Origin of the sequence: Nonomuraea sp. NPDC049637 (assembly GCF_040675235.1) — a bacterium.
Lineage (GTDB): Bacteria > Actinomycetota > Actinomycetes > Streptosporangiales > Streptosporangiaceae > Nonomuraea.
This window is the reverse complement of record NZ_JBFAOM010000008.1, coordinates 56,100-112,185: the sequence shown is the minus strand read 5'-3', so window position 1 is coordinate 112,185 and position 56,086 is coordinate 56,100. Positions and strand designations below refer to the sequence as shown.

At 72.1% G+C, this 56,086-nt stretch carries 52 protein-coding genes and 1 pseudogene (2 of these 53 only partly in view); 34 read left to right on the top strand and 19 right to left on the bottom strand.

Annotation, left to right across the window (positions count from 1 at the left end; translation table 11 throughout):
- The 9 genes from AB0J71_RS13885 to AB0J71_RS13845 form a co-directional block, all read left to right on the top strand.
- Positions 1 to 771: the 3' portion of an SAM-dependent methyltransferase gene (locus AB0J71_RS13885; RefSeq protein WP_352322450.1), read on the top strand. Its footprint begins 405 nt before the window's first position; the window shows 771 of its 1,176 coding nt (coding positions 406-1,176); its start codon lies off the left edge, out of view; the stop codon is at positions 769 to 771.
- Positions 772 to 838: 67 nt separating this feature from the next.
- A complete protein-coding gene (locus AB0J71_RS13880) occupies positions 839 to 1,684 on the top strand; it encodes a sirohydrochlorin chelatase (RefSeq protein WP_352322449.1) in 846 nt (281 codons plus the stop codon).
- A 65-nt stretch (positions 1,685 to 1,749) separates the two neighbouring features.
- Entirely contained in the window at positions 1,750 to 2,823 is a 1,074-nt protein-coding gene (cobT, locus tag AB0J71_RS13875) for a nicotinate-nucleotide--dimethylbenzimidazole phosphoribosyltransferase (RefSeq protein ID WP_352322462.1), read from the top strand.
- A gap of 37 nt (positions 2,824 to 2,860) precedes the next feature.
- Positions 2,861 to 3,874, top strand: coding sequence for an agmatinase (gene speB / locus AB0J71_RS13870; protein WP_364414327.1), 1,014 nt, complete (start codon positions 2,861 to 2,863; stop codon positions 3,872 to 3,874).
- A gap of 79 nt (positions 3,875 to 3,953) precedes the next feature.
- Positions 3,954 to 5,186 carry a uroporphyrinogen-III C-methyltransferase gene (gene cobA, locus AB0J71_RS13865; RefSeq protein WP_352322447.1) on the top strand — a complete coding sequence of 411 codons (1,233 nt, stop codon included), beginning with the start codon at positions 3,954 to 3,956 and terminating at the stop codon, positions 5,184 to 5,186.
- Positions 5,183 to 8,164: a dynamin family protein gene (locus AB0J71_RS13860; RefSeq protein ID WP_364414325.1), complete on the top strand. Its 2,982-nt coding sequence runs from the start codon at positions 5,183 to 5,185 to the stop codon at positions 8,162 to 8,164. The genes cobA and AB0J71_RS13860 overlap by 4 nt, the downstream gene beginning before the upstream one ends.
- Positions 8,161 to 9,786, top strand: coding sequence for a YfjP family GTPase (locus AB0J71_RS13855; protein WP_352322445.1), 1,626 nt, complete (start codon positions 8,161 to 8,163; stop codon positions 9,784 to 9,786). The genes AB0J71_RS13860 and AB0J71_RS13855 overlap by 4 nt, the downstream gene beginning before the upstream one ends.
- Before the next feature lie 166 nt (positions 9,787 to 9,952).
- On the top strand, positions 9,953 to 10,741 hold the full coding sequence (locus AB0J71_RS13850) for a single-stranded DNA-binding protein (RefSeq protein WP_364414323.1): 789 nt from the start codon (positions 9,953 to 9,955) through the stop codon (positions 10,739 to 10,741).
- A 939-nt stretch (positions 10,742 to 11,680) separates the two neighbouring features.
- The gene (locus AB0J71_RS13845; protein WP_364414321.1) at positions 11,681 to 12,796 is read left to right on the top strand and encodes a GGDEF domain-containing protein; all 1,116 of its coding nucleotides are present in this window, start codon (positions 11,681 to 11,683) and stop codon (positions 12,794 to 12,796) included.
- Between the two features lie 104 nt (positions 12,797 to 12,900).
- Here the strand turns inward: AB0J71_RS13845 and AB0J71_RS13840 are convergent, their stop codons facing one another.
- Both AB0J71_RS13840 and AB0J71_RS13835 read right to left on the bottom strand, forming a co-directional pair.
- A complete protein-coding gene (locus AB0J71_RS13840) occupies positions 12,901 to 13,113 on the bottom strand; it encodes a hypothetical protein (protein ID WP_364414319.1) in 213 nt (70 codons plus the stop codon).
- The gene (locus AB0J71_RS13835; RefSeq protein ID WP_364414317.1) at positions 13,110 to 13,589 is read right to left on the bottom strand and encodes a carboxymuconolactone decarboxylase family protein; all 480 of its coding nucleotides are present in this window, start codon (positions 13,587 to 13,589) and stop codon (positions 13,110 to 13,112) included. Before AB0J71_RS13835 ends, AB0J71_RS13840 begins: the two co-directional genes overlap by 4 nt.
- Positions 13,590 to 13,718: 129 nt before the next feature.
- Between AB0J71_RS13835 and AB0J71_RS13830 the strand changes: the two genes are divergently transcribed.
- Together AB0J71_RS13830 and ettA are read left to right on the top strand one after the other, a co-directional pair.
- Positions 13,719 to 14,300, top strand: coding sequence for a TetR/AcrR family transcriptional regulator (locus tag AB0J71_RS13830; protein WP_352322440.1), 582 nt, complete (start codon positions 13,719 to 13,721; stop codon positions 14,298 to 14,300).
- A 335-nt stretch (positions 14,301 to 14,635) separates the two neighbouring features.
- A complete protein-coding gene (ettA, locus tag AB0J71_RS13825) occupies positions 14,636 to 16,300 on the top strand; it encodes an energy-dependent translational throttle protein EttA (RefSeq protein WP_352322439.1) in 1,665 nt (554 codons plus the stop codon).
- Positions 16,301 to 16,541: 241 nt separating this feature from the next.
- Here ettA and AB0J71_RS13820 read toward each other — a convergent pair whose 3' ends face one another.
- Positions 16,542 to 17,858, bottom strand: coding sequence for an MFS transporter (locus AB0J71_RS13820; protein WP_352322438.1), 1,317 nt, complete (start codon positions 17,856 to 17,858; stop codon positions 16,542 to 16,544).
- Between the two features lie 167 nt (positions 17,859 to 18,025).
- Between AB0J71_RS13820 and AB0J71_RS13815 the strand changes: the two genes are divergently transcribed.
- The 5 genes from AB0J71_RS13815 (at position 18,026) to AB0J71_RS13795 (ending at position 21,203) form a co-directional block, all read left to right on the top strand.
- Positions 18,026 to 18,538, top strand: a complete 513-nt coding sequence (locus AB0J71_RS13815; protein WP_364414315.1) for a VOC family protein — start codon at positions 18,026 to 18,028, stop codon at positions 18,536 to 18,538.
- 70 nt (positions 18,539 to 18,608) lie between these two features.
- Positions 18,609 to 19,016 carry a Zn-ribbon domain-containing OB-fold protein gene (locus AB0J71_RS13810; RefSeq protein ID WP_364414313.1) on the top strand — a complete coding sequence of 136 codons (408 nt, stop codon included), beginning with the start codon at positions 18,609 to 18,611 and terminating at the stop codon, positions 19,014 to 19,016.
- Complete coding sequence (locus tag AB0J71_RS13805; protein WP_352322435.1) at positions 19,013 to 20,140, top strand: thiolase; 1,128 nt, start codon at positions 19,013 to 19,015, stop codon at positions 20,138 to 20,140. Before AB0J71_RS13810 ends, AB0J71_RS13805 begins: the two co-directional genes overlap by 4 nt.
- A 114-nt stretch (positions 20,141 to 20,254) precedes the next feature.
- The gene (locus AB0J71_RS13800) at positions 20,255 to 20,506 is read left to right on the top strand and encodes an SCO4226 family nickel-binding protein (RefSeq protein ID WP_125636368.1); all 252 of its coding nucleotides are present in this window, start codon (positions 20,255 to 20,257) and stop codon (positions 20,504 to 20,506) included.
- 217 nt (positions 20,507 to 20,723) lie between these two features.
- The gene (locus tag AB0J71_RS13795) at positions 20,724 to 21,203 is read left to right on the top strand and encodes a hypothetical protein (protein WP_364414311.1); all 480 of its coding nucleotides are present in this window, start codon (positions 20,724 to 20,726) and stop codon (positions 21,201 to 21,203) included.
- Between the two features lie 28 nt (positions 21,204 to 21,231).
- On the opposite strand, the gene AB0J71_RS13790 is transcribed toward AB0J71_RS13795, so the two are convergent.
- Entirely contained in the window at positions 21,232 to 23,364 is a 2,133-nt protein-coding gene (locus AB0J71_RS13790; protein ID WP_364414309.1) for an acetate--CoA ligase family protein, read from the bottom strand.
- A 3-nt stretch (positions 23,365 to 23,367) separates the two neighbouring features.
- A complete protein-coding gene (locus AB0J71_RS13785) occupies positions 23,368 to 24,522 on the bottom strand; it encodes an acyl-CoA dehydrogenase family protein (RefSeq protein ID WP_364414307.1) in 1,155 nt (384 codons plus the stop codon).
- A gap of 107 nt (positions 24,523 to 24,629) precedes the next feature.
- Between AB0J71_RS13785 and AB0J71_RS13780 the strand changes: the two genes are divergently transcribed.
- Positions 24,630 to 25,241, top strand: coding sequence for a TetR/AcrR family transcriptional regulator (locus tag AB0J71_RS13780; RefSeq protein ID WP_364414305.1), 612 nt, complete (start codon positions 24,630 to 24,632; stop codon positions 25,239 to 25,241).
- Here AB0J71_RS13780 and AB0J71_RS13775 read toward each other — a convergent pair.
- Both AB0J71_RS13775 and AB0J71_RS13770 read right to left on the bottom strand, forming a co-directional pair.
- Positions 25,228 to 26,052, bottom strand: coding sequence for a MaoC/PaaZ C-terminal domain-containing protein (locus AB0J71_RS13775; protein WP_364414303.1), 825 nt, complete (start codon positions 26,050 to 26,052; stop codon positions 25,228 to 25,230). The genes AB0J71_RS13780 and AB0J71_RS13775 overlap by 14 nt on opposite strands.
- 1 nt (position 26,053) lies before the next feature.
- Positions 26,054 to 26,953 carry an SDR family oxidoreductase gene (locus tag AB0J71_RS13770; protein WP_352322429.1) on the bottom strand — a complete coding sequence of 300 codons (900 nt, stop codon included), beginning with the start codon at positions 26,951 to 26,953 and terminating at the stop codon, positions 26,054 to 26,056.
- 76 nt (positions 26,954 to 27,029) lie between these two features.
- Here AB0J71_RS13770 and AB0J71_RS13765 point away from each other — a divergent pair, with 76 nt between their 5' ends.
- The 3 genes from AB0J71_RS13765 (at position 27,030) to AB0J71_RS13755 (ending at position 30,126) form a co-directional block, all read left to right on the top strand.
- Positions 27,030 to 28,460, top strand: a complete 1,431-nt coding sequence (locus AB0J71_RS13765) for an MFS transporter (protein WP_352322461.1) — start codon at positions 27,030 to 27,032, stop codon at positions 28,458 to 28,460.
- Between the two features lie 77 nt (positions 28,461 to 28,537).
- Complete coding sequence (locus tag AB0J71_RS13760; RefSeq protein ID WP_364414477.1) at positions 28,538 to 28,921, top strand: thioesterase family protein; 384 nt, start codon at positions 28,538 to 28,540, stop codon at positions 28,919 to 28,921.
- A 50-nt stretch (positions 28,922 to 28,971) separates the two neighbouring features.
- Entirely contained in the window at positions 28,972 to 30,126 is a 1,155-nt protein-coding gene (locus tag AB0J71_RS13755; RefSeq protein WP_364414301.1) for an MFS transporter, read from the top strand.
- Here AB0J71_RS13755 and AB0J71_RS13750 read toward each other — a convergent pair.
- The 4 genes from AB0J71_RS13750 to AB0J71_RS13735 form a co-directional block, all read right to left on the bottom strand.
- Positions 30,121 to 31,629: an alpha-amylase family glycosyl hydrolase gene (locus AB0J71_RS13750; protein ID WP_364414299.1), complete on the bottom strand. Its 1,509-nt coding sequence runs from the start codon at positions 31,627 to 31,629 to the stop codon at positions 30,121 to 30,123. The two genes, AB0J71_RS13755 and AB0J71_RS13750, sit on opposite strands and share 6 nt — an antisense overlap.
- Before the next feature lie 16 nt (positions 31,630 to 31,645).
- Entirely contained in the window at positions 31,646 to 32,026 is a 381-nt protein-coding gene (locus AB0J71_RS13745) for a globin (protein WP_352322426.1), read from the bottom strand.
- A 9-nt stretch (positions 32,027 to 32,035) separates the two neighbouring features.
- Positions 32,036 to 32,923 carry a mechanosensitive ion channel family protein gene (locus AB0J71_RS13740; protein WP_352322425.1) on the bottom strand — a complete coding sequence of 296 codons (888 nt, stop codon included), beginning with the start codon at positions 32,921 to 32,923 and terminating at the stop codon, positions 32,036 to 32,038.
- Between the two features lie 545 nt (positions 32,924 to 33,468).
- Positions 33,469 to 33,753, bottom strand: coding sequence for a hypothetical protein (locus AB0J71_RS13735; RefSeq protein WP_352322861.1), 285 nt, complete (start codon positions 33,751 to 33,753; stop codon positions 33,469 to 33,471).
- A 272-nt stretch (positions 33,754 to 34,025) separates the two neighbouring features.
- Here AB0J71_RS13735 and AB0J71_RS13730 point away from each other — a divergent pair, with 272 nt between their 5' ends.
- The 5 genes from AB0J71_RS13730 (at position 34,026) to AB0J71_RS13710 (ending at position 40,093) form a co-directional block, all read left to right on the top strand.
- Positions 34,026 to 35,582 (top strand): XRE family transcriptional regulator, encoded by a 1,557-nt coding sequence (locus tag AB0J71_RS13730; RefSeq protein WP_364392442.1) that lies wholly within the window; start codon positions 34,026 to 34,028, stop codon positions 35,580 to 35,582.
- Positions 35,579 to 36,067, top strand: a complete 489-nt coding sequence (locus AB0J71_RS13725) for a GNAT family N-acetyltransferase (protein WP_352322859.1) — start codon at positions 35,579 to 35,581, stop codon at positions 36,065 to 36,067. The genes AB0J71_RS13730 and AB0J71_RS13725 overlap by 4 nt, the downstream gene beginning before the upstream one ends.
- Before the next feature lie 203 nt (positions 36,068 to 36,270).
- The gene (locus tag AB0J71_RS13720; RefSeq protein ID WP_364414297.1) at positions 36,271 to 37,725 is read left to right on the top strand and encodes a DMT family transporter; all 1,455 of its coding nucleotides are present in this window, start codon (positions 36,271 to 36,273) and stop codon (positions 37,723 to 37,725) included.
- Between the two features lie 196 nt (positions 37,726 to 37,921).
- Positions 37,922 to 39,622, top strand: a complete 1,701-nt coding sequence (locus tag AB0J71_RS13715; RefSeq protein WP_364414295.1) for a tetratricopeptide repeat protein — start codon at positions 37,922 to 37,924, stop codon at positions 39,620 to 39,622.
- Positions 39,623 to 39,640: 18 nt separating this feature from the next.
- A complete protein-coding gene (locus AB0J71_RS13710; RefSeq protein ID WP_352322856.1) occupies positions 39,641 to 40,093 on the top strand; it encodes a hypothetical protein in 453 nt (150 codons plus the stop codon).
- 28 nt (positions 40,094 to 40,121) lie between these two features.
- On the opposite strand, the gene AB0J71_RS13705 is transcribed toward AB0J71_RS13710, so the two are convergent.
- The 4 genes from AB0J71_RS13705 to AB0J71_RS13690 are packed head-to-tail and all read right to left on the bottom strand — an operon-like array spanning position 40,122 to position 43,943.
- Positions 40,122 to 41,141: an ABC transporter ATP-binding protein gene (locus AB0J71_RS13705; protein WP_352322855.1), complete on the bottom strand. Its 1,020-nt coding sequence runs from the start codon at positions 41,139 to 41,141 to the stop codon at positions 40,122 to 40,124.
- Entirely contained in the window at positions 41,138 to 41,962 is an 825-nt protein-coding gene (locus tag AB0J71_RS13700) for an ABC transporter permease subunit (protein WP_364414293.1), read from the bottom strand. Before AB0J71_RS13700 ends, AB0J71_RS13705 begins: the two co-directional genes overlap by 4 nt.
- Positions 41,959 to 42,861, bottom strand: coding sequence for an ABC transporter permease subunit (locus AB0J71_RS13695; protein ID WP_364414291.1), 903 nt, complete (start codon positions 42,859 to 42,861; stop codon positions 41,959 to 41,961). The genes AB0J71_RS13700 and AB0J71_RS13695 overlap by 4 nt, the downstream gene beginning before the upstream one ends.
- Positions 42,858 to 43,943 carry an extracellular solute-binding protein gene (locus tag AB0J71_RS13690; RefSeq protein WP_364414289.1) on the bottom strand — a complete coding sequence of 362 codons (1,086 nt, stop codon included), beginning with the start codon at positions 43,941 to 43,943 and terminating at the stop codon, positions 42,858 to 42,860. The genes AB0J71_RS13695 and AB0J71_RS13690 overlap by 4 nt, the downstream gene beginning before the upstream one ends.
- 230 nt (positions 43,944 to 44,173) lie before the next feature.
- Between AB0J71_RS13690 and AB0J71_RS13685 the strand changes: the two genes are divergently transcribed.
- The 5 genes from AB0J71_RS13685 (at position 44,174) to AB0J71_RS13665 (ending at position 49,376) form a co-directional block, all read left to right on the top strand.
- A complete protein-coding gene (locus tag AB0J71_RS13685) occupies positions 44,174 to 45,631 on the top strand; it encodes an aldehyde dehydrogenase family protein (protein WP_352322851.1) in 1,458 nt (485 codons plus the stop codon).
- On the top strand, positions 45,616 to 46,512 hold the full coding sequence (locus tag AB0J71_RS13680) for a CoA-transferase (protein ID WP_352322850.1): 897 nt from the start codon (positions 45,616 to 45,618) through the stop codon (positions 46,510 to 46,512). Before AB0J71_RS13685 ends, AB0J71_RS13680 begins: the two co-directional genes overlap by 16 nt.
- A complete protein-coding gene (locus AB0J71_RS13675; protein ID WP_352322849.1) occupies positions 46,509 to 47,288 on the top strand; it encodes a CoA-transferase in 780 nt (259 codons plus the stop codon). The genes AB0J71_RS13680 and AB0J71_RS13675 overlap by 4 nt, the downstream gene beginning before the upstream one ends.
- Positions 47,285 to 48,103, top strand: coding sequence for a citrate/2-methylcitrate synthase (locus AB0J71_RS13670; protein WP_352322848.1), 819 nt, complete (start codon positions 47,285 to 47,287; stop codon positions 48,101 to 48,103). The genes AB0J71_RS13675 and AB0J71_RS13670 overlap by 4 nt, the downstream gene beginning before the upstream one ends.
- 121 nt (positions 48,104 to 48,224) lie before the next feature.
- Positions 48,225 to 49,376 (top strand): pyridoxal phosphate-dependent aminotransferase, encoded by a 1,152-nt coding sequence (locus AB0J71_RS13665; protein WP_352322847.1) that lies wholly within the window; start codon positions 48,225 to 48,227, stop codon positions 49,374 to 49,376.
- Between the two features lie 16 nt (positions 49,377 to 49,392).
- Here AB0J71_RS13665 and AB0J71_RS13660 read toward each other — a convergent pair whose 3' ends face one another.
- On the bottom strand, positions 49,393 to 51,138 hold the full coding sequence (locus AB0J71_RS13660) for an NmrA family NAD(P)-binding protein (protein ID WP_364414287.1): 1,746 nt from the start codon (positions 51,136 to 51,138) through the stop codon (positions 49,393 to 49,395).
- Positions 51,139 to 51,219: 81 nt separating this feature from the next.
- Between AB0J71_RS13660 and AB0J71_RS13655 the strand changes: the two genes are divergently transcribed.
- From AB0J71_RS13655 to AB0J71_RS13645, 3 genes and pseudogenes are all read left to right on the top strand, one after another.
- A complete protein-coding gene (locus tag AB0J71_RS13655; RefSeq protein WP_352322845.1) occupies positions 51,220 to 51,846 on the top strand; it encodes a helix-turn-helix domain-containing protein in 627 nt (208 codons plus the stop codon).
- A gap of 15 nt (positions 51,847 to 51,861) precedes the next feature.
- Positions 51,862 to 52,641: a hypothetical protein gene (locus AB0J71_RS13650; protein WP_352322844.1), complete on the top strand. Its 780-nt coding sequence runs from the start codon at positions 51,862 to 51,864 to the stop codon at positions 52,639 to 52,641.
- Between the two features lie 11 nt (positions 52,642 to 52,652).
- Positions 52,653 to 53,192, top strand: a pseudogene (locus tag AB0J71_RS13645) (MBL fold metallo-hydrolase); the annotation flags it as partial.
- On the opposite strand, the gene AB0J71_RS13640 reads toward AB0J71_RS13645, so the two are convergent.
- Entirely contained in the window at positions 53,172 to 53,615 is a 444-nt protein-coding gene (locus AB0J71_RS13640; protein ID WP_352322842.1) for an NUDIX domain-containing protein, read from the bottom strand. The pseudogene AB0J71_RS13645 and the gene AB0J71_RS13640 overlap by 21 nt on opposite strands.
- 113 nt (positions 53,616 to 53,728) lie before the next feature.
- On the opposite strand from AB0J71_RS13640, the gene AB0J71_RS13635 reads away from it, so the two are divergent.
- Complete coding sequence (locus AB0J71_RS13635) at positions 53,729 to 55,306, top strand: alkaline phosphatase family protein (protein ID WP_364414285.1); 1,578 nt, start codon at positions 53,729 to 53,731, stop codon at positions 55,304 to 55,306.
- A gap of 38 nt (positions 55,307 to 55,344) precedes the next feature.
- Here the strand turns inward: AB0J71_RS13635 and AB0J71_RS13630 are convergent, their stop codons facing one another.
- Both AB0J71_RS13630 and AB0J71_RS13625 read right to left on the bottom strand, forming a co-directional pair.
- Positions 55,345 to 55,815, bottom strand: coding sequence for a TspO/MBR family protein (locus AB0J71_RS13630; RefSeq protein ID WP_352322840.1), 471 nt, complete (start codon positions 55,813 to 55,815; stop codon positions 55,345 to 55,347).
- Between the two features lie 35 nt (positions 55,816 to 55,850).
- Positions 55,851 to 56,086: the 3' portion of a helix-turn-helix domain-containing protein gene (locus tag AB0J71_RS13625; RefSeq protein WP_364414283.1), read on the bottom strand. It continues 121 nt past the right edge of the window; 236 of the gene's 357 nt are visible here — the last part of the coding sequence; its start codon lies off the right edge, out of view; it ends in the stop codon at positions 55,851 to 55,853.

Here is a 56,086-nt window from a genome sequence, read left to right as displayed (position 1 = left end):
CTGCTCGTCGCGCCCGGCGTCGGCCCCGCCGAGATCGCCAGGGAGCTGGCGCCGACCACGCCGCGCGCCCTGATCGTCTTCGAGGATCTCGGCGGCCCCGGACAGCGCGTCACGCACAGCCGCATGGGCGAGGCCACCACCCGGCCCTGGAAGGACCCCGACGTGGTCCTCGTCATCGACCCGCTGCACCGGCCCGGGAAGCCCGGCTGGGTGGCCGGGGCGCAACCCGGCCCGGCGGAGTGGGCGCTGCCGTGGGAGAGCGGGATGCCCGCCGAGGTGCGGGCGTTCGTCCTGGCCAAGCTGGGTCCCCGGCTCGGCGACCTGGTCTGGGACGTCGGCGCGGGCGAGGGCGGGATCGCCGTCGAGTGCGCCAGGCTGGGCGCGGCCGTCGTGGCGGTCGAAGGCGACCAGGCCGCCTGCGCGCGGCTGCGGGCCAACGTGCTGGCCCACGGCGTCAAGGTCGCCCTGACCAGGGGACAGGCGCCGGCCGCGCTCGAACCGCTGCCCGACCCCGACGCCGTCTTCGTCGGCGGGGGCGGCGACGACGTGGTCGCGGCGTGCGCCGCCCGCGGCCCCCGCGCGCTGGTGTGCGCGCTCGGCACGGCCGAGCGGGCGGTGGCCGTGCTGGAGCTGCTGCGCGAGCTCGGTTACCGCGGCGAGGGCACGCGGATCCAGGCGTCCGCGCTGACGTCCGGCGCCGGCGGTTCCCCCCGCCTGACCGCCGCGGATCCCGTCTTCGTCGTGCACGCCAGACCCGCGCACGCAGCGTGACCTGTCCCCCACGGGCACGTATCGGTTATCCTCGCGTGACTTTGTCTACGCACCGGAGAATCCCTCAATGAAGCCGCCGCTCCTGCTGATCGGGCAGGGCTCGAACGATGACGCCTACGCCGCGGAGTTCGGAAGGTTCGTACACCGGCTGCGCTGCCGTCTCGACCACACGGCCGTCGACGTCTCCGGCGGCTACCTGGAACGCGCCACGCCGCGCCTGAGCGACTCCGTGGCGTCCCTGATGGCCCGCGGCCATCACCGTCTCGTCGCGCTGCCGCTCAGCCTCAGCAGGGTGGATGAGGAGTTCCCGGCCGCGATGGCGCTCGAACAGCAGCGCCACCCCACCCTCATGTACGACTACGGCCGCCCCCTCGGCCCCGACCCGCGCGTGCTGGCGCTGCTGGCCGACCGGCTCGGCGAGGCCGCCGCCGAGATGGCCAGGCCGCGCCCCCTGGAGCTGGTCGGCGCCCGGCCCCGGCTGCGCGCCGTCGACACCCCGGCCCTCGACGACGTCCCCGGCCAGGTCGAGCCGGGTGAGACGGCGGTCGTGCTGGTCGGCGAGGGCTCGACCGACGCCGCCGCCAACGCCGAGGTCCACCGGGTGTCGCGGCTGTTCTGGGAGACGCACGCCTACGACTACATGACCGTCGAGACCGCGTTCGTCTCGGTGACGCCGCCCGGCGTGCCCGGCGGGCTCGAACGCTGCCGCCGGCTGGGCGCCAAGCGGGTGATCGTGGTGCCGTACCTGCTGTTCGCGGGCGGCCTGCTGGAGCGCGTGTGGGCGCAGGCCCTGGCGTACGGCGCGGGCCATCCCGACCTCGACATCCGCTGCGCCGAGGTGATCGGCGACTGCGAGACGCTGGCCGACGTCGTGATCGACCGGTACGAGGAAGCGCTCCAGCTCGTCCACTGATGCTCAAGCTCGTTCAGTTCGTTCGCCAACGCTCCAGCTCGTTCGCCAAGTGTCACCAAGTGGAGGTGTCCGTGCTCGCCGAGACCCTGGCGGCCATCCGTCCCGCCGACCCCGAGGCGCTCGCCGAGGCCCGCGCCCACCAGGACCGTCTCACCAAGCCGCGCGGCGCGCTCGGGGCCCTGGAGGAGGTGGCCGTACGCCTGGCGGGCGCGGCCGGCGTCTGCCCGCCGCCCATGCCGCAGCCGGCCGCCCTGGCCATCTTCGCGGCCGACCACGGCGTGCACGCGCGCGGCGTCAGCCCGTGGCCGCAGGAGGTCACGACGCAGATGGTCGCCAACTTCCTGGCCGGCGGCGCGGTCGCCAACGCCTTCGCCGCCCAGGTGGGCGCGTCCGTGACGGTGGTGGACGTCGGCGTCGCCGCCGACCTGCCCGACGCGTCCGACCTGGTCAAGCGCAAGGTCGCGTACGGCACCGCCGACCTGTCGCGCGGCCCCGCCATGAGCGTCGACCAGGCCGTCAGGGCGCTGGAGGCGGGCATCGCCGTGGCGCAGGAACTGATCGACGGGGGCGCCCGCTGCCTGATCACCGGCGACATGGGCATCGGCAACACCACCGCCTCCGCCGCGCTGATCTCGGTGTTCACCGGCAAGGACCCGGCCGAGGTGACCGGCAGGGGCACCGGGATCGACGACGCGACCTACGACCGCAAGGTGGCGGTCGTCCGGGAGGCGCTGCGGGTGAACGGCCTGCCCGGCGGCACCGGGCCGAGCGACGCCCTGCGCGCGCTGGCCGCCGTGGGCGGCTTCGAGCACGCGGCCATCGCGGGCTTCGTGCTGTGCGGCGCGGCGAACCGGGTGCCGGTGATCCTCGACGGCGTCATCGCCGGCTCGGCCGCCCTGGTCGCCGCCGCCCTCGACCCCCACGTCAGCGGTCACTGCGTGGCCGGACACCGCTCGGCCGAGCCCGGCCACGCCGCCGCGCTCGACCATCTCGGGCTGCGCCCGCTGGTCGACCTGGAGCTGCGGCTCGGCGAGGGCACCGGCGGCCTGCTCGCGCACCCGCTGGTGTGCGCGGCCGTACGGGTGATGCACGACGTGGCGACGTTCGACTCGGCGGGGGTCACGGAAAAGCCCGTGTGATGATGGGGGACACTCGAAACAGCACGTGAGGTGAGCAGTGTCCCGGTACGGTCCCATGTTCGGCCCTGACATCACGTTCCTCGGCGTGGACCGCTGCGACATCGCCGACCCGGCCAGTTACGCCGGCGCGGACGTGGTGATCATCGGTGCGCCCTTCGACGGGGGCACCTCCAACCGGCCGGGCGCCAGGTTCGGGCCGATGGCGCTGCGCCAGACCTGCTACCTGCCGCACAACGGGTCACGTCCGAGCCTGGCTTTGCGCGTCGACGCCCTGCGCGACCTGCGGGTGCTCGACGCGGGCGACGTCGAGTGCTACTCCGGCGACGTCGAGGGATCGCTGGCCGCCATCGAGGACGCGGTGCACCGGATCGCCTCCTCCGGGGCCGTGCCGGTGGTGCTCGGCGGCGACCACACCGTCGCGCTGCCGGACGCGCGGGGCACCGCCAGGGCGTACGCGCCGGGCCGGACCTCGATGATCCACTTCGACGCGCACGCCGACACCGGCGACATCGAGTTCGGGCACCTGCACGGGCACGGCCAGCCGATGCGGCGGCTCATCGAGTCCGGCGCCATCCGGGGCGACAGGTTCCTGCAGATCGGGCTGCGCGGCTACTGGCCCGAGCCCGAGACGCTCGACTGGATGGCGGCGCAGCGCATGCGCTCGTACGAGATGACCGAGATCGTGACGCGCGGGCTGGAGGAGTGCCTGACGGAGTCGTTCGGGATCGCGCTCGACGAGTGCGACCAGGTCTTCCTGTCCGTGGACATCGACGTCTGCGACCCCGGGCACGCCCCCGGCACCGGCACGCCCGAGCCCGGCGGCCTGTCGGCCAGGCAGCTCCTCGACGCCGTGCGCCGGATCTGCTACGAACTGCCCGTGGCCGGGATGGAGGTGGTCGAGGTCTCGCCGCCGTACGACCACGCCGACATCACCGCGTTCCTCGGGAACCGCGTTATTCTTGAGGCACTCTCGGCCATGGCCAGACGCCGCAAGGACGCACAGGGCGGGCCACGCTGGGACCCGTCGCAGCCTCTTCTTGACGGCCGTTGAGCCATGCGCAGCGAACGACGCACGGTGAGCCGGTAGGTTTACCTCCAAACACAACCTTCGCGAACGGGAGATTCCCCCCATGGGTCCCTACCTCCTCGGCCTGCGGCTTTCCGGCCGCCGGGTGCTCGTCGTGGGCGGCGGCCGCGTCGCGCAGCGGCGCGTCCCTGCGCTGCTCGAGGCCGGTGCGGAGGTCACCGTGGTGTCCCCGGCCGTCACCCCGGCCCTCGACGACCTGATCGCGACCGGCCGGGTCACCTGGCACGCGCGCCCGTACGAGGTGGGCGACTGCGACGGCGCCTGGCTCGTGCAGGCCTGCACCGACGTCAGGTCCGTCAACGCCGCGGTCGCCGCCGAGGCCGAGGCCAAGCGGGTGTGGTGCGTGCGCGCCGACGACCGTGACGCCTCCGCCGCCTGGACCCCGGCCTCCGGCCGGGTCGACGAGATCAGCGTGGCCGTCACCGCGGGCGGCGACCCGCGCCGGGCCGCGGGCATCCGCGACGCGGTCGTCGGCGCGCTGCGCGACGGCACGGTCGACGCCCGCCGCAACCGCACCAAGCCCGTCGGGGTGGCCCTGGTCGGCGGCGGCCCCGGCGACCCCGGCCTGATCACCGTGCGCGGGCGGCAGCTCCTCGCCCAGGCCGACGTCGTGGTCGCCGACCGGCTCGCGCCCCGGGCGCTGCTCGACGAGCTCGCCCCCGACGTCGAGCTGATCGACGCCGCCAAGGTGCCCTACGGCAGGTCGCTGTCCCAGGAGAAGATCAACGAGCTGCTGGTCGACCGGGCCAGGCAGGGCAAGTTCGTCGTCCGGCTCAAGGGCGGCGACCCGTTCGTGTTCGGGCGCGGCGGCGAGGAGATGATCGCCTGCGCCCAGGCCGGCATCCCGGTGCTCGTCGTCCCCGGCATCACCAGCGCCGTCGCGGTCCCGGCCGCGGCCGGGGTGCCGGTGACGCATCGCGGCGTGAGCCAGGAGTTCCACGTCGTCTCCGTGCATGTCGCGCCCGACCACCCGGCCTCCACCGTCGACTGGCCCGCCCTGGCCCGATCCCAGGGCACGCTGGTGCTCATGATGGCCGTCGAACGGCTGCCGAAGGTGGCCGAGGCGCTGCTTCGAGACGGACGTGCGCCGGAGACTCCCGTAATGGTGGTACAGGACGGTACCCTTCCGACCCAGCGGGCGGTAATCGCACCGCTTTCCACCGTGGCCGACCGCGTGTCCGCGGCTGGGATACGGCCTCCGGCGATCGTCATCGTCGGCGACGTCGTGCGGGTCGGCCAGGAGGTCGAGATGGTTCGAGCGGAGCGCTTGCCGTGAACACCGCCATGGATGACGGGCGGCACGAGTCGCTGGGGGAGCAGACGTTGAGCTTCCGCCCGGTGACGGACGACGACCTGCCCGATCCCCGGACCCCCACGCCTTCCCCGCCCGCTGCCCCCTCAGCCCCGCCCGCTGCGCCCTCGGGCTCGCCGTCTGCGGCTTCCGGGGGGCCGTCGGCCTCGGGGGAGCCGTCGTCCGCGGCTGCCCGGCCGTCGCTCTTCCAGCCGCCGCCGCGCGCTGACGAGGCCGTCCAGCCTCGGCGGCCCACCGCTCCACAGCTCCCGGCCGCTTCGCAGGAGCCCTCCGCCGGTACGGACGAGCCCGGCCCGTCCACGGGGCCCAGCCTCTTCACGCCGTCCCACCCGGCCGACCGTCCGAGCCTCTTCACCCCCGCGCGCGCCGCCGAGCCGCGTGAGGGGGACGGAACGCATCCGAGGCCCGCTGCCTTCTGGGAACGAGGCCCCCAGGAACAGGACGCCGCCCCGTCCTCGGAGATCGAGCCGACGCCCGCGTCCCCGGACGCCACCGCCGCCGACAGCGGAGAGGCGCCTTCCGACGCCGAGCAGCCGCCGCCCCCGGCGGACACCGCCCCTGACGACGACGAGGCCGCCCCCTCCGCCGCCGAGGACGCCGACGCCGCTGCCGATGCCGGGAACCGTCCTCAGGCCGACACTCCCCGGCCCGATGACGCCCCCGCTCCCGAAGTCGAAGCGGCGCCCCTTGCGGAAGGCGACGCCGACCCCAGCGAGGCGATGGACGCTGACGACAGCCGCGCCGCCGCCGACCCCAGCGACACCGGCACCTCCGCCGAAGCCCCCACCGGCTTCGACGCCTTCTCCCCGGCCGTCGATGTCCCCCTGGGCGCCGACTACCCGACCGACCCAGGAGACCTGGCGGAGGACGAGCCCGACGCCGACGCCGACGCCGACGACGTCACGTCCGCCGTAGAGACCGATGACACCGAAGCGGGCTCCGACGCCGTAGCCAACAGCGGCGAGACCGTCCCCAACGCCGCCCCGAACACCGACGCGGACGCCTCCGCCCAAGTCGACGCCGAAACCGCCGCGGACGCCGACGCCGACGCCGCAACCGGCGGCGGCCAGGGCTCCGACGACGGCCTGACCACCGACGCGGGCCTGGACACCGACACCGACCCGGACGTCCACCCCGACGAGGATGCCCTCGCCCAGGCGAACGCCGAAACCGCCGCCGCCGACGCTGAAACCGACATCGACGCGGACACCGACACCGACAGCGACGCCGACACTGGCGTTGAGGACGGTGCCGGGTCGGAGGCGGGAGGCGTGCCGGAGGGAGGGCAGCGGGTCGAGGAGCTGCCGGCCGAGGTCGTCGAGGCGATGACGTCGGCGCTGAGCGCATTGCGCGAAAGCGTGTCCGACCTGCGCTTCAGCCTCGACCTGCCGGGAGTCGAGGAGGCCAGGCAGGCGCGGGCCGACCTGCTGGCCCAGCTGGAGAACTACGTCCTGCCGAGGGTGCGCACCAACACGGCCCCCGCGCTGATCGTGATCGCGGGTTCCACCGGCGCGGGCAAGTCCACCCTGGTCAACTCCCTGGCCGAGCGGAACATCTCCCGCACCGGAGTGCGCCGCCCGACCACCGGCACGCCCATCCTGGCCTGCCACCCCGACGACAGGAAGTGGTTCGCGGAGGGCGAGCTGCTCAGCGGGCTCGAACGGCTGGACCGGCCCTCGCCCGACAGTGACACGAGCGGCCTGGTCGTCGTGACGACCGAGAAGCTTCCGCAGGGCGTCGCGCTGCTGGACACCCCCGACATCGACTCGGTCGTCGAGGAGCACCACGAGATCGCCCATCGCATGCTCGACGCCGCCGATCTGTGGATCTTCGTGACCACCGCCGCCCGTTACGCCGACGCGCCCGCCTGGAGCCTCCTGCGCCTGGCCAAGGAGCGCGGCGCCCGGCTGGCCATCGTGTTGTCGCGGGTGCAGCCCCGGTCGGCCGACGTCGTGCTCAAGCATTTCGTCCGCATGCTGACCGAATACGGCCTGGGCGACATCGACCGGTTCGTGATCCACGAGGCGACGGTGACCGACGGCAGGCTGCCCGACAGCGAGGTCACCGACCTGCGCATGTGGCTGGCCGAGCTCTCGGTCGACGAGGCGCGCCGGGCGCAGGCCGTGCAGGAGACCCTGAACGGAGTGCTCAACAGCTTCCGCACCCGCGTGCCCGCGCTGGCCAGGCATCTGGAGGGCCAGGCGGCGTTCCGGGCCGAGCTGCGCAGCGACGTCGAGGCCGCCTACCTGGGCGCGCTGGCCGAGATCGACAAGGCGTCCAAGAACGGCTCGCTGCTGCACGGCGAGGTGCTGGCCCGCTGGCAGGACTTCGCGGGCTCCGGCGACCTCATGCGCTCGCTGCAGTTCGGCAGGAGCGGCAAGGCGGGCAGGCAGACGCCCGAGCGGGTGACGGCGTTCAAGGCGGCGATCCGGGCCGGGCTGGAGTCGGTGATCGTCGCCGCGGCCAACCGCGCCGCCGAGGTGGTGGTCGCGCGCTGGCGGCACCGTTCCGAGCTGGGCGCCAAGCTCGCCGACGGGCTCGACCGCCCGTCGGACAACCTGCTGCGGCACGCCGGGCGCGCCATCGCGTCCTGGCAGGACCACCTGAACGAGCTCGTACGCACCGAGGGCGTGACCAAGCGCTCGGTGTCCAAGCTCGTCTCGTTCGATCCCGACGCGCTCTCCCTGATCTTCACGGTCGCCATGTTCAGCGGCGGCGACGGATCGGGCGTGCCGCACCGGCTCGTCAACGCGCTGCTCGGCGCGGAGTCGCTGCGCGGCATCGGCGCCAAGGCGCTCAGTGACCTGCGAGCCAGGATCGGCATGCTGTTCGACGAGGAATCCATGCGTTACGTACACGCTCTCGACTCGGCGGGCATCCCGGACGAGTCCGTCGCGACCCGCCTCTACCAGGCGACGTACAACCTTGAGGTCGCCCGATGACGACGACCACGCCCCCGAGGGCGGGCCTCGCGCCGAGGTTGTCCGCGCTCAACAAGGTGGTGGAGCTCGGTCCCGGGCGGCTCGATCAGAAACTGCTCACCGAGGCCGGCGCGCTGCTGACGCGGGCCGGCGACCGGCTCAAGCTGTCGTCCGAGCACACCGTGGTGGCCCTCGCGGGCGGCACCGGGAGCGGCAAGTCGTCCCTGTTCAACGCCATTTCGGGGCTTGAGCTGTCGCCCACGGGCGTCCGCCGTCCGACGACGGCCCGCACCCATGCCTGCGTGTGGGGGCTGGAGGGCTCGGCGCCGCTGCTCGACTGGCTGCAGATCCAGCCGCGCCACCGCTTCTCCCGGACCAGCGCGCTCGACAAGGGCGACAGCCAGCTCCACGGGCTGATCCTGCTCGACCTGCCCGACCACGACTCGATCCGGGCGCTCACCGACAACGAGGCCGACCGGCTCATCGGGCTGGCCGACCTGGTGGTGTGGGTGCTCGACCCGCAGAAGTACGCCGACGCCTCCACCCACCGGCGCTACGTGACCGAACTGGCCGGGCACGACGCGGTGACCGTGTTCGCGCTCAACCAGGCCGACAAGCTCTCCGCGGCGGAGCTGGCCGAGCTGGTCATCGACCTCAACGACCTGCTGCGCCGGGAAGGCGTCGAGCACCCCAGCGTCGTTCCCACCTCGGCCGTCACCGGGCGCGGCGTCGAGAGCCTCAAGAGCGTGATCGCGACCGCCGTCGGCCGCCGCCGCGCCGCCATCCAGAAGCTGGAGGCCGACCTCCAGCGGATGGAGCAGCGGCTCGGCGAGGCCATGCCGCTAGGCGACGCGCTGCTCGTGCCGTCGTCGGTCGACGAGGCGCGCAGGATGGGGCTCACCGATGCGCTCTGCGACGCGATCGGCGTCCCCGCCGTCGGCGAGGCCATGGAGAACGTCTACGCCGAGCGTTCCAGCCAGTGGGTCGGCTGGCCGTATCCGCGGTGGTTCGCCAAGTTCCGTCCGGATCCGTTGAAGAGCCTGCGTCTGGAAGATGTCAGCGACGAGATCCGCGGCATCACGACCGGCTCGGTGAGCGCGCATTCCGCCGAGGTGGCCAACGCCGTGCAGGCGCTCACCGACGGGCTGTCGGCCGGGATGGACCCGGTGTGGCGGACCGCGGTGCAACAGGCCGCGCGCTCGCACGCGTCCCGGCTGCCGAAGGCGCTGACCGAGGAGCTCACGGAGGTGGCGCCGCGCCTCGACCGGGTGCCCGGCTGGTGGCGGTTGCTCAAGGTCTGGCAGTACCTGCTGGTGGTGGCGTTCGTGGCCGGGGTGGTGTGGCTGGTGGCCGGGCTGACCGTGCCCGCCCAGCTGCCCGCGACCCTGCAACTGGTCGGCGACGGCGCGGCGCTGCCGTGGGTGGCGCTCATGATGGCCTCCGTCCTGGGGCTGGGCGCGTTGTCGGGCATCGCCTCGCGCAACTTCGTGGAGCTGGGGGCCTCGCGCGAGCGGGAACGTCTGGAGCGGGAGATGCGCCGCAGGGTGTCGACGGTGTCGGTGAAGATGGTGGTGGAGCCCGTCGAACGCGAGCTGGGCCGGCACCACGCCTTCTACACGGCCCTGCGCGACCTCTCGGCCTGACGCCTCTCTTCTCGTACGCCCCCTGTGCCACTGGCCTTCGTCCACAGCCGTCCTGCCTCGTCGTCCCGTCATCCACAGAACGGCGTTCGGCCCCGCCCCGCCCGGCCTGCTTCAGGCACCGTGTTCCCAGGTCGCGGGCAGTCCGCCCGCCGCATGGGAGGCACGGATGAACGACATCTACATCACGCTCACCGGAAACGTCGCAGCAGAGCCACGGCAGTACAGCTTCGACGACGGCACGAGGGTCACGTCGCTGAAGGTGTTCACCTCGCACCGCTACTTCGACAGGAAGACCGGGCAATGGACCGACGGTGAGCGCGTCTGCTTCACGGTCCGCTGCTGGCGTGCGCTGGGCGACAACGTCGCCGACTGCGTACGGGCGGGGCAGCCCGTCGTCGTGTCCGGCAAGCTCCGCATCCGCGAGTTCGGCGCGGAAGGCGACCGCCGGTTCATGCCGGAGATCGAGGCCAGCGCGGTCGGGCACGACCTGCGCTGGGGCACCGGCGTCTTCACCAAGCCGGAGCGCGGGGGCGGCCTGGGCTCGATGACCAAGGAGATGCGCGAACGCCTCGACGAGGAGACCCAGGACTGGGCGATGGGCACCAAGCCCGTCCGCCCGTCTTCCCCCCACCCGAGCGCCGACCCGTCGGTCCCCGCGGCCGCCGACGCCCTGCGAAGCGCTCCCGCGCAGCCCCACGACGGTGACGCCGGGCCGGACGCCGGCCACACGGCGCTGGCCATAGCGGCCACCGACCCCGACGCCGCCACCCCGCAACCCGCCGCCCGTCCCGAGCCCCAGCCCGACCCCGCCGTGGCGGACGACACCACGCCTGACACGGTCACGCCGGAGCATCCGGGCCGCGCTTCGTCGGCCAAGGCGGCCACGGTCCGCGTCCTGGGCGCGTCCAGCAAGCCCCGGACGAAGACACAGACCCCGGAGAAGGCCGCAGCCTGACACCGACGTCACCTGACGGCTTGAGCATCTACGCCGGTGGATGCGCCCGTCGTGACGGATACGTGGCCGCTGCCCACGAAGGCGGGCGTCTTCATGGCGACCTACTCAACCGCCGTGAAGACACCCGCCCCCAACCCGAGCAGCCTGCTTGCCTCGACGCCCCCACAACCACACCCGCCAGGTGTGCCCATATCGAGGACGCGGGGGGCCGTGATCAGCCGCCTGTAGGCAGGCGTCGCCCACAGGAGTCGCCTACCGGTGAAGTTCAGATACGCGGGCGGCCAGTGCCGGCCTGGCGCAACGGCGAGGCGGGATCCCGGCCCTGCCGCTTGCCTTGACGCACTCCTTGGCGCCGCGTAGGCCCAGACCTGCTGGTCATCGAGTTCGCCGATGGACCGGATGAAGGAGTGGTACGACCGACGGTTCACCTGCCATGGGTCAGGGGGAAGGCGATCGGGGCGGAGGGCAGCAGCCGATGGTCGGCGCCCCGCGCAGGGGACGGCCAGAGGGAGGGGGAGGGGGAGGGGCATCGGCTGATGGCCCCGATGTCACCCCGAAGGGGGGCCGATGGGGTGGTTGTCCGCGTCAGATACCTAGAGCATGGATCATGTCCAGGTCACTCCCCGCACCATGGTTGCTCCTTTCCGGCACTGCCCGCTCGCGGAGTGAGCGGGCGTGGTCGTTTCAACGTAGCGGTTCCCATCGCATAACGCACACTCCGCAATTATTGTGTTACACATCGTTAGTCAGGGAGGAGACGAGATGGCGGCGACCAGTCACGCCACGATCAAGTCTCGCGACGGTGTGTCAAGACTGGCCGGTCGTTGGCCATTGCTCGGGCAACGGCGCCCCCTTGTGGCGTATCTGTGCGCCATTGTCGCCCTAGATGCCGTCGCGATCATCTTGTTCACGAGATCCACCGATTTCCACTGGCCGGATTTGCTGACCTTTGCCGCTCTCATGGCGTGCGGCGCGGTCTGCATCGAGGCCAGCAGGCGTCTGGGCATGCCCGCCGGAGTCTCGCGTGACCTGTTGTCGGCCTGGTGGCTGCCGGTCGCCCTGCTCCTGCCGCCGGTCTACGCCCTCTTCGCGCCGATCGTGCTGCAGATCCTTCTCCAGGTGCGCGTGCGCGCCACAGTTCTCTACCGCCGGGTGTTCAGCTCGGCGGCCATCGGCCTGGCCGGCTGCACGGCGTCGGTCGCCTTCCACTGGGTCGTGCCAGATCCCTGGGTGCTGACGCTGGGAAGTGGGCCGCCGATCGCCTACGCGGCTGCGGCCGCCGTGCTGTTCTCCCTGCTCAACATCGGTCTCATCGCGGTCGCGGCGCACACGTCCGATCCTGAGGGGTCGTGGCAGGAGGTGTTGTGGAACCGGGAGAGCGTCCTGCTGGACGTCGTCGAGCTGTGCCTCGGAGTCACGGTCTCGATCGGGTGCGGGCTCAATCTGGCTCTGCTGGTGCTCGCGTTGCCGCCGGTCGTCCTGCTGCAACGCAGCCTGTTGCATGCGCAGTTGCAGGCCGCCGCCCGTACCGACTCGAAGACCGGGCTGCTCAACGCGGCCGCCTGGCAGCGGGAGGCCGACACCGAGATCCTGCGGGCGCGCCGCAGCGGTGACACGCTGGCGCTGCTGATCATCGACATCGACCACTTCAAACGGGTGAACGACGCCCACGGGCACCTGGTCGGCGACGAGGTGCTGGCCGGAGTGGCAGCCATGCTGCGCAGGGAGTTGCGGGACTCCGACGTGGTGGGGCGGTTCGGCGGCGAGGAGTTCGTCGTCCTGCTGCCGGGGGCGGACGTCGACGAGGCGCGGCAGGTCGCCGAGCGACTTCGTACGCACATCGGGCACATGGCCATCCCGGTGGACGAGGCTCTGATCCGGATCACGATCTCGGTCGGGGTCGCGTTGATGTGCGTGCACGGCGACGATCTGATCGACCTGCTGGCCGCCGCCGATCTGGCTCTTTATCGGGCCAAGGAACTGGGCCGGGACCGTGTCTGCATCCCCGTCGTCCAGCCGCCACAACCGCCGTCGCCCGAGGAGCAAGCCGTGTGACCTGCCGTGAGGCACACGGTGTGATGTGCGAGGGTGCGGGCAGGCGCCTGAGGGGGAACGGGTCAGGGGCCTGCCCTCGGGTCGTGGCCGGTGCGCCTCGGGCGTCAGGGCGTGGTGACGCTGTCGCAGGTGACCAGGCGGACGGCGGGAGCCGAGACGATCTGGACGTGAGGCACGCCGGGGACCTCGACGTTGAGATACCCGCCCTCGACGGCGAACCGCACTCCTTCCACGGTCGACACCCGGCGGCCCTCGGAGTCGGTCAGCGTGTAGCCGTCGACGAGTTCGACGGTGCCGTTTCTCCAGGTGGGGTTCATGCCTGCACCTCCGGGAAGTCCAGCTCGGGCTGGGCGAGGTGGTTGAAGTAGTTGGACAAGGTGTTCAGGGCGATGTGGCCCACGATCTCGGCGAGTTCCGCGTCCGAGACGCCGGCGGCCCGTGCGGCGTCCAGGTCCGCGTCGCTCACCGCGCCGCCCGTGTGCATGATCGCCTGAGTGATCGCCAGGACTGCGGCCGCGTGCGGCTCGTGGTCCGAGCCCTGGCGTGTCTTGAGAAGTTCCTCGTCGGACATGCCCATACGGCGTCCGCGCATGGTGTGGGCGCTCACGCAGTACGTGCAGTGGTTCTCCTGGGCGACCAGCAGCGCGATCTGCTCCCTCAGCCTCGGGGTGAGGGCGCCCGAGCTGAGGTGCTCGCGCATCGCGAGGTATCCCGCCAGGGCGGCTGGGCCGTTGGCGAGGGCGGCGTACAGGTTGGGGACCTTGCCGAGCTGGCGGCGGGTCTGGTCGAGCAAACCGTCATTGTCTTCTGTCAGTTGCGGAAGGCGGGGCATGACGTCTCCAAAACGGTACTGATCGGTTCCATCGAGGCAAGACGATACCGAACGGTTCCGTTTTAGGGAAGTTCGGGATAGCTTGGCGGTATGCCCACACGTGCACGTGAACGCCTGCTCGACGCCGCCGAGGACCTCTTCTACGCGGAGGGGATCAGGGCGGTGGGCGTCGAGCGGATCCTGAGTGTCTCGGGAGTGGGCCGCGCCTCCTTCTACCGGCACTTCCCGAGCAAGGACGACCTGGTCGTGGCCGTACTGCGGCGGCGGGACGAGCGGTGGCGGGCCTGGCTGGCCGAACGCGTGGAGGCTCTGGGTGGGCATCCGCTGGACGTCTTCGACGCCCTGGCCGAACGGTTCGCGCGGGCGGATTTCCGTGGGTGCGCCTTCATCAACACCATGATCGAGACGGCGGATCCGGACAGTGCGGCTCATCGGGTGGCGGCCGAGCACAAGGAGCGCGTGCGGGCGTACGTCGCGGGGCTGCTCGAGCGCGACGGTCGCGACGACGCCGCCGAGCTGGCGCACCTGTTCGTCCTGCTGGTGGACGGGGCCATCGTCACGGCAGTACGTGAACACTCGACCCACCCGGCACAACAGGCACGAGCCGCAGCCACCGCCCTCCTCGCAACGCGGGGGACCATCACGGGGACCACCGCAGGCGCCGCGACCTAGGAGGCCGCGGCTTAGGAAACCGTGGCGCGCAAGGCCCGTGGTGAAGGCGGCTGTCGCGCGGGAGGCCGTGACCAAGGGGGGCAAGGAGGGGTGACAGAGGTCGCGGTCAGCTGAGGTCGGGGGTGCGAGCAGCGCCCGCCCCCGAAGCGGGGGCCGGGCATGGGAGGTCATGGCGTTCTTCTGCGCGAGGGTGGCCAGGGGGCGACCCACGGACGTCAAGGCGTTCGGGGGACGTGGGGTTGGAGGGGTGGGGGTGCAGGGCGGAGCGGGGAAGGGCGGAGGTGAAAGGGGCTGGGCGGCGGAAGCCTGCGTGTGCAGCCTCTAAGCTAGGGAGCATGCCGGAGTACATCTACACGCTGCAGCGCGTGCGCAAGGCGCACGGCGACAAGGTTGTCCTTGACGACGTCACGCTGTCGTTCCTGCCCGGAGCCAAGATCGGTGTCCTGGGGCCGAACGGCACCGGGAAGTCGACGCTGCTCCGGATGATGGCCGGCCTGGAGCAGCCGTCCAATGGCGACGCCAAGCTGATGCCGGGCTTCACGGTCGGCATGCTCCAGCAGGAGCCGCCGCTCAACGAGGAAAAGACCGTTCTGGGCAACGTGCAGGAGGGTGTCGCCGAGACGATGGCGATGCTCGAGCGCTACAACCAGATCGCCGAGCAGATGGCCACCGACTACAGCGACGAGCTGCTGGAGGAGATGGGCAAGCTCCAGGACCAGCTGGAGCACCGCAACGCGTGGGACCTCGACAGCCAGCTGGAGCAGGCGATGGACGCCCTGCGCTGCCCGCCGCCCGACGCCGAGGTGAGCAAGCTGTCCGGTGGTGAGCGCCGCCGCGTGGCGCTGTGCAAGCTGCTGCTTGAGGCCCCCGACCTGCTGCTGCTCGACGAGCCCACCAACCACCTCGACGCCGAGAGCGTGCAGTGGCTGGAGTCGCACCTGGAGAAGTACGCCGGCACGGTGCTGGCCGTCACCCACGACCGGTACTTCCTGGACAACGTGGCCACCTGGATCCTGGAGCTCGACCGCGGCCGCTGCTACCCCTACGAGGGCAACTACTCCACCTACCTCGACATGAAGGCCCAGCGCCTGAAGGTCGAGGGCCAGAAGGATGCCAAGCGCAAGAAGCGCCTGGAGGACGAGCTGGAGTGGGTGCGCTCCAACCCCAAGGCCCGCCAGACCAAGAGCAAGGCCCGTCTCCAGCGGTACGAGGAGATGGCCGCCGAGGCCGACAAGTTCCGCAAGCTGGACTTCGAGGAGATCCAGATCCCGCCGGGCCCGCGTCTGGGCACCACGGTGATCAAGGCGGACCAGCTCACCAAGGGCTTCGGCGACCGCCTGCTGATGGAGAGCCTGACGTTCGACCTGCCGCGTAACGGCATCGTCGGCGTCATCGGCCCCAACGGCGTCGGCAAGACCACGCTGTTCCGCATGATCACGGGTGGGGAGACGCCGGACACGGGGTCGATCACGATCGGCGACACCGTGAAGATCTCCTACGCCGACCAGAGCCGGGGCGGCATCGACCCGAGCAAGAACGTCTGGGAGGTCGTCTCCGACGGGCTCGACCACATCAAGGTCGGCAACGTCGAGATGCCGTCGCGGGCCTACATCGCGGCGTTCGGGTTCAAGGGGCCCGACCAGCAGAAGAAGGCGGGGGTGCTGTCGGGCGGCGAGCGTAACCGGCTCAACCTGGCGCTCACCCTCAAGCAGGGCGGCAATGTGCTGCTGCTCGACGAGCCGACCAACGACCTCGACACCGAGACGCTGTCGTCGCTGGAGAACGCCCTGCTCGACTTCCCGGGCTGCGCCGTGATCACCTCGCACGACCGGTGGTTCCTCGACCGCATCGCCACTCACATCCTCGCGTGGGAGGAAGGCTCGAACTGGTTCTGGTTCGAGGGCAACTTCGCCGACTACGAGAAGAACAAGATCGAGCGTCTCGGCGCCGACGCGGCCCGTCCCCACCGGGTGACGTACCGGAAGCTGCACCGGGACTGACGTCTCATCCCGGCACCGGGACTGACGGACACGTCTCGTCCCGGCACCGGGACTGACGGACACGTCTCGTCCCGGCACCGGGACATAGGTCTCATTCCTGCGACGAGCGGCGGGCCCCCTTCGGGGCGCGCCGCTTTTCGCGTGTCCCGGCAGGGCCGATCAACGTTCGGCCACCGTTGGGACGGGTCAGTGGTCGGCCTCGGCCGCCGGACTGCGCAGTGTTCGGCCTCGGCTGGGACGGTCAGCGTTCGGCTTCGGTCAGGGGCACCTGTACGGGAGCCGGGGCGGTGCGGCGCCAGGGGCCGTTGAAGAGCAGGATCGCGGGGATGAACAGCACGAGGCAGCCCAGCGCCACGAACAGCCAGGTCTGCCAGCTCGTGGCCGCCACCACATGCGGGATGACCAGCAGCCCGACCACCGCGATCGCCTTGCTCAGGAAGCCGAACAACCCCCAGGCCGTGCCCTGCAGGCGCGGGTCGGCGTCCTCGGCGTCCTCGGAGTAGTTGGCCATCCAGGGGGCGTAGGCGACGCCGAGTGAGCCGCCGAGCAGGGCGCCGACCACCATCAGCGTGCCGGTGGAGACGCCTTCCTGGCCGAGCGCGACGGCGAGGTAGGCGGTGACCAGCACCGCGGCGATGGTCCCGGCGAGCGAGAACGGCTTGCGCAGTTGCAGGCGGTCCGACAGGCGGCCGGTGACGATCAGCGTGACCAGGTTCAGGCTCCAGAACGCGGCCATGATCGTGGACGCCTGCGCGCTGCTGATGCCGAGCGCGCCCACCAGCATCGTCTGGCCGAACAGCGACAGCGTGATGTAGAGGACCAGCCAGAGCGAGATGCCGACGACGTGGGCCCAGATGTTGCGCCGGGCGAACAACGACCGGACGGTGGGCGGGCGCCTCAGGTCGACGACCTCCTCGGCGGCGCGTTCGGTGTGCTGGATCCTGGCCCGCAGTTCGGGGGACAGGTCGGCGATGTTGAACGCGATGACGGCCGAGATCACCAGCGAGAAGCAGCCCATGATGACGAACTGCGACCGCCACGACTCGTCGAAGATCGGCAGTGTCCAGCCGGCGACGGCGGCGGCCAGGAAGTTCGCGCCCACCGGGCCCCACGTCCAGAACCCGAACGCCTGCGCCCGTCCGAGTCGTGGCGAGAAGTCACGGATCAGCGGGGCGGTGGAGGCCATGGCGACGCCGTCCACGAAGGCCAGCAGGATGCGGGCGATCAGCAGGTCGCGCGGGCTGTGCACGAGCGTCATGGCGAAGCAGCACACGGCGGTCAGGGCCATGAGCGGGATGAGCAGGCGGACCCGGCCGACCCGGTCGGTGAGCCGCCCGCCCAGGATGGACGCCACGGCCCCGGCCACCGCCGCCGCCCCCGACACCGCGCCGTACGTGGCCAGCGACATGTTCAGATCTTTGAGCAGCAGGGGTACGACGGGCGCGATCTGCCCTTCGTAGGAGCCGATGAGGATGGCCAGGACGGCCATGGTGAGGATCTTCATCCGGCGGGCGCCGGTCGGGTACTCGTCGAGCTCGCGGACGTAGGACAGCCTCATGACACGCCTTTCTGTCGAGCCTAGGCCCCCGTCATGAGTTCTAGAAGCTAGCTCTAGAATCCATTTCTGAGATGCTGCTCCTCACGTCGGCCGTCGTCAAGAGTGCGTACCCGGTATCAGATGATTAGAATCAAATTCTAGGATTCGTTCGTAGTAAGGAGCCGGGCGTGGACCTGGAACTTGACGGCCTCGACGTGACCTTCGACCACACGGCCGTGGCCGCTCCCCGGATCAGGGACCTGCTGCCGATCTACCGCGACCTGCTCGGCGGCCGCCATCTGGGCGGCGGCGGGGACAACCGGGTCAGCGGGTACCGCACGCTGCAGCTCACCTACTCCAACGGGAGCAAGGTCGAGCTCATGGAGCCGCTGACCGGGTCCACGTTCTTCGACAGCTTCTTCGAGCTGACGCGGGGGCGGGGCGGCGTCCATCATCTCAACTTCCACGTCGGGGACATGGACGCGGCCGTCGCCCGGCTCACCGCGCGCGGCTACCGGCTGCACGGCCTCAACAGGGCCGACATGCGCTGGCAGGAGGTGTTCCTGCACCCCAAGGAGGCACACGGCGTGCTGATCCAGCTCGCCTGTCCGGGGTTGCGTGACCCGGACGAGGCCCGCCCGACGCTGGCGGAGGTGCTGGCGGGACGCGGCCGCAACGGCGACGGCATTCCCAGCCCCTGAGTCGGCGGAGGCTTCCCCGGAACCGAACCTAGCTCTAGAGTGCAATTCTAGAACTAGAATGGGGAGGCCCATGAAACCGGCACCGAAGCCAACGCCCGAGACCCAGCCGTTCTGGGACGGCACGGCCGCGGGAGAGCTCAGGATCCAGCGCTGCCAGACGTGCGCGCGGCACTACTTCTACCCCCGGCCGAGCTGCCCCCACTGCGGCGGCGGCGACGTGGAGTGGGTGCGCGCGACGGGCCGCGCGACCCTGTACTCGTACGTGATCAACCACCGCCCCGCGCCCGGTTTCGAGGGCGATGGGCCCTACGCCATCGCCGTCGTGGAGCTGGAGGAGGGCGTGCGGATGATGAGCAACATCGTCGGCGTGCCCAACACCCCCGAGAACCTGCCGCTGGACATGGAGCTGCGGGTGGTGTTCGAGCGGCGCGGCGACGTGCACGTGCCGCTCTTCGAGCCCGCGGAGGGCGCCCGATGAACATCGTGATCGCCGGGGCGGCCGAGACCGACGAGATCGGCCGCCTGCCGGACCGCTCCACCTTCCAGCTGCACCTGGAGGCCGCGCGCAACGCCCTCGCCGACGCGGGCATGACGAAACACGACATCGACGGCATCGCCACGGTCGGCACGCCCGGCCCCATCCAGGTCGCCCACGCCCTCGGCATCACGCCCTCCTGGCTCGACGGCACGGGCGTGGGCGGGTCGTCCTTCCTGTTCCACGTTCGGCACGCCGCCGCCGCCATCCGGGCCGGGCTGTGCCGTACCGTGCTGATCACGCACGGCGAGTCGGGACGGTCGCGCGTCGGCGCCGGCCGGTGGGGGCTGGGCGCGGACTCGCTGCTCGGGCAGTTCGAGCTGCCGTACGGGGTGGTCGGGCCGCCGACGTCGTTCACCGTCACGGCGCTGCGCCACATGAAGGAGACCGGTCTCACCCACGAGCAACTGGCCGAGGTGGCGGTCGCGCAGCGCCGCTGGGCCTCCCGGAACCCGCGGGCCATGTACCGCGACCTGATCACGGTCGAGGACGTGCTCGCGTCGAAGCTCGTCGCCTACCCCTTCCACCTGCTGGAATGCTGCCTGGTGACGGACGGCGGCGGCGCGCTGGTCGTCACCTCCGAGGAGCTGTCGCGCCGCCCGCCGGTGTACCTGCTCGGCTCCGGCGAGGCCATGGACGCGCCGATGGTCTCGCAGATGGAGGACTTCACCACCTCCAAGGGCTTCCGCCTGTCCGGGCAGGCCGCCTTCGCCGAGGCCGAGATCTCCCACCACGACGTCGACCACCTGATGGTGTACGACGCCTTCGCCCACGTGCCCGTCTACGGCCTGGAGGACCTGGGCTTCGTCGGCCGGGGCGAGGCGGGGGCGTTCATCGCCGAAGGCCACACCTCGCCCGGCGGCCGGCTGCCGATGAACACCAACGGCGGCGGCCTGTCCTACACGCACACCGGCATGTACGGCATGTTCGCCATCCAGGAGTCGGTGCGGCAGCTCCGGGGCGAGGCCGCGGCGCAGGTGCCGGACGTGGAGGTGAGCGTGGTGCTGGGCAACGGCGGCATGTTCGCCTCCGCCGCCACCCTCGTCCTGGCCTCCCGGTTGCCCTAGGTTCCGCACCCGGCCCTGCGGGCAGGCGGGCCCGGACGGGCCGATGGAACGGGATGGAACGGAATGGAACGCCTCTCCATCGGAAGCGGAAGATCCTGAGAAGAGGAGACGGCGATGCCGAAGTTCATGGACGTGCACAGTGGTTTCGTCGGTGTCACCGAGGAGCAGTTGCGCGAGGCCCATGAGCGGGACCTGGCGGTCGAGGGGGCCGAGGGCGTGCACTTCGAGCGGGCCTGGCTCGATCCGGACTCGGGCAAGGTGTTCTGCCTGTCGTCGGGGCCGTCGAAGGAGGCGGTGATGCGGGTGCACGAGAAGGCCGGCCACCCCACGACGGAGGTCTACGAGCTGCCCATCGAGGTCGAGTAGCCACCACCCCGCCCCCGGACCGGTGACGGCCGCCCGCGCTGCTGCGGGCACGGGCGGCCGCCACCGACACGCGCCCGAGCCACGAGGTCAAGGGCGGGCGAGGGCGCGAAAGCTGCCGCGAGAGGGGGCGAAACACCGTCCAGACGGGCGCGAAAAACCGTTCCGGCGGGCGCGTCGGGTGCCCGGCAGCGCGCGGGGGCCGTACTAGATTCGTCGGGTGAGCACGGGAGCCGCGCGCGGGGTGGGGCGGTTCGTCAACGGAGAGTCGGTCTACGGGACCATCCTGACGGCCGGCGCCGTCTCCGGGCTCTCGCACTGGATCGCCGACCCGGCCGAGCTGCTGGCGACCGCGATCGGCACGGTCAGCGTGTTCTGGATCGCGCACGCGTTCGCCGAGATCGTCGGCGACCGGTCGCCGGACGTGCGCACGGCGGTGCGCGGCGCGGTGACGCGGTCCACGGGCATGTTGTGGGGGCTGGTCCCGCTCACGGTGATCTTGTGCCTGGCGATGACCGGCGTGATGTCCGTGGACGCGTCGGTGTACCTGGAGATCGGCGTGTCCGTCGTCCTGCTCACCGTGCTCGGCTTCTTCGCGGCGGCGCCCAAGACCGACCGGCTCTGGATCCGGTTGCTCTGCGGAGCCGGCTCGGGCGCCCTGGGAGCCGTGATGATCCTGCTGAAGAGCCTCGGGCACTGAGCAAGGGCGCCCGAGCTGCCAGGGCAGGTCAGGAGGGCGGCGGACGCCAGGTGATGAGCGCGTCCAGGGCCTCGACGCGGGAGCCGGTGACCAGGAGCGGGTTGATCTCCAGGGACTCCAGGTCGTCGCCCAGGCTCTCGGCGAACGCGGCGATGCCGGCCACCACGTCGGCCACCGCGTCCAGGTCGGCGGGCTCGGTGCCCCTGGCGCCGTCCAGCAGGGCCGCGCCGCGCAGCTCGGACAGGGCCCGGCGGACCTCGCCGGCGTCCACCGGCAGCACGCGCAGGGCCGCGTCCCGCAGCACCTCCACCCAGACGCCGCCGAGCCCGACCGCCAGGGTGAGCCCCCAGGCCGGGTCGCGCACCACGCCCGCCAGCAGCTCGATCCCGCCGCCGCGTTGCGGCTGGACCAACACGCCCGCGTCGGGGGCGTGCGCCCGCGCCGCGGCCACCACCTCCCGATAGGCCTGCCGCACCTCCTCCGGGCCGGACAGCCCGAGCCGCACCCCGCCGATGTCGCTCTTGTGCCCGAGCCCTTCGGCGGCGGCCTTGAGCACCACCGGGTAGCCGAACCGTTCGGCCGCGGCCACCGCCGCCGCCTCGTCCGCTGCGGTCTCGGACGGCACCACGGGCAGCCCCGCGGCGGCGAGCAGGGCGGCGGCCCGGTGCTCGGCCCACACGCCGTGCGCACCCTCGGGCGCGCCCCCGGATGCAACCCAGGATGCGCCGCCGACCGCCGCCCGCCCGGCCGGGCCGGCGCCGGTCAGGGCCCTGCGGTGGGCCTCCGACCAGCGCACCGCCGCGCCGAGCGCGGTCAGGCCGTGCTCGATCCCGCCCATGACGTACGGGAACCCGGTCTCCCGCTGCACCTGCCGCCCGAACTCCGTGACGTCGGTCAGCACGTTGCTCACCACCACGACCGGCACCGGCGACTCGGCGATGCGCCGCGCGCTGGCCTCGTACATGGCCAGGACGGGCGCGGGGTCCGCGGGGGCGATCCTGGGCGGTTCGGACAGCAGCATGACCAGGTCGATGCCGGGATCGGCGGTCACCGTCTCCAGGGCGCGGCCGAGCAGGGTGCGGTCGACGAGGACATAGCCGGTGACGTCGAGCGGGTTCTGCACGGTGCCGAACGACGGCACGATCCCGGCCAGCGTCTCGACCGTGGCCGCGGAGAAGGGCGGCAGCTCCAGGCCCTCGTCCTCGGCCCGGTCCGCGATGATCTCGGACGCGCCGCCCGACGGGGTGACGACGCCCACCCGGCGGCCGGGCAGCGGGCCGGTGGCGGCCAGCAGCCCGGAGGTGATGATCAGGTCCTCCAGCGAGCGCACCCTGATCACGCCGAGCTGGCGCATGGCGGCGTCGATGACGTCGTCGTCGCCCACGAGCGCGCCCGTGTGGGCCTGCGCGGTGCGCGAGGCGAGTCGGCTGCGGCCGATCTTGAGCGCGACGATCGGCTTGCCCGCCAGCAGCGCCCGGCGGGCGACCCGGGAGAACTCGGCCGGGTTCCTGATCGTCTCCAGGAACAGGGCGATGACCCGGGTCGCCGGGTCGTCCACGAGGTAGTCGACGACGTCGGTGACCGTGACGACTGACTCGTTGCCCATCGAGGTCAGCAGGCTGACGCCGACGTTGCGGGCCTGGGCGAAGCCGAGCACCGAGCTGGCCAGCGCGCCGCTCTGCAGCACCACGCCGACCGACCCGCGCAGCAGCGGCTCGGGGATGGGCAGCCCGTACGGGGTCACGTCGGCGGCGGCGTTGATGTAGCCGTTGCCGTTCGGCCCGAGGATCGTCAGGCCGTTCTCGCGGGCGAACCCGGCGATCTCCGCCTCCAGCCGCGCGCCCTCCGCGCCGGCCTCCCCGAACCCCGCCGTGAGGATCACGTAACAGCCGATGCCCAGCTTGGCGCCCTCCTTCAGCACGCCGAGCACGGCGGCCGTCGGCACCATGACGTAGGCCAGGTCGACGGGGGAGGGGATCTCGCTCAGGCTGCGGAAGGCCGGCGACCCGTGCACCACCCCGCCCCTGGGGTTGACCAGGTGGACGGGCCCGGAGAAGCCGTGGGTGCGCAGGTTCAGCAGCGTGCTGACCGACCAGCCCGACTTGTCCGTGGCCCCCACCAGGGCGATCGAGCGCGGGTTGAACAGTGCCTCGACCGACATGGACTACTCTCCGATCAGGCCGAGCCTGGCGTGGCCCTTGATGAGGTTGCGGGCGATCGTGCGGCGCTGGATCTCGTCGGTGCCCTCGAAGATGCGCAGCAGGCGCAGCTCCCGGTACCACCGCTCGACCGGCAGCTCCTTGGTGTATCCCATGCCGCCGTGGATCTGCAGCACCCGGTCCACGACCTGGTTGGCCATCACGGCGCCGTTGAGCTTGGCGATGGAGGAGGCGTGCCGGGCGTCCATGCCCTGCTGCACCTGCCAGGCCGCGTGGAGGGTGAGCCACTTGGCCGCCTCGATCTCCACCTGGGAGTCGGCGATCATCCACTGGATGGCCTGGTACTCCGAGATGGCCTGGCCCATCGACTTGCGGATCTTGGCGTAGTCGATGGCCATCTGGAGCATGCGCTCGGCGGAGCCGATGGCACGGGCCGGGATCATGTACCGTCCTTGCCCGATCCACTGCATGGCAAGCTCGAAGCCCTTGCCGAGCTCGCCCAGGATGTTCTCCTCGGGCACCCGCACGTCCTGGAACACCAGCGCCGCGGGCCCCCACTCGCCCATGGTCGGGATGGGCTCGGACTTCCAGCCCATGTCCCGGTCGACCAGGAAGCAGGTCACGCCGTGGCCCTCGGCCACCGCGAACACCATGACGAAGTCGGCCTCGCTGCCGCCGGTGATGAACGTCTTCTCGCCGTTGATCACCCACTCGGCGCCGTCGCGGGTGGCGCGGGTGCGGATGTTGCGGGCGTCGGAGCCGGCGCCCGGCTCGGTGATCGCGAAGCAGGACCGCCGTTCGCCCTCGATGGTCGGGACGAGGTAGCGCTGCTTCTGCTCGTCGGTGCCGGCGTAGAGGATGTTGTCGGCGCTGCCGCCGAAGGAGAAGGGCACGAACGTGCGGCCCATCTCCATGGCGATGATGGCGGACATGATCGGGCCGAGCGCCGCGCCGCCGTACTCCTCGGGGGTGTTGATGCCCCAGAAGCCCGACTTCCTGGCCTTGGCGCGCAGGTCGCGCACGACCTCGGGATCGAGCCCCGGACGCCCTTCGCGCTCGTTGCGCAGGACCTCCGGCTCCAGCGGCATGACCTCTTTCTCGATGAAGGCACGCACGGTGTCGCGGATCTGCCGTTCCTCCGGGCTGAGCGAGAAGTCCACGGCCGCCTCCTGAATTTCTAGAATCAGTCTCTAGTACGCGATTCTAACCCCCGCGCGGCACTGGTCAAGAATCAGATTCTAGAATTCGGCGCGATAGAATGCCTGGCATGGCACGCAAGTCCTCGTGGGAGTGGAGCCGTACGGCTCAGACGCGCAAGAGCATGTTGCAGGCGGCCCGTGAGGTCTTCAGCGAGCACGGCTTCGCCGACTCCAACGTCTCGGAGGTCGTGGCCCGCGCCGGCTCCAGCGTCGGCAGCCTCTACCACCACTTCGGCGGCAAGACCGAGCTGTTCCTCGCCCTCTACGAGGACCACCAGGCGGCCCACGAGCAGGCGTCGGCCGCCAGCGTCGCCAAGGCCAAGAAGGACGGCGTCAGCGACCCCGTCGAGCTGCTGATCGCCGGGGCCCGCGCCTACCTCGACGGCGCCTGGGACCGGCGCGACCTGGTCCGGCTCTTCATCGACGGCGACGGCCCGCCCGGCTTCGAGCTGATCCGCCGCACCCGCGGGCGCGAGTGGGTGCGCCAGAACGCCGTCCTGCTCGGCGCCGGCGGAGACCCCCTCGACCGGTTCACGGTCGCGGTGCTGACCAGCATCATCGGCGAGGCCGCCCGCGAGGTGGCCACCTCCGACACCGAGGAGGAGGCCAGGGAGATCATCGAGGCGGCGATGAAGCTCATCCACCGCCTCGATCCCCTCAGGGGGCTCAGCGACGACTGATCGTCGCCCGGCCGCGGTCGATCACCACCGTCCCGTCGTCCTTGGCGGTGCGGAACAGCACGTCGTCGCCGTCGGCCCAGATCGAGACGGTCAGCGGCTCGCCGGGGAACACCGGGCTGCTGAACCGGCCCGACATTGCCCTGAACCGTGACGGGTCCGACCCGGCGAGCGTGTGCAGCAACGCCCGCCCGGTCACGCCGTACGTGCACAAGCCGTGCAGGATCGGCCGGTCGAACCCGGCCCTGGCGGCGAACTCCGGATCGCTGTGCAGCGGGTTGCGGTCGCCGGACAGCCGGTAGAGCAGCGCCTGGTCCGGCCGGGTCGGGTAGGTCACCTTGTGGTCGGGCGCCCGGTCCGGGGCCGCCCACTCGTCGCGGGGCCCCCGGTCGCCGCCGAAGCCGCCCTCGCCCCGGATGAACACCGAGCTGCGCGAGGCGATCACCAGCTCGCCGGTCTCCAGGTCCACGGCCCTGGCCTCGGTGGTCACCAGCGCGCCCGAGCCCTTGTCGTAGATGCCGGTCACCTTCGACGTCGTCCGTACGCCGCCCGCGGGCGGCAGCTCCCGGTGCAGCTCGAAGCCCTGCTCGGCGTGGACCAGCAGGGCCGGGTCGAAGTCGCCCAGCCGCCGTCCCGGCGACTGCGCCGCCAGCACCGCGAACGTCGGCAGCACCCGCTGCCCCTTCTCGTTGGCGAACTCCAGCTCGTCCAGGCCCGAGCCGACGCCGAGCGCGTACAGCATGGTGTCCTCGGCGGTCCAGGTGCGCTCGTGGGCCGGGCCCTCGACGCCGATCAGCGAGTGGTCGAGCGGCATGTCAGTCCTCCCGCCCGGGGATGCGGCCGTTGGTCAGGGCGTTGGGCGCGGCCTTGTCCACCAGGGCGGGGATGACCGCGCCCAGCTCGGCCGGGTCCCAGCGGCCGCCCTTGTCCACCCCGGGGCCGGCGTGCCAGCCCTCGGCCACGCTTATCATCCCGCCGCGCACGTTGAACACCCGCCCGGTGACGCCGCGCGCCTCGGCGCTGGCCAGCCAGACCACCAGCGGCGCGATGTCGTCGGGGTCGGCGCCGGTCGCCCCGGCCGGGATCAGGTTCTCCGTCATGCGGGTGAGCGCGGCGGGGGCGATGGCGTTGACCGTCACGCCGTAGCGTTCCAGCTCCCTGGCGGCGATCACGGTCAGCCCGGCGATGCCCGCCTTGGCCGCGCCGTAGTTGCCCTGGCCCGGGTTGCCGTAGATGCCGGAGGACGACGTCGTGTTGATGATCCGGGCGTCGACCCGCTCACCGGACTTGGCCTTGGACCGCCAGTAGGCGGCGGCGTGCCGCAGGGGCGCGAACGTGCCGCGCAGGTGCACCCTGATCACCGCGTCCCACTCGTCGGCGGTCATGTTGACCAGCATGCGGTCGCGCAGGATCCCGGCGTTGTTGACCAGCACGTGCAGGTCGCCGAAATGCTCGACGGCCGCCCCGATCAGGCGCTTCGCGCCGTCGAAGTCGGAGACGTCCTCGCCGTTGACGATCGCCTGGCCGCCCATGGCCTCGATCTCGGCCACCACCTCGGCGGCGGCCCCGGACGAGCCCGTGCCGTCCACCTCCGCGCCCAGGTCGTTGACCACCACCTTCGCGCCCTGCCTGGCGAACTCCAGGGCGTGCCCGCGCCCGATGCCCCTGGCCGCACCCGTGACGATCACCACGCGACCTTCGACGATCCCGCTCATCCGACACCTCGATCCTTGACCGGCCGACGATTTGAACTGGATTCTAGTATCAAAATCTAGAAAGGACAGGCCCTTGGTGACGACGACCCCCGCTCCCGTCGGCCACGCCTGGCGCACGCTGTCGGTCGTGAGCCTGGCCAGCGTGCTGACCGGGCTGGGCGGCAGCGCGATCAACGTCGCGCTGCCCGAGATCGCCCGGCACACCGGGGCCGACGCCACGGCCGCGGGCTGGATCCTGCTGGGCTTCCAGTTGACCACGACCGTCCTCATGGTGGTGTTCGGCCGGTTGGCGGACATGTTCGGCAGGCGCAGGATGTACCTGATCGGGCTGGCCGTCTACACCGGGGCCGCCCTGCTCGCCGGGCTGGCCCCCGGCGCGTGGATGATCGTGGCCATGCGGGTCGTGCAGGCCGCCGGGGCCGCGATGTTGCTCACCAACAGCGCCGCCCTGGTCAGCGACGCCTTCCCGCGCGAGCGGCTGGGCGAGGGCATGGGCGTCTACGTGGCCTCCTTCTCCATCGCCGGGCTGATCGGCCCGACGCTCGGCGGCGTGCTCGCCTCGAACCTGGGCTGGCGCTGGGTGTTCTGGTTCAACGTGCCCATCGGGGTGGTCTGCCTGGTGTGGGGCGCGCTCACGCTGCGGCGGGTCGAGCCGGCCGGGCGCGAGCGCGGGCTCGACCTGCCGGGCAGCGTGCTCGTGCTGGTCACGCTCGGCGGGCTGCTGCTGGCGTTGTCGGAGTTCGGCAGACTGGGGTGGGGGCATCCGGTGGTGGCCGCCGGGCTCGCCGCGTTCGCCGTGGGCCTGCCGCTGTTCGTGGCCAGGGAGCGGCGGGCCGCTCATCCCGTGGTGGACCTGCGGCTGTTCCACGACCGGGCCTTCGCCTTCGGCACGCTCGCCTCCTTCCTCAACGCCGTCGCGCGGATGGGCATGGTCTTCCTCGTCGCGCTCTACTTCCAGGCCGTGCGAGGGGACGATCCCGTACAGGCCGGGCTGAAGGTGCTGCCGCTGGCGGTGGCGGCCATGGTCGCGTCGGTGACGTCGGGCTTCCTCCAGCGGCTGACCAGCGCGCGCACCCTGGCGGTCGCCGGGGCCGCCACCACGACCTGCGGGCTGCTGGCGCTGCTCGGCACGATGTCGGCGAGCACGCCGTACCCGGCGGTGGCCGCGGGGCTCGTGCTCATCGGCCTCGGCTCGGGCGTCTTCCTGCCCTCCAACACCACCGCCATCCTGGACGGCCTGCCCTCCGAACGCCTCGGCATCGTCAACGCCATGCGCCTCATGCTGCAGAACACCGGCAACGTGGTCGGCACCGGCCTGGTGTTGTCGATCATCACCGCGCCGCTGCCCGCCGTGCTGCACCGGCGCGTCTTCGCCGGGACGCTGTCGGAGCTCTCCGGCGACGCGGTCGGCCTGCTCGTGACCGGCTACCGCTGGGCGCTCGCCTGCATGGCCGCGATCTCGGTGCTGACCGTGCTGGCCTGCCTGGCCCGCCGCAAGGCCCGGTGACCAGCGGGCCGAACGGTACGGGTACCGTGGCGGACGTGGCAGAACCCTCCCCGGCGCACCGGCACGTCTTCCTCCGCATGGTCAGATTCGCCGACATCGACTCCCAAGGGCATGTGAACAACGTGCGCTTCCTCGACTACCTGGAGGACGCCCGCTTCGGCATGTTCGCGATCGATCCGGTCAGGGCGGGCGAGGCGCCCTTCGGAGGGCTCGTGGTCACCCGCCACGAGATCGACTACCGCCGCCCGCTCGGCCTGCGGCCCGAACCGGTCAGGGTCGAGACCTGGGTCACGCAGCTCAGGCCGGTCCGCTTCACCCTGGCCTACGAGATCCGCGACGACGACCAGGTCTACGCGACCGCCACCTCGGTGATCGTGGCCTACGACGTCGAGCGGGCCGCGCCGCGCCGGCTCAGCGAGGACGAGCTCGTCCTGCTCAAGCGTTACTCGGCCCAGGGCTGACCGCCCTGGAACCGCAGCCGCCCTCCGGTCCGGGCAGGAAGCGCTGGCTGATGCTCGCGCTGGGCGTCAACGCCCATGCGAGCGTCACCTTAGGACTGTTCGGCCTGCCTCTCGTCATGCCGGAGATTGAGCGACATTTCGGTGTTCCGCTGGCAGTGGCCGGAGTCATTGGGAATGCCCCGGGAATCGGCGTTCTGGTGGCGCTCGTCGCCTGGGGCGCGCTGGCCGACCGGCACGGCGAGCGCCTGGTGCTCGGCATCGGCGTCGGCCTGGCGGCCGTGCTGCTCGCCGCCGTCGCCTTCGCCGGGCCCGCCTGGGCCGTGATCGCGCTGCTGGCGCTGGCGGGCGCGGCCGGGTCGGCGGCCATGGTCGGCGGCGGCCGGATCGTCCTGCGCTGGTTCCAGCCGCCCGAGCGTGGGGTCGCCATGGGCCTGCGCCAGGTGTCCTACACCCTCGGCATGGCCGTCGCGGCGTTCGTGCTGCCGCCCGTCGCGCGGGCGCACGGGCTGCCCGGCGTGCTGCTGGTCTGCTCCGCCGTCAGCCTGCTGGCCGCCGTCCTGGCCGCGTTGTTCCTGGCCGAGCCGCCGCACTCGATCGCCGGGGGGAGCGCGGGGCCCGAGCGGTCGCCGTACCGGCAGCCGGCGCTGTGGCGGGTGCACGCGACCAGCGGGCTGCACGCGGTGCCGCAGATCGTGGTCAGCACGTACGGCGTCACCTGTCTGGTCGGCCTGTACGGCTGGGACGCCGTGGCCGCCGGCCAGCTCTTCGGCCTGTCGGCCGTCGCCGGAGCCGTGGTCCGGGTGGCCGTCGGCCGCTGGTCCGACCGGGTCGGCCTGCGGATGCGTCCCCTGCTGCTGCTCACCTGCGCCTGCCTGGCCGTGCTCGCCCTGCTGGTCGTGGGCACGGCGACGGACAGCCTGCTCGGCCCGGTGGCGCTCGCGACGGCCTCGGTGCTCACCGTGTCCGGCAACGGGCTGGCCTACCTGAGAGCGGGCGAGCTGGCCGGCCCCGCCTGGGCGGGCAAGGTGCTCGGCACCCACAACACCGTCCAGAACGTCGTCGCCCTGGGGGTGACGCCGCTGGCCGGGGCGCTGATCACCGGGACGGGCTACTGGGCGGCGTACGCGGCCGGCCTGGCCTGCGCGCTGGTGTCGCTGCCCGTCATCCCCTTCCGCGGCGAGCAGCGGGCCGGCCCTCGGTCATGACTGCCCGCGCAGCCACACGGCGGTGTCCGGCGGCAGCGTCCCGCCCTGGACCGGGCCGCTGGACAGCAGCACCCCGTCGTGCGCCGGCAGCCGTACGGGCTCCATCCCGCAGTTGATCGCGCAGATCAGCGGGCCCCGGGAGAAGAAAAGCGCTCCCTCGGGGGAGTCCAGCCACTCCAGGGTGTACGGAATCACACCCGCCAGCTCGCGGCGGCAGGCCAGGGCCCGGCGGTAGAACTCCAGCGTCGAGTCCGCGTCGCCCTCCTGCTTCTCGGCCGTCAGCTCGGCGAAGGCGGCCGGCTGCGGCAGCCAGGGCCGCACGCCGGGCGGCGAGAACCCGTACGAGGGCGACTCCGCCGACCACGGCAGCGGCACCCGGCAGCCGTCGCGGCCCGGCAGCTTGCCCTCCGACTGGAAGAACACCGGGTCCTGCCTGGCCTCGGCCGGCAGGTCGGTCACCTCCGGCAGGCCCAGCTCCTCGCCCTGGTAGAGGTAGGCCGAGCCGGGCAGCGCCAGCATCGTGAGCAGCGCCGCCCTGGCCCGCGCCAGACCCGTGCCCGGATCGGCGGTCTCGTAGCGGGTGCGGTGGCGTACGACGTCGTGGTTGGACAACACCCAGGTGGCGTACGGGACCGAGGCCAGGGTGTCGTCGATCACCTTCTTGAACGCGGTCGGCGACCACGGCGCCTGCAGCCAGGCGAAGTTGAAGCTCTGGTGCAGCTCGTCGGGGCGGACGTAGAGGGCGAGGTCCTCGGCGCTGTCGGTCCAGACCTCGCCGACGGCCATACGCTCGCCGGGGTAACTGTCCAGCACCTTGCGCCAGTCGCGGTAGACGCCGTGCACCTCCGGCTGCCCCCAGACCGGCGAGACCGACGTGAACGACTGGTCGCCGACGTCCGGCAGCCCCTCGGCCTTGTACAGGCCCATCGCCACGTCGATGCGGAAGCCGTCCACGCCCTTGTCCAGCCAGAAGCGCAGGACGTCGAGGAACTCCGCGTGCACCTCGGGGTTGCGCCAGTTGAAGTCGGGCTGTTCGGGGGCGAACAGGTGCAGGTACCACTGCCCGTCGGGGACCTGGGTCCAGGCCGGGCCGCTGAAGGTGGACTGCCAGTTGTTGGTCGTGTCGCGGAAGATGTACCGGTCGCGTTTCTCGCCCCGCAGCGCGGCCTGGAACCAGGGGTGCTGGGAGGAGCTGTGGTTGGGGACGATGTCCACCAGCACCTTCAGCCCGTGCCCGTGGGCCTCGGCCACCAGCGCGTCGAAGTCGGCCAGCGTGCCGAACAGCGGGTCGACGCCGCGGTAGTCCGCCACGTCGTAACCGCCGTCGGCCATCGGAGAGGGGTAGAACGGCGTCAGCCAGATGGCGTCGACCCCCAGCCTCCTCAGGTACGGAATCCGCTCCCGCACCCCGGCCAGGTCGCCGACGCCGTCTCCGGAGGCGTCGGCGAAGCTGCGAACGTAGATCTCGTAGACGACGGCATCACGCCACCAGGGGATATCCATGTGGGCGTCATGCCCGTTATGTCGGCGAGTTCACCAAGCTGTGGGCCGCGTAGACCAGATAGTCCCAGAGTCTGGTCGCCTGATCGTCGGGCAGGCCGAGCGAGTCGACCGCGTCACGCATGTGCCGCAGCCAGGCGTCACGCTCGGCCTCCCCGATCACGAACGGCACGTGCCGCATGCGCAGCCGGGGATGGCCCCGCTCCTGGCTGTAGGTGTTGGGGCCGCCCCAGTACTGGATCAGGAATCCGCGCAGCCGGTCCTCGGCGCCCGTCAGGTCGGGCTCGGGGTAGAGCGGCCGCAGCAGGGGGTCTTCCGCGACACCTTCGTAGAAACGGTGGACGAGGCGGCGGAAGGTCTCCTCGCCGCCTACGGCGTCGTAGAAGGAGGTCTCTGTCACGTTCTCACCTTATGCAATGGCGACCATGGGGATTCCGGCGGAGTCCAGGGCGGCCTTCACCCTGAGCCGGATCTCCCGGGCGACCTCGGCCTGGCGGGAGGGCAGCGTCTTGGCGGTGATGCGGAACACCAGCGCGCTGTCGGAGAGCTGCTCCACGCCGTACACCTGGGGCTCCTCCACGATCACGCTCTCGCGGAACTCGGGGTCGGCCCAGATCTCCTCGGCCACGATCTCCAGCGCCGCGCGCACGGCGGTGATGTCGGCGTCGTAGGGCACCGGGACGTCGAAGTAGGCCCGCGACCAGCCCTGCGACTCGTTGCCGACGCGGGTGATCGTGCCGTTGCGCACGTACCAGACGCGGCCGTCGGCGTCGCGCAGCCGGGTGACCCGCAGGGTGACCGCCTCGACGGTGCCGACGGCGGCGCCCGCGTCGATCACGTCGCCCACGCCGTACTGGTCCTCCAGCAGCATGAACATGCCGGCGATGAAGTCCTTCACCAGCTCCTGCGCCCCGAAGCCGATCGCGACGCCCAGGATGCCGACGCTGGTCAGCAGGGGGGCGATGGGGATCGTCAGCCGGTCGAGCACGGTCAGGATGGCGGTGCCGAGGACGACGATGGAGGCGATGTGCTTGAGCACCGACCCCATGGTCTCGGCCCGCTGCTTGCGGCGTTCGTGCAGCAGCGCGTCGATGCCGTCGGTGGCCGCGTTGCGGCGGAACCTGTTGGTGAGCGAGCCGCCGGTGGCTGCCCGGTTCACCACCTTGGTGATCAGCCGGTGCGAGATGTTCCGCACGACGAACCCGAACACCAGGATCAGGACGATGGTGATCAAGCTGGCCAGCAACGGCGCCCATGACACGTTGCCCAGCCAGTCGACCAGAGGACCACAGATCACCGTGTCACCTTGACAGGCCTGGGCCATCTGCGAGCTCACTTTGTCCAAGTCCTGCACGAGCGACGACTCTGCCGGCGTGGGCGTAGGCGATGGCCCTGATGTCACCAACAGGAACACTGGGTGGATTCCCCCTCAGGAAGCGGTTCGGTCAGCGGCAAATCAGTCCAATTGGATCTAAAAATACCGCTGACCGAACCGGCCGCCGTCACATCACGCCGGGGAAGACGGGGTCGCCCGGTCTCTGGGCCGCGGAGGGAGAGACCGGACGCTCCGATGACGGTCGGCTCGGACGGGCCACACACCCGGAAGCATGGCCCGTTCCGGTTCCAAGGGGGGGAGGTGATCCCCCCGGCACCCGGCGGGCGCACCCGCCGGGCTGATCTGCGCGCACGGGCGTGCGCCCGTGCGAAGGGGCCGGAACCGGCGGGACGATCAGGGGCCCGGCAACCCGGACGCCCTCCGCACCGATCGTCCCGCCGGCCCCGCGGGGCCGCCGTGGGGGCGGTGACCCGTGGTGGCTGCGCTCCACCCGGATCACCGCGTGGTCACTCTCCCACCGCGGCGAGCACGCGTGCGACCTTGGTCGCGGCACCGGCCGGGTCGTCGGCCGTGTGCATGGGTTCGCCCCAGGACCAGCAGTACCACCAGTCGGGAAGGTCCGAGGCGTTCGCCGGCCGGCAGGTGACGTTCTCGGACAGGCTCGTCGCCTTCGGGTTGATGACGCGGACGAACTGCCGGCCGCTCTGGGTCTGGACCACTCGTGCGAGCAGACCGCGAGCGCCGAGCTCGGCTACGAGGCGCTGCAGATGTCCGATCTTGTCGTCCGTCACCTTCTCGTCCTCCCTGGGAATCGTTGCTGGTGGGCCAAACATGGCTCAAGTCAACAGCACACGCAACGCCATCCTGCTGATCACAGGGAGTGGCTATTCCCTCATGGGTTGTAAGAAACAGTCCCTCGGAGGACGATCCTTAACCGTAGGCTTGATGAGCACGTTTCCAAACGGTCCTCACTGCTTCATAGTCGTCTCTAGGCGAAGAGCTACCTGAGGGCTACGCTGAGTCACCAGTCTTGACGGGTCGAGACATCGGGAGAGGGGCCGGGATGTCCGGCAGGCAGCACAGGGAAACGGAGATCGCCCGGCGGATCAGGGCCAAGGGCCTTGCCACCGGGCGCACCTCCGCCCAGATAGCTGAAGAGATCCACGAGGCGTGCTCGCCGCAGTTCAGCACGACCCGCATCAAAGCGCACCGCCTGTCCTACGGCATCGCGCTCGCGGACGTGATCGAGCAGGTGCGGGCGTTGTTCGAGCGCGACGCCAAGGCGCCGCCGGGCATCGGCGAGACGTTGCTGTCGGCGTACGAGAGCGGGCTCAAGCGGCCGGGCCCCGAATACCTCCACTACCTGTGCTCGGTCTACCGGGTCGAGCCCATCGAGCTCGGCTTCGACGGGCCCTGCATCTGCGGCCACGGCCACCGGATGCCCGGCGTGCTCGGCGAGCCCGCCAATCGCGTGGCGGGGTCGGCGTCGCTGCCGCGCGACCTGGTGATCCACCCGATGACCGTCGAGGCCGACGCCCAGGAGGACGAGAACATCCTGCGGCGCACGTTGTTAAATCTGCTGGACACCGACGTGTCGTTCAAGCAGCAGTTCGACGGGCCGGTGCTGGGGGCGTGCGAGGGCATCCGGCGGCGGATGGACGAGACGCTGGTCTCGGCCACCGTGTCGGGCGGCATGCTCGACCAGTGGGAGGAGGCGACGCTGGCCTTCGGCCGCCAGTACACCACGACGCCCCCGCTGCGGTTGTTGTGCGACGTGCTGCTGGAGCTGAGCGCGGTCCGCACGGCGTTGTCCAGGCGTCAGCCGATCGACCTCCAGGACCGGTTGTGCCGCATGGCCGCGCAGCTGGCCGGCCTGAGCGGCATGGTGATGATCAACCTGGGCGACCACCGGCTGGCCCGGTCGTTCTTCCGCACCGGCCGCATCGCCGCCGACGAGACCGGCGACCGCGCCCTGCGGGCCTGGATCACGGCCAGGGAGTCGCTCGTCCCCCTCTACTACGGCGACGCCCGCGAGGCGCTCAACCTGGCCAAGAAGAGCCGCGACCTGGCGGGCGCCACGCCGTGCGTGGCGCAGGCCATGGCGCCGGTCGTGGAGGCGCGGGCCCTGGCCATGCTCTCCGGCACCGACAGCAAGAAGGAGGTCGTCGACCAGGCCAAGCGCGCGCTGGCCCGGGCCAGGAGCGCCTTCTCGCACATGAAGAGCGAGGAGCAGGAGGACATGGCCTTCGGCTACACCGAGAAGCAGCTCTACTTCTACCAGGGCGACGTGCTCACCAAGCTCGGCCAGACCATCGAGGCCGAGGTGGTGCTCGACCAGGCGCTCGGCAAGTACGAGGACCACGTCCTCGACCAGACCCTGATCAGGCTCGACCAGGCCCAGTGCCGCCTCCTGGAGGGTGACATCGACGAAGCCCTACAAATTGGTACGAACGCCTTGCGCAATCTGGGGGATGAATACCTTACGGACCTCATCATCCGCCCGGCGCTCGCGCTGGAGCAGCAGATCATGAAAAAGGACGACAAACATCAGATGCTGGCTGAATTCAGCGCCCAGCTGCGGCGTCGGAAGTTGGCCCAGAAGGAAGGGAGCGGTGGATGACGTTGAAGATCCGGCGGTACCGCTGGTCCGATCTCGACACCATCCTCGCGCTGCACCGGATCTGCCTCGCCGAGGTGGGTCTCCAACCCGGCGACGGCGTCTACTACGACGACGACTTCCCCCGCATCCAGGAGATCTACCTGGCCTGCGGAGGTGACTTCATCGTGGGCGAGACCGGCTCGCGGGTGGTCGCCATGGGCGGCCTGAAGCCCGTCGACCGGGAGACCGCCGAGGTGTGCAGGCTCAGGGTGCATCCCGAGTTCCAGCGGCGCGGCTACGGCGGCGTCATGCTCTCGGCCCTCGAAGACCGCGCCCTGGAGCTCGGCTTCAGCAGCCTGCGCGGTGACACCACGCTCAGCCAGGGCGCGGCCCTCGCGCTGTACGCCCGCCAGGGCTGGCGTGAGCTGTCGCGCCGCCAGGTGGGCGACCTCGTCGTCATCTACGGCGAGAAACGGCTGGCGCCCGCGCCGGCCATGGAGCTCTAGCTCCCACGACGACGCCGGGGTCCGACGCTTCCGGATCCGGCGGCCACGCCCCATCCCCTCCTGGGGCCCTGGCTTGTTCCCCCTTTCCGCCCCCGCGGGGCTCCTGCGACCTCTACGCTCAGGCGTGACCACACCGCCTCAGACTGATCGCGGAGAGTGACCATCTCCGGGGCGAGGCATCGGCCCGTTCGCACGGTACGCGTATGCGTCCGTACACAGTGCGAATGTGGAGAGCTCGGCCGTACCAGGCAGTAACCGCAGGAAAGAGCTGTTTTCGCCGCCGCCGGTATGGATGTTTCGGGCCTGGAGTGAGGGTCTTAACTCCAAGTGGAACAGTAACCTCACCGGCTTCTCCGCGTGCTCTGGCGAATGCATTTAGTAGTGGCATGCTCTGCTCCATGGCAGTCGTGCCCGCTTCCCGACCCCTCCTGGGAGCCGTGCTTCTGTTGTTCGTCAGCGCCGCTTGGGGGTCGGCGTTCCCGCTGATGAAGGATCTCATCCTCCGGTTACCGGTCGAGGACCTGCTGGCCGAGCGGTATCTCATCGCCGCGGTGACGCTGCTCGTCATCCGGCCGCGCTCGCTGCGGGGGCTGTCGCGCCGGACGTGGGTCAACGGGCTCGTGCTGGGGCTGCTGTTCGGCGTCGGGCAGACCGCCCAGGCGCTCGCGCTGCACAGCCTGCCCTCGGCGGTGTCGGGGTTCGCCGTCGGGTGCAGCGTGGTGATCACTCCGGTCCTGGCGCTGGTGATGTTCAGGAACCGGGCGCCGCGGCGGGTGTGGGCCGGGGTGGTGCTCGCCATGGCGGGGATGACCGTGTTCACGCTGCTGCGCGGGGTCGAGGACCACGAGGTCTCGCTGCTCGCGCTCGGCGTCACGCTCACGGCCGCGGCGCTCTACTCGGCCCACACGCTCATGCTCGCCGAGCTGTCCAAGAAGGGCGAGCGTTTCCCCGCGTACGCGCTGACCACGATCCAGCTCTTCACGATCGGCATCCTCACCGGCGGCTTCGCGCTGCGCGGCGGGATCACGCTGCCGTCCAGCCTGCCCGACTGGGCGATCCTGGCGCACCTGGCCGTGGTGTCGTGCGCGCTGGGGTTCCTGGCCCGCTCGTACGGGCAGAAGCACGTGCCGGCCGTGCCGAGCGCGATCATGATGTCCTCGCAGCCCCTCTGGGTGGCCGCCATCGCGGTGATCTGGTTCCACGAGCAGGTGGGCTGGAGCATGGTGATGGGCGGCGGGCTGATGGCTGCGGCGATGCTGCTGGCCCTGCCCGATCGGGCGGCCGGGGGAAAAGAGAGTCGGCCGGACAGGCGCGACCTGCTGGAGGTCTCCCGCCGCGCCGCGCTGGTGCTGGCCGACCTGCGGATCAAGCGTGAGGACCGGCTGCGGTTCGAGCCGGGGACGGCGCCGTTCATCGCCAAGAGCGCGTGCAAGGACGTCGAGGCGTGCCCGTGGAACGCCCACGCGCTCAAGGGCGGCGGGGAGCCGAGCCTGGAGCGGCTGATCGAGCGGGCGACCGCGATCGTGCGAGCCAAGAAACTGCCGGGGCCCGGCTGCTGCCAGTCCGTCACGCTGGTCGGGCGGTGCCTGTGCACGTTGATGGAGGAATCGGAACAGGCGCGGGTCGCGGCGGTCGATCATTGGTTTCGGTCCCAATAGGCTGCGGGACGCGCGCAAATGCCAGGTGCTTCTTAATAGTTAAACCGCCACTTATTCACCATAAATCTTGATATCCGGTTGGGTGTCCGAATAATGGATAGTCACATCCATCGGAGAGGCACGTCATGAAGCGCATCGTCGTCCGTAAGCCAGGCACCGCGAGGCTCGCAGGGACCGCAGGCGTCATCCACAAGGGGTGACCGGGCACAGCTCCCACCTCGGCGTCCCGGGCGGCCCACCCGCCCGATGGGGGGCCGGGCGGCTGCTGATGCCGGTCATCGACGCGCATCGCCGGCCGCGCGGCCCCTACACCGTGGGCGCCGCGCTGCTGCGGCACCTGGTGCCGGACGCCCCGCGCGAGCTGGTCGCGGCCTACGACATCGAGATCCGGGCGGTCGCGCCCGAGCTGGCCGGGCAGGTGCCCGTCCGGCGGACGACCATCGAGGCCGGGCTGCCGGACGAGGAGCGCATCCTGGTGCCGGCGCCCCGCCGTACGCTGAGGCTGGCCAACGGGATCGCCGAGTTCGTCCGCGCGGCCGTGCGGCCGGGCGCGAGGCTCGCGGTGTGCAACGGCGCGCACGCCGACCCCACCGACACCGAGCTGCTCGACGTCCTGACCCGGCGCGTCCCGGCCGGCACGCTGGCCGTCACGGTCCACGCGGAGGGCCCGGAGCCGCCTGCCGACGAGCGCAGCGCCGACGAGCTGTGGTCCCTGGTGGACCGCTGCATGCGCGAGGGTTTCCTGCACGCCGCCGCCGAGCTGGGCGAGCTCGGCCTGGCCCGGACCGAACCGGGGGAGGCCCGGTGGTGGCGCTTCGCCCAGCGCACCGCCACCGCGCTCGGCGGGCTCGGCCGCGTCCAGGAGGCGCGCACGCTGTGGGACCGGGCCCGCGCGGCCAGCCAGGACCCGGTCGTGCACGCCGCCGCCGCGTACGGGACGGCCATGCTCGACGCCCGGCACCCCGACCCGGCGCAGCGCGACCTGGCTAGGGCCCGCCGCTGGCTCAACGAGGCCATCGCCATCTCCGGGCTGCTGCCCGACCCCCTGGAACGGGCCTTCAAACTCGGCTTCGACCGCAACGGCCTGGCCCTGGTCGAGCTGCGGCACGGACGGCTGGAAGCCGCGCTGTCGCTGGTGGAGTCGGCCGTCGAGCTGGCCGGCGAGCTGGGCGACCGGCACCCGCTGCACCGGATGGTGCTGCTGACCAACCGGGCCCAGCTGCTCGGCGCGCTCGGCCGCCCCAAGGAGGCCCTGGAGGACTACGCCGCCGCCATCGCCCTCGACCCCGGCTTCCCCGACACCTACCTGGAACGCGGCAACCTGCTGTTCCGGCTGGGCGAGTCGGAGGAGGCGCTGGCCGACTACGAACGGGCCATGCGGGCCGGGCCGCCGCTGCCGGAGGCGTACTACAACCGGGCGGAGCTGCGTACCGTGCGGGGTGACGTGGAGGGGGCGCTCGCCGACCTCGGCACGGTGATCGAGCTGGACCCCGGCTACCTGGACGCCTACGTCAACCGCGCCGGGCTGCTGGCGGCGGCGGAGCGGGACGAAGAGGCCAGGGCCGACGTCACGGCCGGGCTCGCCCGCGCGCCGGAGAACCCGCACCTGCTGACCGTGCTCGGCCAGCTGGAGACGGCGGCGGGCCGCTTCGACGAGGCCGCCGCGGCCCTGGACCTGGCCCTGGAGCACGCCCCCGAGCTGGCCGCCGCCTGGGGCAACCGGGGCGTGCTGCGTTACGCCACGGGCGACGCCGAAGGCGCGCTCGCCGACCTCACCCGGGCCGTCGAACTGGACCCGCAGCCCGACCTGTACGCCAACCGCGCCGTCGCCCTGCGCGCCCTGGGCAGGACCGCCGAGGCGGAGGCCGACGAGCTCCGCGCGGCCGCCTCCTCCTGACAGTGGGACGATTAATGCATGACGGGGCGTATAGGGCGAGCCGCGGGGGTGTGCGGGGCACTGGGGGTGTTGTGGTGGGCCACCGCCCGGCTGGCGTGGGCGGGCGTCGGCTGCGCCGACTGGGACTGCCTGGCCCCGGCACTCGGCACGCTGCTGGCGATCAGCCTGGTCATGCTCGCCGGAGCCGCGTACGTGCTGGAACGCGTGGACGTGCGGCCCGCGCGGCGCGCCGCCCTGGTGGCCGCCGGGGCGGCGGTGGCGTTCTGGGCGGCCGGGAAGCTGCTGCCGTCGGTGCCGTACACCGCCGCGCAGGCCGTGGGCGCCGCGGTCGTGTTCGCCGGGGCGGGGGCCGTCGCGGCGTTCGTGACCGGGCCGGGGCTCGCGTTGCGGTGGCGGGTGCTGATCGCGCTGGTGCTGGCCGGCCTGCCGTGCGGGGTGTTCGCCGTGCTCTGGTTCGGGCTCGGCGGCTGACCCCCGGGACCGGCGGCCCCGGGCCGGGTCAGGCGGGGAACACCTGGACGTGGTCGGCGGCGACCCGCAGGCGTACCTCGTCTCCTGGCGACAGGCCGGCGGCGGCCCTGGACGGCACGTCGGCGAAGATCACCGAGGGGCCCGCCTGGGCGTACACGCGGGTGGTGGCGCCCAGGAACACCGTCACGTCCACGACCGCCCGCGCGCCGGGGCCGTCCGCGGCCAGTTCGACGTCCTCGGGGCGGAACATGCACAGGACGCGCGGCGCGGGCGCCTCGACGTCGAACGCGCCGCCCGCGGTGACCCGCCCGCCGACCGCGTCGAGTTCGAGGGTGTTGCGGTTGCCGACGAAGCCGGCGGCGAAGCGGGTGGAGGGCGCGGTGTAGATCTCCGCGGGCGGCCCGCACTGCTCGATGTCGCCGGCGTTCATCACCGCGACCCGGTCGGAGATGGCCAGGGCCTCGGCCTGGTCGTGGGTGACGAAGACGGTGGTGATGCCGACCTGGTGCTGGATGCGGCGCACCTCGTCGCGCAGGCGGTGGCGTACCTGGGCGTCCAGGGCGGACAGGGGCTCGTCCAGCAGCAGCACCTCGGGACGGGGGGAGAGTGCGCGGGCCAGGGCGACGCGCTGCTGCTGGCCGCCGGAGAGCTGGTTCGGCAGGCGGTCGGCGAGGTGGTCGAGGCCGACGAGGTCGAGCATCTCGGCCACGCGGTCCCTGACCTCCCCCTTCGGCCGCTTCCTGACGGTCAGGGGGAAGGCGACGTTGCCGCCCACGGTGAGGTTCGGGAACAGCGCGTAGGACTGGAAGACCATGCCGATGGGCCGCCTGCGCACCGGCACGCCGGCCATGTCGGCGCCGCCGATCGTCAGCCGCCCGCCGTCGAACCCGGTCAGGCCCGCGATGCAGCGCAGCAGCGTGGTCTTGCCGCAGCCCGACGGGCCGAGCAGGGCCAGCAGCTCACCCTGCTCGACGCTGACGCTCACGCCGTTCAGCGCGGTGTGCCCGGCGTAGCGCTTGGTGATGCGGTCGAGGACGACGTGGCTCATGGAATGGTGCCCTTCTGGACCGGAGCGGTGGCCATGGACGCGCTCACCCGGCCGCGGCCGAGCCAGACGACCAGCGCGGACAGCGCGAACAGCAGGCCGAAGGTGAAGATGGTGACGACGGCCAGCGCGTTGGGGTCGCCGAGCGTCCGGGAGACGAACTGCCTGGCCGACCAGAGCGGCAGCGTCTCGTAGCTGACGCCGGTGAGGATCTTGGCGAGCGCGAACTCGTTCATGGCGGTCGCGATGACCAGCAGCGCGCCGGAGACGACGCCGCCGCGGATCGCCGGCAGGATCACGCCGACCAGCGTGCGGGCGGGCCCGGCGCCGCACGTGGCGGCGGCCTCGCTGAGCTGGACGGCCCCCGCCGCCAGCAGCGAGCTCTCCACCGCCCGGTACATGAACGGGAACGCGATCGCCGCGGTGGCCGCGGCCAGCAGCCAGAACGTGCCGAACAGCTCGGGCGCGACCGACTTGGTGACGAGCTGGAGCCCCGCCCCGACGACCACCCACGGGACGGCGAACGGGATCACCGCGATGGTCTGCACGATCGACCCGATGCGCGGGTTGTGCACGACCGACCAGTACGCGGCCGGCACGACCAGCACGATCTCGATCGCCACGACGACCGCCGAGAGCACGAGCGAGCGCCCGAGGGCGGCCATGACGTCCGGCTCGGCGAACACGCCGGCCCAGTGGGCCAGGGTGTAGCCGTCGGGCAGCGGCGTGTCGGTCCAGCGGGTGGCCACCGAGTACAGCAGGGCGGCCAGCAGCGGCAGCCCGAAGTAGACCGCCAGCAGGCCGAGGAAGACGCGCCGTCTCACAGCCACCTCGCAGCGCGCCTGAGCGAGAGCCGGTAGAGCAGGGTCGCCCCGATGGCCAGGATCATGAGCAGCACCGACAGCACGGCGGCCCGGCCGAGGCCGAACACCGAGGACTCCAGCGTGCTGCCGATCTGCAGGGTGATGAGCTTGGTCGCGCTGGGGGAGGAGCCGATGGCGTACGCGACGGCGTAGACGCCGATCGTCCAGGTGAAGACCAGCAGCCAGCCCGCGATCACGAACGGCGCGAGCACCGGCAGGCCGACGTACCGCCAGAACTGCCATCGGGTGGCGTGGCAGACCGCGGCGGCCTCCTGCCAGTCGTCCTTGAGCACGCTGAGCGCGGGCAGCGTGAGCAGCACGAACATCGGGACGTTGAAGTACAGGTAGACGACGTTCATGCCGTTGAAGGAGCCGAGCGAGGGGAACGGGTTGTGCTCGATCCCGAACAGGCCCTTGAGCACGAGCGTCAGCATGCCGGTCGAGCCGATCAGCGCGACGAAGCCGAAGGCCAGGCCGATGCCGGCGAAGTTGGAGGCGACGTTCATCAGCGACAGCCAGAAGGCCCGGCCGCCGAGGCGCATCCGGGTGATCAGCCAGGCGGCGGGCGCGCCGAGCGCGGTGGCCAGTGTGGCCTGGGTCAGGCCGAGCGCGAGCGAGCCGCCGATGGCCTGGCGGTCCACCGGGTTCCGCGCCACCTTGACGATGTGGTCGAAGCCGTAGCCGCCGTCCGGCAGGGCGAAGGTGTCGTGCAGCAGCCGCAGCGCCGGCAGCACCAGCGTGGCCAGCGTGAACAGCAGCAGCGGCAGGGCCGGGCCCCAGGCGGTGAACAGCCTGCCCGGGGACCGGCGGCGGGCGGCGGCCGGTGGAGCCGCCACGGACTCCGTGATGTGGGACGTCACGCGAGGACCTTCGCCTCCCAGTCGGCGACGATCTGCTCGGGATTGACCTTCGTGATCTCGATCTCCTTGACCGGCGCGTACGACTCCTCGGGCAGCCAGTTGGCCTTGGCCTCGGCCGGGAGCTGCAGGTCGCCGTTGAGCGCGCGGACGGGCCGGGCGCCGAACTTGGCGAACAGCGTCTGGGCCTCGTCGGAGAGCACGTAGTCGAGCAGGCCCTTGAGGAAGTCGCCCTTGGCCGTGTTGTACTTGTTGATCATCATTCCGGACGGCGACCAGACCGAGCCGTCGGAGGGGATGATCACCTCCACGTTGACGTTCTTGGCCTTCAGCGCCGCCTTCTGGGCCAGGCCGTTGAAGTCGTAGTTGATCTGGATGGGGGCCTCGCCCTTCTCCAGGGTCTCCTCGCTCATCTTGACGTCGCTGAGGTTGCCGGCGTCCTTGAGCTTCTTGAAGTAGGTGTAGGCAGGGGTCAGGTCGTCCACCGAGCCGCCGGCCGCGACCGCGGCGGCGACGACCATGGCCTGGCCGGTGCCGGAGGAGGCCGGGTTCTTGATGGCGATCTGGCCCTTGTACTCGGGCTTGAGCAGGTCCTGCCAGCTCTTGGGGGGGTTGCCCACCTTGTCGGTGTTGACGACGAACGCGGGCGCGCCCACGAACGTGGCGACCCAGCCGCCCTTGCCCTTCTGCCAGTCCTTCAGCTTGCCCGCCGCCGGCGGCAGGTACGCCGGCACCACGCCCTTGGCCTCGGCCACCGGCCCCCACATGAGGCCGATGTCGCTGGCCGTGCCGATCGGGTTGTCCTTCTCGGCGTCGAACTTGACGATCTCCTCCGAGGAGGACATGTCGGTGTCCTTGTGGGCGCAGGTGGCCTGGTACTTGGCGCAGAACGTCTTGACGACCTCGCCGTAGTTGGCCCAGTCGGGGGCCAGGCCGTAGGTCGGCAGGTCCTTGCCCTGGGCGGCGATCTTGCCGGTGTCCGGGGCGGCCGACCAGTCGTATTCACCGGCGCCGGCCGAACTGCCGCACGCGGTGAGGGCGAAAAGGGATGAGGCGGCAATTACCGCCCATGTGCGATGCTTCATATGGACCCTCGGTTAATTCCGGGTGAATTCGACAAGTGCCGTGAGCAGGTCTTTTCCCCGGCATGTCTAGTGCAGCGGACCGGTCCGGCCAATGCGTGATTTGCCTATCGCCGCTATAGGCGGAGCCATATAACGGCTGCCTATCGGGGGCATCGGTCTAATCCCCCTTGTCCGGAACATCCCAGGCCGTGAGGCTTTGCCGTATCAGAAGTTGACCGGAAAGGAACCCGATGGCGACGATCCCGAGTCGCTACCTGCTCAACCACATCGGCGGCGAATGGCGTGCCCCCGAGAGCGGGCAGACCCGGCCGAACATCAACCCCGGCGACCTCTCCGACCACATCGGGGACTTCGCCGAGTCCGGTGGCGCGGACGTCGAGCTGGCCGTGGAGGCCGCCGCGGCGGCGATGCCGGCGTGGAAGGGACTCGGGCCGATCAAGCGCGCCGAGTACCTGCGCGCCGCCGAGCGCCTGATCGAGGAGCGGGCCGAGGACTTCGCCCAGGCGATCACGCGCGAGCAGGGCAAGCTCATCAAGGAGGCGCGCGGCGAGGTCAGGCGGGCCCTGGCCATCCTCGACTTCACCGCGGGCGAGGGGCGCAGGCTGAAGGGCGAGACCCTGCCCGCCGAGGAGCCGCGCACGTTCTCCTACACCTTCCGCGCGCCCATCGGCGTGGTGGGCCTGGTGACGCCGTGGAACTTCCCGCTCGCCATCCCCATGTGGAAGGTCGCCCCCGCGCTGCTGGCCGGGTGCGGGGCGGTGCTCAAGCCGTCGCCGTTCACGCCGCTGACCTCGGCGCTGCTGGTGGAGGCGTTCGTGGACGCGGGCGTCCCGGCCGGGGTGCTCAACCTCGTGCAGGGCGACATCGCGGCGGGCGAGGCGCTGGTGACGCACCCCCGCGTGGCCGGGATCAGCTTCACCGGCTCGCTGCCCGTGGGGCTGGCCATCCACCAGGCCGGCGCGCCGCGGCTGCTGCGCACCCAGCTCGAACTGGGCGGCAAGAACGCGGTCCTGGTGCTCGCGGACGCCGACCTGGACAAGGCGGTCAAGGCCACCGTGTTCGGCGCGTTCGGGCAGTCGGGGCAGCGGTGCAGCGCCACCTCCCGGGTGATCGTCGACCGGGCCGTCAAGGAGGAGTTCCTGTCGCGGCTGGTCGCCGAGGTGGCCCGGCTCAAGGTGGGGCCGGGCCTGTCGGAGGAGGCCACGATCGGCCCGGTGGTGAACGAGACCCGCATGCGCGCCTGCCTGGACGCGGTCAAGGCCGCGCAGGAGGCCGGCGCCAAGGTCGCCGTCGGCGGCGAGCGGCACACCGAGGGCGTGCCCGACGGCTGCTACGTGCAGCCGACCGTGCTGCGCGACGTGCCCTGGGACAGCGAGATCGCCCAGGAGGAGATCTTCGGCCCGGTGTTGTCCGTGGTGGACTGCGACGGCTTCGACGACGCCATGCGCATCTCCAACTCGGTCAGGTACGGCATGAGCGGCACGATCTTCACCCAGGACCCGGCGACCATCTTCGAGGCCCTGGACCGCTTCGAGGCGGGCATGCTGCACGTCAACCGGCCCGGCGTCGGCGCGTACGCGCACCTGCCGCACATGGGCGCCAAGCTGTCGCAGTTCGGCCCGCCCGAGTGCTCGCCGCAGGTCTGGGACTTCTACACCGAGTGGCGGTCGGCGTGCATAAGTTACTGACGGCCGCCGAGGCCGTCGCCCGGCACGTCCCCGCCGGGGCCGTCGTCGGGATGGGCGGCCAGAACATCAACCGCTGCCCGATGGCGCTGGTGCACGAGGTGATCAGGCAGGGGATCGGCGGGCTGACCGTGGTCGGCTGCAACCTGTCGCTGCCGCTCGACATGCTGGTGGCCGCGGGCCTGGTGGTCCGCACCGAGCAGGGCACCGGCAACCTGGAACGTTACGGCACGCTGTTCGCCTGGCGCCGGGCCGTCGAGCGCGGCGAGGTCGGCGTCGGCGACCACTCGCACCTGGCGATGGCCACCCGCTTCGCCGCGGGGGCCGTCGGGGTGCCCTTCCTGCCGACGCGCAGCCTGCTCGGCACCGACCTGCTGGCCGACCTGGTCGCGGACGGGGTGGCGGTGGAGTCGGCCGATCCCTGGACCGGCCGGCCGGTCGTGCTGCTGCGGGCGATGACGCCGGACGTGGCGATCATCCACGCGAACCGCGCCGACCTGGCCGGGAACGTCGTGATCGAGGGGGTCACCTCCCACGAGGTGGACATGGTCAGGGCCGCCCGCGCCACGATCGTGTCGGCGGAGGAGGTGCTGCCCGCCGGGGCGTTCGCCGACCGGCCCGAGCGGGTCACCATCCCGGAGGCGTACGTGACGGCGGTCGTCCACCAGCCCTTCGGCGCCTTCCCGACCTCCGTCTACCGCGCGTACGACTTCGCCGAGCCGGAGATCAAGGAGTACCAGGCGCTGGGCCGGGCCGGGGACGCCGAGCTGCGCGAGTGGATCGGGGCCAACCTGGGCGCGTCCTTCGACGACCACCTCAGGGCCCGCGACCCGGCGGGCACGCTCAGGGCCGCGCTGACCGAGCAGATGGGGAGGCTGGTGTGAGCGCGCAGTGGACCGCCCTGCCGCGGGAACTGCTGGTCGTCGAGGGCGCCCGGCAGATCCGCGACGGCGACCTGGTGATCGTCGGCACCGGCCTGCCGCTGCTGGCCGCCACGCTCGCCCAGCGCACCCACGCGCCGCAGGCCAAGCTCGTCATCGAGTCGGGGGTGATGTTCCCGAAGGTCGTGCCGACGCCGGTGTCCGTGGTCGACCCGCGGCTGATGCGCGGCGCCGCGCGGCACGGGTCGCTGTTCGAGGCGCTGGGCGGGCTGGTGCAGCGCGGGCTGGTCCGTACGGGCTTCCTCGGCGGGGCCCAGGTGGACGAGTACGCCAACATCAACTCCACCTGGGTTCCGAGACCGGACGGCTCGCGGGTGCGGCTGCCCGGCAGCGGCGGCGCCAACGACATCGCCAGCCACTGCCGGCAGGTGGTGATCCTGACCGACCACGAGAAGCGGCGCTTCCCCGCCCGCTGCGACTACGTCACCAGCCCGGGGTTCCTGGGCGGGCCGGGGGAGCGGGCCAAGGCCGGGCTCGGGCCGTTGCGCGTCAAGGTCGTCACCGACCTGTGCGTGATGGAGGCCGAGGACTCGGCGCTGACCGTGACGGCGCTCATGCCGGGGGCGAGCGTCACGGACGTACTCAACAACACCGGCTTTACCCCGAAATTTCGGGATTCGTTGGAAATTGTGATGCCGCCGGACCCCGAGGACCTCCGCCTGCTGCGCGAGGAGATCGACCCGGCGTGCGTGTACTTCCCTGAAAGGAAAGCCCGTTGACCGACAAGAAGCCGTTCGCCTGGGAGACGGCGATCGCCTGGAAAAACAAGGACCGGATCGTCGTGCGCGGGTACGACGTGAACGAGCTGACCGGCAACATCTCCTTCGCCGAGCACTTCCACCTGGTGCTGCGCGGCGAGCTGCCGACCCCCGAGGTGGGCCGGATGACCGAGGCGATCCTGGTGAACATGGCCGAGCACGCCATGTCGCCCTCCTCGGCCACCGTGCGCTTCGCCACCTCCGGCGGAGCCGAGCTGAACGCGGCCGTCGCTGCGGGCGTCGCCGGCATCGGCCGGCTGCACGGCACCGCCGACCGGCCCGCCGAGATGTTCCTCTCGGTCGGTGAGCGGGCCGAGCGCGACGGGCTGAGCGACGAGGAGGCCGCCGCCAAGGTCGTCGCCGAGATGCGCGAACGCCGCGAGCGCATGCCCGGGTTCCACCACGCCCAGCACATCCGCGACCCGCGTACCGCCCGCCTGCTGGAGCTGTCGGACGAGCTGGGCGTCACCGGCCGGTACGTCCGCATCGCCCGCGCGATGGAGGAGGCCACCGAAGGCGTCTTCGGCCGCCGGATCTGGCTCAACGGCCCCGGCTCGATGGGCTGTGTCGGCCTCGACATGGGCTACGAGCCGCTGCAGCTCAAGGCCATGTTCATCGTGTGCAGGTCGTTGTCGCTGTGCGCGCACTCGATCGAGGAGATGACCAGGGAGAAGGGCTGGCGGGCCTCCGCCAACTCCGACATGGTCCAGCCGCTGGACCTGTCGATGCAGGGGCCGGACCACTACGACGGCCCGGCCGACCGCACGCTGGCCTGACCCGGCCCGGCCTGACCGCCGACGGCGCCTCCGCGCCGCCCCTTGACACCCGCGTCCCCACTGGAGGAGCGTGGGTGCCCCAAGGTGTTCCATATACGGAACGAAGCTCGGAGGTGCGGTCATGCGGCCCAATTCCCGGTTCGCGCAGGTGCAGCCGTTCGACATCGACAAGGTGGCCGCGGCCGCCGGGGCGGACGCCGACGTCCTGCGCCTGGAGAACCTCGACACCGACGTCCCGCCCCCGCCGTCCGCCGTGGCCGCGACCAGGCGGTCACTGGAGGAGGGGACGGGCAACAGCTGGCTGCCGTTCACCGGGCTGCCGGTGTTGTGCCAGGCGGTCGCCGCCGAGCTGCGGGCGCGTACCGGGCTCGACTACGACCCTCTGCGGCAGGTGTGCATCACCTCCGGCGGGACGTCGGCGGTGATGCCCGTGCTGCTGGCCACGACCGAGCCGGGCGAGCCCGTGCTGCTCACCGACCCCACCTACGCCGGCCTGCTGCAGCGGGTGCGGCTGTCGGGTGCGCGTCCGCACCTGGTGCCGCTGCTGGTGCAGGACGGGCGCTGGCGGCTGGACCGCGAGGCGCTCGCCCGGGTGCCCGCCGCGGCGGCGCTGCTGCTGATGAGCCCGTCCATGCCGTCGGGCGTGGTCTTCGACCGGGAGGACTGGCAGGCGGTCGCGCGGGTGTGCGAGCGTACGGGCGCGTACCTGATCTATGACGCCGCCATGGAGCGCATCGTCTTCGACGGACACCCGCGGATCAACCCCTGCCAGGTGGACGGCCTGGCCGAGCGCACGATCATCATCGGGTCGATGTCCAAGGAGTACCGGATGATCGGCTGGCGGATCGGCTGGGTCGCCGGCCCCGCCGACATCATGTCCCGGATCATGGTCGCGACCATCTACAACACCACCGTGGCCAGCGGATACCACCAGTACGGCGCCGCCGCCGCGCTCACCGACCCGGCGGGCGCGGGGGTGGCGGAGGCGGCGGCCGAGTACCAGGCCCGCCACGACACCGTGCTCGCCCAGCTCGACGGGCTGCCGGTGGTCCGGGCGGGCGGCGGCTGGTCCGTCCTGGTGGACGCCGGGGCCATGGGGCTGACCGCGGAGGACCTGTCGGCCCGGCTGCTGGACCGCGGACGCGTGGCGGCCACCCCCATGACGGCCTGGGGGGAGAGCGTGGCCCCCCGGTACGTCCGGCTCGTCTACAGCGCCGAGCCGGTCGGCCGCCTGTCGGAGCTGCGGTCCCGCTTCGAGGCGGCGCTGTCCTGACTCGGGACGGCGGCGGTCAGCGGGCCAGCCGCTCGCGCAGGAAGGACTCGAACGTGCGCAGGCCGGGGTGGCGGGCGCGGAGCGCGGCCATGTCGGCCTGGTAGCCGCTCTCCAGGAACCACTCGTACATGCGCTCCCCGCCGGGCGCGGTCTGCTCGAACCGGGTGGGCGTGCCGGTGACCCGCTGGTAGACCTCGGCGATCTCGGCGCCGGTGAGCTCGTCGCTGGCGATCTCCAGCGCCCGGCCCGCGTACTCCGCCGGACGCTCGAACGCCTCCGCCGCGAAGTGGGCGATGTCGTCGGGCGCGACGAGCTGCATGCGCCGGAACGGCAGCGCGATGACCCGCTCGTCCCCGGCGGGCTCGGCGTGGTACAGCAGGTTCGTCATGAAGAACGCCGGGCGCAGCACCGTCGCCCGCAGGTCCAGCCCGGCGACGTGCCGCTCGATCGCCCATTTGCCGGCGAAGTGCTCTATGCCGGTGTCGCGTTCGGCGCCGCCGACCGAGCTGTAGACCAGGTGCGCCAGGCCCAGCCCGGCGGCCACGTCGGCGACCGCGACGCCCTGGCGCACCTCGCGGGCCAGTTCCTCCCTCGTCACGGCCAGGGCCTGCACGCTGAACACGCCGTGCACGCCGGTCATGGCCGCCCGGAGCGAGGCGGGGTCGTCCAGGTCGCCCTTGGCCAGGGTGGCGCCGAGCGCTGCCAGGGCCTGGGCGGCGTCCGAGGCCGGGTCCCTGACCAGGGCGCGGACCGCCCAGTCGCGGGCCAGCAGGGTCCGGGCCACCGCGCCGCCCTGGTTGCCGGTGGCGCCGGTGACCAGGATCGTCCTGGCCCGCGCGGGCAGCAGCAGGGTCTTCCCGGTGACCGCGCGGGCCTCGACGGCGGCGTGCGCCTCGGCCGCCGACTCCAGGGGGAGCACGTTGCCGACCGTGGCACGCAGGCGGCCGGCGGCGGCCAGGTCGAGGGCCTCGCGGGCCAGCTCGCGCGGGTCGGCCGCGGGCCAGGCGACGGCGGTCACGCGCGGGCCGGGGGTGGTCATCGGGCCGCCGGCCATGCCGTACGCGCTGAAGCGGCCGCCGTCCTTCAGCAGATCCTGCGCCTGGGCGCCGATCTCGCCGCCCACGCCGTCGAAGACGACGTCCAGGCCGCCGGTCGCGGCGCGCACCTCGTCGGCCCAGCCGGGGGCGGTGTAGTCGACCGTCAGCTCGGCGCCGAGGCGTGCGGCCAGGTCGCGCTTGGCGGCGCTGCCGGCCGCGCCGACCACGCGCGCGCCCGCGGCGCGGGCGAGCTGCACCAGCAGGCTGCCCACCCCGCCGCCGGCCGCCTCCACCAGCACCCACTCGCCGGGCTGCGGCGCGGCGGCGCGGACGAGCCCCACGGCGGTGCGCCCGTCGGCCAGCAACGCCACGGCCTCGCGCGGCGACAGCCCGGCGGGCACCGGGATCAGGTCCTCGGCGGCGGCCACCGCCAGCTCGGCGTAACCGCCGTAGCCGCCGAGCGTGGTGACGACCAGGGAGCCCGTCAGCGCCGCGTCCACGCCCTCGCCCACCGAAAGGACGGTGCCCGCCACCCCGTTGCCCAGGACCGCGGGCAGCTCGGCCGCGCGCGGCCCCCGTCCTGCGCGCACCTGCGTCTCCACGAACGTGACGCCCGCGACCGCCACCTCGACCAGCACCTGACCCGGCCCCGGAACGGGGTCGGGCACCTCCTCCGCCACCAGCGCCCCCGGACCGCCGACCTCCCGCAGAACCACCGCACGCATGACATTCCTCCTTTATCGGAGCGCTTCGCTCCGAAAGGAACCGTATATCGGAGCGCAACGCTCCGCAATATCCTGTACGGCATGGCAGGACGCGGCAGGCAGGCCGAGGCGGCGCGGAACGATCTGCGGCTGCTCCAGGCGGCCCACGAGGTGTTCACGACCCAGGGGTTCGACGCGCCGGTCTCGGCCATCGCCAGGCAGGCCGGCGTCGGCATGGGCAGCCTCTACCGGCGCTACCGCACCAAGGAGGAGCTGCTGCAGCGGCTCTGCCTGATCGCCATGGAACGCGTGGTCGACAACCTGGAGTCGGCCCTGGCCGAGCCCGACCCGTGGACCGGGCTGGAGGCGTACGTGCGCGCCTGCGTCGCCGGCCGCTCCGGCGCGCTGGCCCCGGTGGCGGGCACGATCGAGGTCACCGACGAGATGTGGCGCACCTCCCGCCGGGCCACCGAGCTGGCCGGCACCCTCGTCGCCAGGGCCCGCGAGGCCGGGGCGCTGCGGCCCGACGTCACCACGCTCGACGTCTCGCTGCTCATCGAGCAGTTCAGCAGGCCCGCCCCCGGCCCGCCGAGCGAGGAGCACCAGCGGGTCAAGGAACGCCTGCTGGCCATCGCGCTCGACGGCCTGCGCGCCCCCGGCGCGACCCCGCTGCCCGGCGAGCCACCCAGCGCGGAGTGGTACGAAGGGCGCTGGCGGACGGCCCCGTAGGTCTACGGTGGGACGGTGGCCTTCAATGACCTGCTGAAAGACCTCCAAGACAGCGCCGGAGCACAGGCCGCGGGCATCAGGCGCGGCTACGGCGGCCCGCCCGCCCGGACGATGAGCGTGCGCTCCGGCCCCGCCCGGTTGCGCTGCGCCTCGCTGCTCAAGCCGCTCTACGCCTGGGTGGCCGCCGCCCACATCGACGACGCCGACCGCTGGCGCCGCCACGCCGAGCCCGCCGTGGTCGTCTCCTCCAACGCCGACACGCTCAGCCTCTGGCTGTCCATCGGCCCCCGCGTGCTGCTGGACGACCTCTACCGGCGCACCGGCGTACGGTGGGCCCAGCCGGGCGGCGACCCGTCGCGCTTCGGCTCGGTGGAGGTCTCGGCCGAGGAGGTCGCCGCCGCCTACGCCGTGTTCGCGCAGGCCGCGGCGGCGGGCGACCCGGTGGCGGCCACCGTCCTGGCGTGGATGCGGCAGGTGGCGGGCGAGCAGACGTTCGGCGCCCGCGAGGCGCTCGGCTCGCCCGAGGCCGGCGTCAAGTGCGGCTGGTACGGCGCCCCCGACGAGACCTGCCTGCGCACCCACGCCGTCGCCGTCCTGCCGCGCGGCGGCACCCGGGCCACCGTGGTCGTGGCGATGACCGCGCTGCCCTACACCGGCGAGCGCGACCGCGAGTCCTACCACGCCCGCATCGCGCAGGGCCTGCCGGTCGAGTCCGTGCACGAGGGCCTGGCCGGCCCGCTGCTGCGCGGCCTGATGTCCACCACGCTGGCCGAGCTGGGGCATCAGCCCCGCTAGAGTCCGGGATCATGCGGATCACGGTGCTGGGCGGGTGCGGGGCGTGGCCGGCGGCGGGCCAGGCGTGCAGCGGTTACCTCGTCGAGCACGACGGGTTCCGCGTGCTCGTCGATCCCGGCTACGCCACGCTGCCGCGGCTGCTCGAAACCACGCCGGCCGAACGGGTCGACGCCGTCCTGGTCAGCCACGGCCATCCCGACCACTGCTCCGACCTCAACCCGCTGCTGCGCGCCCGCGCCCTGGGCGACGCCCCGCCGGCCGCGCTGCCCGTGCACGCGCCGCCCGGCGCGCTCGACGCCGTGCTCGCGCTCGACCGGCGCGGCATGCTGGCCGGCAGCTTCGAGCTGCACGACCTGGAGCCGGGCACGCCGCGCGAGCTCGGCCCCTTCCGGCTCGACGCCTTCTCACTGCCGCACCACGTGCCCAACGCCGGGCTGCGGCTGAGCGCGGGCGGCCGGGTGATCGCCTACACCGGCGACACCGGCCCGTCCGCCGTAGCGGCGGGTTCGGCGGCGGGGTCGGCGGTGGGGTCAGCGGCGCGCGGCGGCGCGCAGGGCGGCCACCACGGCGGCCAGCTCCGGCGGCTCGACGCCGTCCGGCAGCTCCTCGGCCCAGGTGTGACCGCGGTAGACGCCGAGCTCCTCCTCGGTGAGCGCGGCGGGGGTCACCGGCGGGCGCGCCTGGTCGAAGGTGGCCAGGAAGAACGGCTCGGTCTTCACGTAGCGCACGCCCAGCCAGGAGAAGTCGCGCTCGACGTCCACCCGGTGCTCGCCGACGGCCGAGCCGGGCAGCCCGGTCTCCTCGGTCAGCTCGCGCCGGGCGGCCTCCAGCGGCGTCTCGCCCGGGTCGAGGCCGCCGCCCGGCGGTTCCCAGACGTCCGCGCCGCTGACCGGGTCGTACCAGTGCATGAGCAGGACGCGCCCGTCGCGGTCGAGGCAGACGACGCGGGCGGCGGGACGTTGGCTGCTGCCCATTTGGGCCCCCTTTTCCCTCTATGGCGTCCATCGGAAAGACGCTATTCACGCACCCGCCCGACGCTGGAGATCCTGCAGCCGGATCACCCCAGCACTCAGCGAGGAGTACGTCCATGCAACGATGGCGCATCCTGCCCGCTCTCGTGGCCGCGGCCGTGTCGGTCCCCGCGCCGGCGGCCGTGGCGAACCAGGCGGCCGATCCCGCACCCGCTCCCGAGGGCAAGGTGCTCAACGGCGCGACCGCCCTGGCCGCGCCCGTGCCCGTGCCCGACGTCCCGAACGGCATCAGCAGCGACAAGGTCCTGGTCATCGGCCTCGACGGGTTACGCCACGACCGCATCGCCCCCGCCGACGCCCCCAACCTCGACGCCCTGATCAGCGGCGGCACGTTCGGCACGAGCCTGCTCTACACCAGCCCGATGGCCGCCACCTCCAGCGGCCCCGGCTGGTCCACGATCGCCACCGGCGTCTGGCCCGACCTGCACGGTGTCAAGGACAACACCTTCGCCGGCAAGCACTACGACCGCTACCCCGACTTCCTGACCCGGCTGGAGAACACCGGCGCCGGCCACTCCACCTACGCGGCCCTCGACTGGAAGCCGCTCGCCGACCAGGGCACGTTCGGCCCCCGGATCGACGCCAGGGTGGTCCTGGACGGCGACGCCGACGGCTACCCGGCCGAGGACGAACGCCTCATCCAGGTCAGCGAGACCGTCCTGCGCACGAAGAACCCGGACGCCGCCTTCGTCTACCTGGGCGCGATCGACATCGCCGGGCACAACAGCGGCGCAGGCTCGGCCGCCTACCTGGCCGCGATCCACGACGCCGACGCCCGGATCGGCCGGCTGCTGGCCGCGGTCAGGGCCAGGCCGACGTACGCGGCCGAGCGCTGGACGGTGATCGTGGCCACCGACCACGGGCACACCGACGCGGGCGGGCACGGCGGGTCCTCGATCGAGGAGCGCTGCACGTTCGTCCTGGCCTCCGGGCCGGGCCTGGCCGCCGGGGCGCGGCCGGCCGACACGCGCCTGGTGGACGTGACGGCCGCGGTCTTCACCGGGCTGGGCCTGGCCGTGCCGGACGGGATCGACGGGCGGCGCGTCGACACCAGGACCGGCGACCCGTTCGAGGGCGTCGCGCTGTCCGGCAGGACCGACGAGACCGGCGTCCCGGCCGGCGTGCTCGGCTACTCGCACACGCCGCCCGCGGGCTGGTCGGTGGACGCGTCCAGGATGCCGTCGGGGGGCGTCCAGGAGTGGCGCGGCTGGGCGTTCACCACGGACGAGTTCTGGTCGCGGACGGCCCGTGACCAGCAGCGGGAGCTGAACGTCCGGGCCAGGGGCACCTTCGCGGTGGCCGACTCCGACGAATGGGACGACAAGTCGCACGGGACCGGCCCGTTCGACTCGACGCTCGTCTCGCCCGCCTACACCGTGACCGGCCGGGCGTCCGTCACGCTCGCCTACGCCACCCACTACCGCGTGGACGGCGCGCAGAAGGCGCAGGTGCTCGTGTCGTTCGACGGCGGCGCGGACACGCTGGTCAAGAACTACACGGCCGACGCGATCGCCAGGAACGAGTCGCTGAAGGTGACCGTGCCGGCCGGGGCGAGGTCGATGAGGGTCAAGTTCCACTACTTCGACGCGACCAACAACTGGTACTGGGCGGTGGACGACCTGCGCGTCTCCTGACCGCGCGAGCGGGACCCCGCCTTCGGGCGGGGTTCCGGTCAGGGGTTGCGGGCGGCGATGGAGGCGTTGAGCGCGGTGGCGAAGGCGGTCCAGCCGACGTAGGGCAGCAGGGCCAGCCCGGCGCGGCGGTCGGCGCGCAGGAAGCGGCGCAGCAGCACGAGGTTGGCCGCGTCGAGCGCGACGATGTCGGCCAGCGCCAGGCGCGGGGAGCGGGCGCCGAAGAACAGCGGGGTCCAGGCGGCGTTGAGCGCGAGGTTGGCGCCCAGGGCGCGGGCCAGGCCGGCCCGGTCGTCTCCGCTGGTCAGCGCGCGGGCGCCGGCGTAGGCGATCAGGGCGTAGACCGGCGTCCAGACCAGGCCGAACGCCTGCGTGGGCGGCTGCCAGCGGGGCTTGCGCAGCCGGCGGTACCAGGCCGAGCCGGAGGAGGTGGCCAGGCTGCCGAGGGTGGCCGTGGCGGTGACCGCGGCCGTGGTGGCGAGGAGGTTGCGGGCGAACGGGCGCATCTGCATGGGCCTGCCCCTACCCGCCAGGGCCGCCGCATGCCCTAGGCGCCCTCCGGCTCCTCGACGACGAGGGCGAGCAGGCCGGGGAAACGTTCGTCGAACTCCGCGCGGCGCAGCCGGTTGAGCCGGCGGGCGCCTTCGTCGCGCTGCTCCAGCAGGCCGACCTGGCGCAGCACCCCGAAGTGGTGGCTGAGCGTGGACTTGGCCACCGGCAGGTGGGCGAACGTGCCGCAGGCGCGCGCCCAGTCGGGCTCCCCGGCCAGCTCGCGGACGATGC

What these genes read in the sequence shown, in the direction of transcription:
- AB0J71_RS13880 (WP_352322449.1), top strand. Translation starts at nt 839, where the DNA reads ATGAAGCCGCCGCTCCTGCTGATCGGGCAGGGCTCGAACGATGACGCC.
- cobA (WP_352322447.1), top strand. Translation starts at nt 3,954, where the DNA reads ATGGGTCCCTACCTCCTCGGCCTGCGGCTTTCCGGCCGCCGGGTGCTC.
- AB0J71_RS13855 (WP_352322445.1), top strand. Translation starts at nt 8,161, where the DNA reads ATGACGACGACCACGCCCCCGAGGGCGGGCCTCGCGCCGAGGTTGTCC.
- AB0J71_RS13850 (WP_364414323.1), top strand. Translation starts at nt 9,953, where the DNA reads ATGAACGACATCTACATCACGCTCACCGGAAACGTCGCAGCAGAGCCA.
- AB0J71_RS13840 (WP_364414319.1), bottom strand. Translation starts at nt 13,113, where the DNA reads ATGAACCCCACCTGGAGAAACGGCACCGTCGAACTCGTCGACGGCTAC.
- AB0J71_RS13830 (WP_352322440.1), top strand. Translation starts at nt 13,719, where the DNA reads ATGCCCACACGTGCACGTGAACGCCTGCTCGACGCCGCCGAGGACCTC.
- ettA (WP_352322439.1), top strand. Translation starts at nt 14,636, where the DNA reads ATGCCGGAGTACATCTACACGCTGCAGCGCGTGCGCAAGGCGCACGGC.
- AB0J71_RS13820 (WP_352322438.1), bottom strand. Translation starts at nt 17,858, where the DNA reads ATGAGGCTGTCCTACGTCCGCGAGCTCGACGAGTACCCGACCGGCGCC.
- AB0J71_RS13810 (WP_364414313.1), top strand. Translation starts at nt 18,609, where the DNA reads ATGAAACCGGCACCGAAGCCAACGCCCGAGACCCAGCCGTTCTGGGAC.
- AB0J71_RS13805 (WP_352322435.1), top strand. Translation starts at nt 19,013, where the DNA reads ATGAACATCGTGATCGCCGGGGCGGCCGAGACCGACGAGATCGGCCGC.
- AB0J71_RS13800 (WP_125636368.1), top strand. Translation starts at nt 20,255, where the DNA reads ATGCCGAAGTTCATGGACGTGCACAGTGGTTTCGTCGGTGTCACCGAG.
- AB0J71_RS13790 (WP_364414309.1), bottom strand. Translation starts at nt 23,364, where the DNA reads ATGTCGGTCGAGGCACTGTTCAACCCGCGCTCGATCGCCCTGGTGGGG.
- AB0J71_RS13780 (WP_364414305.1), top strand. Translation starts at nt 24,630, where the DNA reads ATGGCACGCAAGTCCTCGTGGGAGTGGAGCCGTACGGCTCAGACGCGC.
- AB0J71_RS13775 (WP_364414303.1), bottom strand. Translation starts at nt 26,052, where the DNA reads ATGCCGCTCGACCACTCGCTGATCGGCGTCGAGGGCCCGGCCCACGAG.
- AB0J71_RS13770 (WP_352322429.1), bottom strand. Translation starts at nt 26,953, where the DNA reads ATGAGCGGGATCGTCGAAGGTCGCGTGGTGATCGTCACGGGTGCGGCC.
- AB0J71_RS13760 (WP_364414477.1), top strand. Translation starts at nt 28,538, where the DNA reads ATGGTCAGATTCGCCGACATCGACTCCCAAGGGCATGTGAACAACGTG.
- AB0J71_RS13755 (WP_364414301.1), top strand. Translation starts at nt 28,972, where the DNA reads ATGCTCGCGCTGGGCGTCAACGCCCATGCGAGCGTCACCTTAGGACTG.
- AB0J71_RS13750 (WP_364414299.1), bottom strand. Translation starts at nt 31,629, where the DNA reads ATGGATATCCCCTGGTGGCGTGATGCCGTCGTCTACGAGATCTACGTT.
- AB0J71_RS13730 (WP_364392442.1), top strand. Translation starts at nt 34,026, where the DNA reads ATGTCCGGCAGGCAGCACAGGGAAACGGAGATCGCCCGGCGGATCAGG.
- AB0J71_RS13725 (WP_352322859.1), top strand. Translation starts at nt 35,579, where the DNA reads ATGACGTTGAAGATCCGGCGGTACCGCTGGTCCGATCTCGACACCATC.
- AB0J71_RS13720 (WP_364414297.1), top strand. Translation starts at nt 36,271, where the DNA reads ATGCGTCCGTACACAGTGCGAATGTGGAGAGCTCGGCCGTACCAGGCA.
- AB0J71_RS13710 (WP_352322856.1), top strand. Translation starts at nt 39,641, where the DNA reads ATGACGGGGCGTATAGGGCGAGCCGCGGGGGTGTGCGGGGCACTGGGG.
- AB0J71_RS13705 (WP_352322855.1), bottom strand. Translation starts at nt 41,141, where the DNA reads ATGAGCCACGTCGTCCTCGACCGCATCACCAAGCGCTACGCCGGGCAC.
- AB0J71_RS13690 (WP_364414289.1), bottom strand. Translation starts at nt 43,943, where the DNA reads ATGAAGCATCGCACATGGGCGGTAATTGCCGCCTCATCCCTTTTCGCC.
- AB0J71_RS13685 (WP_352322851.1), top strand. Translation starts at nt 44,174, where the DNA reads ATGGCGACGATCCCGAGTCGCTACCTGCTCAACCACATCGGCGGCGAA.
- AB0J71_RS13665 (WP_352322847.1), top strand. Translation starts at nt 48,225, where the DNA reads ATGCGGCCCAATTCCCGGTTCGCGCAGGTGCAGCCGTTCGACATCGAC.
- AB0J71_RS13660 (WP_364414287.1), bottom strand. Translation starts at nt 51,138, where the DNA reads ATGCGTGCGGTGGTTCTGCGGGAGGTCGGCGGTCCGGGGGCGCTGGTG.
- AB0J71_RS13655 (WP_352322845.1), top strand. Translation starts at nt 51,220, where the DNA reads ATGGCAGGACGCGGCAGGCAGGCCGAGGCGGCGCGGAACGATCTGCGG.
- AB0J71_RS13640 (WP_352322842.1), bottom strand. Translation starts at nt 53,615, where the DNA reads ATGGGCAGCAGCCAACGTCCCGCCGCCCGCGTCGTCTGCCTCGACCGC.
- AB0J71_RS13635 (WP_364414285.1), top strand. Translation starts at nt 53,729, where the DNA reads ATGCAACGATGGCGCATCCTGCCCGCTCTCGTGGCCGCGGCCGTGTCG.
- AB0J71_RS13630 (WP_352322840.1), bottom strand. Translation starts at nt 55,815, where the DNA reads ATGCAGATGCGCCCGTTCGCCCGCAACCTCCTCGCCACCACGGCCGCG.